Annotated in this window: 43 protein-coding genes and 6 pseudogenes (1 of these 49 running past the window's edge); 37 read left to right on the top strand and 12 right to left on the bottom strand. The window is 61.7% G+C overall.

The genetic code is table 11. The features are described from left to right. The 14 genes from AB6O04_RS17885 to AB6O04_RS17820 form a co-directional block, all read left to right on the top strand. Window positions 1-269, top strand: partial view of a hypothetical protein gene (locus AB6O04_RS17885; RefSeq protein ID WP_368565619.1) — the end only. It extends 703 nt beyond the left edge of the window; only the last 269 of its 972 coding nucleotides appear in the window; the start codon falls outside the window, past its left edge; the stop codon is at window positions 267-269. Continuing rightward, the gene (locus AB6O04_RS17880; protein ID WP_368565617.1) at window positions 266-1,207 is read left to right on the top strand and encodes a FliM/FliN family flagellar motor switch protein; all 942 of its coding nucleotides are present in this window, start codon (window positions 266-268) and stop codon (window positions 1,205-1,207) included. Before AB6O04_RS17885 ends, AB6O04_RS17880 begins: the two co-directional genes overlap by 4 nt. Continuing rightward, window positions 1,204-1,866, top strand: a complete 663-nt coding sequence (locus tag AB6O04_RS17875) for an EscR/YscR/HrcR family type III secretion system export apparatus protein (protein WP_368565614.1) — start codon at window positions 1,204-1,206, stop codon at window positions 1,864-1,866. The genes AB6O04_RS17880 and AB6O04_RS17875 overlap by 4 nt, the downstream gene beginning before the upstream one ends. Before the next feature lie 2 nt (window positions 1,867-1,868). Then, on the top strand, window positions 1,869-2,132 hold the full coding sequence (gene sctS / locus AB6O04_RS17870; RefSeq protein WP_368565612.1) for a type III secretion system export apparatus subunit SctS: 264 nt from the start codon (window positions 1,869-1,871) through the stop codon (window positions 2,130-2,132). Next, window positions 2,129-2,929 (top strand): type III secretion system export apparatus subunit SctT, encoded by an 801-nt coding sequence (gene sctT / locus AB6O04_RS17865; protein WP_368565610.1) that lies wholly within the window; start codon window positions 2,129-2,131, stop codon window positions 2,927-2,929. Before sctS ends, sctT begins: the two co-directional genes overlap by 4 nt. After that, window positions 2,926-3,981: an EscU/YscU/HrcU family type III secretion system export apparatus switch protein gene (locus tag AB6O04_RS17860; protein WP_368565609.1), complete on the top strand. Its 1,056-nt coding sequence runs from the start codon at window positions 2,926-2,928 to the stop codon at window positions 3,979-3,981. Before sctT ends, AB6O04_RS17860 begins: the two co-directional genes overlap by 4 nt. A gap of 73 nt (window positions 3,982-4,054) precedes the next feature. Next, on the top strand, window positions 4,055-4,549 hold the full coding sequence (locus AB6O04_RS17855) for a SycD/LcrH family type III secretion system chaperone (protein ID WP_368565607.1): 495 nt from the start codon (window positions 4,055-4,057) through the stop codon (window positions 4,547-4,549). 173 nt (window positions 4,550-4,722) lie between these two features. Further along, window positions 4,723-6,321, top strand: a complete 1,599-nt coding sequence (sctE, locus tag AB6O04_RS17850; RefSeq protein WP_368565606.1) for a type III secretion system translocon subunit SctE — start codon at window positions 4,723-4,725, stop codon at window positions 6,319-6,321. Window positions 6,322-6,354: 33 nt separating this feature from the next. Beyond that, window positions 6,355-7,485: a hypothetical protein gene (locus AB6O04_RS17845; RefSeq protein WP_368565605.1), complete on the top strand. Its 1,131-nt coding sequence runs from the start codon at window positions 6,355-6,357 to the stop codon at window positions 7,483-7,485. A gap of 11 nt (window positions 7,486-7,496) precedes the next feature. Further along, window positions 7,497-8,450, top strand: a complete 954-nt coding sequence (locus tag AB6O04_RS17840; RefSeq protein WP_368565604.1) for an IpaD/SipD/SspD family type III secretion system needle tip protein — start codon at window positions 7,497-7,499, stop codon at window positions 8,448-8,450. A 23-nt stretch (window positions 8,451-8,473) separates the two neighbouring features. Then, entirely contained in the window at window positions 8,474-11,602 is a 3,129-nt protein-coding gene (locus AB6O04_RS17835) for a hypothetical protein (RefSeq protein ID WP_368565603.1), read from the top strand. 105 nt (window positions 11,603-11,707) lie between these two features. Next, a complete protein-coding gene (locus AB6O04_RS17830) occupies window positions 11,708-11,971 on the top strand; it encodes an acyl carrier protein (RefSeq protein ID WP_368565601.1) in 264 nt (87 codons plus the stop codon). Window positions 11,972-12,949: 978 nt separating this feature from the next. Beyond that, the gene (locus AB6O04_RS17825) at window positions 12,950-13,723 is read left to right on the top strand and encodes an IS5 family transposase (RefSeq protein WP_368565599.1); all 774 of its coding nucleotides are present in this window, start codon (window positions 12,950-12,952) and stop codon (window positions 13,721-13,723) included. A 2,367-nt stretch (window positions 13,724-16,090) separates the two neighbouring features. Then, a complete protein-coding gene (locus AB6O04_RS17820; RefSeq protein WP_368565598.1) occupies window positions 16,091-16,489 on the top strand; it encodes a hypothetical protein in 399 nt (132 codons plus the stop codon). A gap of 1,125 nt (window positions 16,490-17,614) precedes the next feature. Here AB6O04_RS17820 and AB6O04_RS17815 read toward each other — a convergent pair. Beyond that, window positions 17,615-17,876: pseudogene (locus AB6O04_RS17815) on the bottom strand (transposase); the annotation flags it as partial. Between the two features lie 164 nt (window positions 17,877-18,040). Between AB6O04_RS17815 and AB6O04_RS17810 the strand changes: the two are divergent. Continuing rightward, window positions 18,041-19,750, top strand: a complete 1,710-nt coding sequence (locus AB6O04_RS17810; protein ID WP_368565597.1) for a protein-tyrosine phosphatase family protein — start codon at window positions 18,041-18,043, stop codon at window positions 19,748-19,750. A gap of 607 nt (window positions 19,751-20,357) precedes the next feature. Here the strand turns inward: AB6O04_RS17810 and AB6O04_RS17805 are convergent. Then, a pseudogene (locus tag AB6O04_RS17805) lies at window positions 20,358-20,468 on the bottom strand (IS30 family transposase); the annotation flags it as partial. 950 nt (window positions 20,469-21,418) lie between these two features. On the opposite strand from AB6O04_RS17805, the gene AB6O04_RS17800 reads away from it, so the two are divergent. The 4 genes and pseudogenes from AB6O04_RS17800 (at window position 21,419) to AB6O04_RS17785 (ending at window position 23,539) form a co-directional block, all read left to right on the top strand. Continuing rightward, a complete protein-coding gene (locus tag AB6O04_RS17800; protein WP_368565595.1) occupies window positions 21,419-22,126 on the top strand; it encodes a reverse transcriptase domain-containing protein in 708 nt (235 codons plus the stop codon). Further along, complete coding sequence (locus AB6O04_RS17795) at window positions 22,096-22,179, top strand: group II intron maturase-specific domain-containing protein (RefSeq protein WP_368565649.1); 84 nt, start codon at window positions 22,096-22,098, stop codon at window positions 22,177-22,179. The genes AB6O04_RS17800 and AB6O04_RS17795 overlap by 31 nt, the downstream gene beginning before the upstream one ends. A 229-nt stretch (window positions 22,180-22,408) precedes the next feature. After that, a pseudogene (locus AB6O04_RS17790) lies at window positions 22,409-22,861 on the top strand (IS3 family transposase); the annotation flags it as partial. Between the two features lie 129 nt (window positions 22,862-22,990). Further along, window positions 22,991-23,539 (top strand): hypothetical protein, encoded by a 549-nt coding sequence (locus AB6O04_RS17785; protein ID WP_368565593.1) that lies wholly within the window; start codon window positions 22,991-22,993, stop codon window positions 23,537-23,539. Window positions 23,540-24,182: 643 nt separating this feature from the next. On the opposite strand, the gene AB6O04_RS17780 is transcribed toward AB6O04_RS17785, so the two are convergent. Both AB6O04_RS17780 and AB6O04_RS17775 read right to left on the bottom strand, forming a co-directional pair. Beyond that, on the bottom strand, window positions 24,183-26,879 hold the full coding sequence (locus AB6O04_RS17780; protein ID WP_368565592.1) for a hypothetical protein: 2,697 nt from the start codon (window positions 26,877-26,879) through the stop codon (window positions 24,183-24,185). A gap of 370 nt (window positions 26,880-27,249) precedes the next feature. Next, entirely contained in the window at window positions 27,250-27,777 is a 528-nt protein-coding gene (locus tag AB6O04_RS17775; RefSeq protein ID WP_368565591.1) for an OmpW family outer membrane protein, read from the bottom strand. 272 nt (window positions 27,778-28,049) lie between these two features. Here AB6O04_RS17775 and AB6O04_RS17770 point away from each other — a divergent pair, with 272 nt between their 5' ends. The 3 genes from AB6O04_RS17770 to AB6O04_RS17760 are packed head-to-tail and all read left to right on the top strand — an operon-like array spanning window position 28,050 to window position 30,891. Beyond that, window positions 28,050-29,726: an ArnT family glycosyltransferase gene (locus tag AB6O04_RS17770; protein WP_368565590.1), complete on the top strand. Its 1,677-nt coding sequence runs from the start codon at window positions 28,050-28,052 to the stop codon at window positions 29,724-29,726. A gap of 43 nt (window positions 29,727-29,769) precedes the next feature. After that, window positions 29,770-30,117 (top strand): NirD/YgiW/YdeI family stress tolerance protein, encoded by a 348-nt coding sequence (locus AB6O04_RS17765; protein ID WP_368565588.1) that lies wholly within the window; start codon window positions 29,770-29,772, stop codon window positions 30,115-30,117. 6 nt (window positions 30,118-30,123) lie between these two features. Next, the gene (locus AB6O04_RS17760) at window positions 30,124-30,891 is read left to right on the top strand and encodes a glycosyltransferase family 2 protein (RefSeq protein WP_368565587.1); all 768 of its coding nucleotides are present in this window, start codon (window positions 30,124-30,126) and stop codon (window positions 30,889-30,891) included. A 513-nt stretch (window positions 30,892-31,404) separates the two neighbouring features. Here the strand turns inward: AB6O04_RS17760 and AB6O04_RS17755 are convergent. Both AB6O04_RS17755 and AB6O04_RS17750 read right to left on the bottom strand, forming a co-directional pair. After that, window positions 31,405-32,139: a M23 family metallopeptidase gene (locus AB6O04_RS17755; RefSeq protein ID WP_368565586.1), complete on the bottom strand. Its 735-nt coding sequence runs from the start codon at window positions 32,137-32,139 to the stop codon at window positions 31,405-31,407. 815 nt (window positions 32,140-32,954) lie between these two features. After that, the gene (locus tag AB6O04_RS17750) at window positions 32,955-33,122 is read right to left on the bottom strand and encodes a hypothetical protein (RefSeq protein WP_368565585.1); all 168 of its coding nucleotides are present in this window, start codon (window positions 33,120-33,122) and stop codon (window positions 32,955-32,957) included. 248 nt (window positions 33,123-33,370) lie between these two features. Here AB6O04_RS17750 and AB6O04_RS17745 point away from each other — a divergent pair. The 4 genes and pseudogenes from AB6O04_RS17745 to AB6O04_RS17730 all read left to right on the top strand — a co-directional run. Continuing rightward, window positions 33,371-33,541 (top strand): annotated as a pseudogene (locus AB6O04_RS17745) (IS3 family transposase); the annotation flags it as partial. A gap of 665 nt (window positions 33,542-34,206) precedes the next feature. Next, a complete protein-coding gene (locus tag AB6O04_RS17740; RefSeq protein ID WP_368565584.1) occupies window positions 34,207-36,120 on the top strand; it encodes an inverse autotransporter beta domain-containing protein in 1,914 nt (637 codons plus the stop codon). Window positions 36,121-36,191: 71 nt separating this feature from the next. Continuing rightward, window positions 36,192-36,914 carry a ZirU family protein gene (locus tag AB6O04_RS17735; RefSeq protein ID WP_368565582.1) on the top strand — a complete coding sequence of 241 codons (723 nt, stop codon included), beginning with the start codon at window positions 36,192-36,194 and terminating at the stop codon, window positions 36,912-36,914. Between the two features lie 309 nt (window positions 36,915-37,223). Next, entirely contained in the window at window positions 37,224-39,575 is a 2,352-nt protein-coding gene (locus AB6O04_RS17730; protein ID WP_368565581.1) for a hypothetical protein, read from the top strand. Here the strand turns inward: AB6O04_RS17730 and AB6O04_RS17725 are convergent. After that, complete coding sequence (locus AB6O04_RS17725) at window positions 39,572-39,826, bottom strand: hypothetical protein (protein WP_368565579.1); 255 nt, start codon at window positions 39,824-39,826, stop codon at window positions 39,572-39,574. The genes AB6O04_RS17730 and AB6O04_RS17725 overlap by 4 nt on opposite strands. Window positions 39,827-40,554: 728 nt before the next feature. Next, window positions 40,555-40,840 (bottom strand): annotated as a pseudogene (locus AB6O04_RS17720) (transposase); the annotation flags it as partial. Between the two features lie 372 nt (window positions 40,841-41,212). On the opposite strand from AB6O04_RS17720, the gene AB6O04_RS17715 reads away from it, so the two are divergent. The 7 genes from AB6O04_RS17715 to AB6O04_RS17685 all read left to right on the top strand — a co-directional run bounded on the left by AB6O04_RS17715 (window position 41,213) and on the right by AB6O04_RS17685 (window position 49,900). Next, a complete protein-coding gene (locus AB6O04_RS17715) occupies window positions 41,213-42,223 on the top strand; it encodes a pentapeptide repeat-containing protein (RefSeq protein ID WP_368565578.1) in 1,011 nt (336 codons plus the stop codon). Next, window positions 42,214-43,080 carry a hypothetical protein gene (locus AB6O04_RS17710; protein ID WP_368565576.1) on the top strand — a complete coding sequence of 289 codons (867 nt, stop codon included), beginning with the start codon at window positions 42,214-42,216 and terminating at the stop codon, window positions 43,078-43,080. Before AB6O04_RS17715 ends, AB6O04_RS17710 begins: the two co-directional genes overlap by 10 nt. 581 nt (window positions 43,081-43,661) lie before the next feature. Then, a complete protein-coding gene (locus AB6O04_RS17705) occupies window positions 43,662-43,787 on the top strand; it encodes a hypothetical protein (protein WP_368565575.1) in 126 nt (41 codons plus the stop codon). Between the two features lie 320 nt (window positions 43,788-44,107). After that, window positions 44,108-44,680, top strand: a complete 573-nt coding sequence (locus AB6O04_RS17700) for an RNA polymerase sigma factor (RefSeq protein WP_368565573.1) — start codon at window positions 44,108-44,110, stop codon at window positions 44,678-44,680. A gap of 111 nt (window positions 44,681-44,791) precedes the next feature. Beyond that, entirely contained in the window at window positions 44,792-45,112 is a 321-nt protein-coding gene (locus tag AB6O04_RS17695) for a DUF4880 domain-containing protein (protein WP_368565572.1), read from the top strand. A gap of 181 nt (window positions 45,113-45,293) precedes the next feature. Beyond that, a complete protein-coding gene (locus tag AB6O04_RS17690) occupies window positions 45,294-47,729 on the top strand; it encodes a TonB-dependent receptor plug domain-containing protein (RefSeq protein ID WP_368565571.1) in 2,436 nt (811 codons plus the stop codon). Between the two features lie 80 nt (window positions 47,730-47,809). Continuing rightward, on the top strand, window positions 47,810-49,900 hold the full coding sequence (locus AB6O04_RS17685; protein WP_368565569.1) for an Atxe2 family lasso peptide isopeptidase: 2,091 nt from the start codon (window positions 47,810-47,812) through the stop codon (window positions 49,898-49,900). Here AB6O04_RS17685 and AB6O04_RS17680 read toward each other — a convergent pair. The 4 genes from AB6O04_RS17680 to AB6O04_RS17665 form a co-directional block, all read right to left on the bottom strand. Continuing rightward, on the bottom strand, window positions 49,897-51,537 hold the full coding sequence (locus AB6O04_RS17680) for an asparagine synthase-related protein (RefSeq protein WP_368565568.1): 1,641 nt from the start codon (window positions 51,535-51,537) through the stop codon (window positions 49,897-49,899). The genes AB6O04_RS17685 and AB6O04_RS17680 overlap by 4 nt on opposite strands. A 104-nt stretch (window positions 51,538-51,641) precedes the next feature. Beyond that, window positions 51,642-52,322: a lasso peptide biosynthesis B2 protein gene (locus AB6O04_RS17675; protein WP_368565566.1), complete on the bottom strand. Its 681-nt coding sequence runs from the start codon at window positions 52,320-52,322 to the stop codon at window positions 51,642-51,644. A 57-nt stretch (window positions 52,323-52,379) separates the two neighbouring features. After that, on the bottom strand, window positions 52,380-52,520 hold the full coding sequence (locus AB6O04_RS17670) for a hypothetical protein (RefSeq protein ID WP_368565565.1): 141 nt from the start codon (window positions 52,518-52,520) through the stop codon (window positions 52,380-52,382). A 225-nt stretch (window positions 52,521-52,745) separates the two neighbouring features. Next, window positions 52,746-53,372, bottom strand: a complete 627-nt coding sequence (locus AB6O04_RS17665; RefSeq protein WP_368565564.1) for a GntR family transcriptional regulator — start codon at window positions 53,370-53,372, stop codon at window positions 52,746-52,748. Window positions 53,373-53,768: 396 nt separating this feature from the next. Between AB6O04_RS17665 and traG the strand changes: the two are divergent. From traG to AB6O04_RS17645, 4 genes and pseudogenes are all read left to right on the top strand, one after another. Then, window positions 53,769-55,505: pseudogene (gene traG, locus AB6O04_RS17660) on the top strand (IncP-type conjugal transfer protein TraG); the annotation flags it as partial. A gap of 122 nt (window positions 55,506-55,627) precedes the next feature. Further along, a complete protein-coding gene (locus AB6O04_RS17655; RefSeq protein ID WP_368565563.1) occupies window positions 55,628-56,083 on the top strand; it encodes a CopG family transcriptional regulator in 456 nt (151 codons plus the stop codon). Then, complete coding sequence (gene trbB, locus AB6O04_RS17650) at window positions 56,080-57,042, top strand: P-type conjugative transfer ATPase TrbB (RefSeq protein ID WP_368565562.1); 963 nt, start codon at window positions 56,080-56,082, stop codon at window positions 57,040-57,042. The genes AB6O04_RS17655 and trbB overlap by 4 nt, the downstream gene beginning before the upstream one ends. Window positions 57,043-57,469: 427 nt before the next feature. Beyond that, a partial coding sequence (locus AB6O04_RS17645; protein WP_368565561.1) for a hypothetical protein occupies window positions 57,470-57,671 on the top strand: 202 nt, incomplete at its 3' end.

Genomic DNA, 57,671 nt, shown 5'->3' with positions numbered 1-57,671 from the left:
GCCTGCCGGCGCCGCCAGCGGCCCCGGCTCCGAGCATGACCGTAGCTTTCCAAAGCTGGGGCTTGGGCCATCAGGTCCACGCCCGGTGGGTGCCGGCCGGCGTGGTCTTGACCCCGAGCAGTGATCGCGTCGGCCAAGCGCTGACAAGCGCGACCCTTGAGGGTTCCGCGGCGACCGAGGGCGAGTTGTGGCGCGTCGAACAAGTGGATGCCGACCGCGAGCAGCGCCGGCAACGTCTCTACGTTGAGCCGGAGCGCGAGACCCCATGACCGCGTGCCCGGCTTGGCCCTTGCGTGAAGTCCCGCCCGATCGACTGGCCCATGAAGCAGCCTTTCGCCGTTGCCAGGCGCTGGGTTGGCACGTGGCTTGGGAGCCGCTGCCGGCACAGCGCACCTTGATCCGTTTTCGTCAGTCCAGCGCGCATGGCATGGTCGTGTGCTTGGTGCCGACAGCGCAGTGGGCAGCGCTGCATTGGCCGCAGTTGCCGGGCCTGGCTTGGGACGCGTTGGACGAGATGAGCGCGCGCAAGCTGTTCGACGCGCCGCCGCAAGGCCCGCTTGCGGTGGATTGGCTCGATGACGGTCAAACCCTATGGCTGCAACAGGTTTCGCCGGCCCCGCTCGAGCAGCCGAGTTTGCCGTGCCTGCACACCGTGCAGGGTCCGATCTGGGTCGAGCAATTGGAGGTGCGCGCCACCGTGCCGATGGCGCCTGCGCGCGTGCCGTCACAGGTGCCGGTAGCGGTGCTGTACCGCCTGGGCCATGCCTCGCTCACGGTGGCTCAACTGCAGGCCCTGCGCGTGGGCGATGTGGTCCTGATCGGGGAACTCCAACCGCAGGCGCTGCTCGAGCGCCGTCCTCTTTTTTCTTTTAGCTTTGATGGAGATCACATGATCATTTCCGAATTCGACATCTCTTCCGCGACGGTGGGCAGCGGCGCTCCTCTCGACGATGCGGCTAGCGCACTGCCGACGGCCGCGTTAGACGTGGCCGCACTGCCGATGACCGTGGAGGTCATTTTGTGCCAGCTGACTCACACCGTGGCCGAGCTGGGCCAGATGCAGCCGGGCAGCACCTATGCGCTGCCCTCGGACGCGCATCGCCAAGTCGAGCTGCGCGTCCACGGACAGCGCGTGGCCAAGGGCGAACTGGTGCGGGTCGGCGAGGGATTGGGCGTGCAGATTGAAGAGTGCGCGGGCCCGACATGAACGCTGTGGGTAATGATATTTCCCTGATCACCGTAATGGCATTGGCAGCGCTGCTGCCATTCGTGATCGCGGTCGGCACGTGCTACATCAAGTTCTCGGTGGTCTTCACCTTGGTCCGTAACGGCCTGGGCCTGCAGCAGGTGCCCTCCAACTTGATCGCCAATGCGATCGCCTTGATGCTGGCCTTTTTCGTCATGCAGCCCATTATTGTGGGCCTGTACGACAACTACACGACCTGGGATCGCCCCATCGACAGCGTGCAGGCGATCGTGGAGTTCATGGACGCCAACTTGGCCGACTATAGGGCCTACCTGCTCAAGTACTCCGATCCGCAGCTGCTGGCCTTCTTCGAGCGCGCGCGATTGGCGGTGGGCGAAACGCCAGCGGTGATCGAGCCCGATCAGCACTCGATGTTCGCGTTGCTACCGGCGTACGCGCTGAGCGAGCTGACCGACGCGTTCCGTATCGGCTTCTACCTCTATCTGCCCTTCGTCGTCGTCGATCTGGTGGTCTCGAGCATCCTGCTCTCGCTGGGCATGATGATGATGAGCCCGGTGACCGTATCGGCGCCGATCAAACTGATCCTGTTTGTGGCCATGGACGGGTGGTCGATGATCTCACAAGGCTTGGTGCGCCAGTACCTGGACGTGGCGGCCTAGCCATGGAACTGATTCTCAGCGCCGGTAACAAAACGCTGTACCTGATCTTGTTGTTGTCGGCCGCACCGGTGATCGTGGCGACCCTGGTCGGCTTGATCGTTGGGCTATTTCAGACGGTGACCCAGTTGCAGGAGCAGACGCTTCCATATGGCCTGAAGCTGCTGTCGGTGGTGGTGTGCCTGATCGTATTGATGGGTTGGATGACCGGGCAGATGCTGGAGTTCGCCGACTTTGCTATGCAGCAGGCGTTGTCGCCACGATCATGAGCATCGCGTTGAGCCCGCTGGATCGGGAGCTAATCGCCCTGATCGGCGAGTACGCCGTTCCGCTGGCCTTGGGAATGGCGCGTGTGGGCGCCATCTTCTTCTGGTTGCCGTATTTGTCGGCCGGCGCGATCGCCTCGCCAGTGGCGCGCGCGGCGATCGCCGCAGCGGTGGTGACCGGCATGTGGCCGATCACCGAAACCGTGCAGCTACCGCAGGGTGTACTCGGCATCGCGATGGCCACGGCGACCGAAGTGCTGGTCGGAACCGCCATTGGTTTGATGGTGTCGCTGCCATTTCATATTTTCTACGCCGTCGGCGCGATTGTCGACAATCAGCGTGGCGCCAGCATCAGCGCTTCGCTCGATCCGCTTACTGGGATCGAAGCGACCGAGACCGCGCACCTGTTGAACATGACCAGTTCCCTCATCTTTCTGATGTCCGGCGGCATTGTCAGCCTGCTGCAAGTCGTCCACGCCAGCTATGCATTGGTGCCGATGGGCGCTCACTGGATCGTCGACAGCGATGCCGTCACTGGTTTTTTGAGCGTGCTGCTGGCCGAGTCGGTACGCATGGCCATGCCGGTGCTAGTGGTGCTGTTCTTGGTCGAGGTGTTCCTAGGCATCCTCTCGCGCTTCGCCGAGCAGATGAATCCGTTCGCGGTGTCGCTGGGTATCAAGTCGTTCGTGGCGTTTATCGCCTTGGCGGTATACCTGATGTGGATGATGGTCGATCAGGTGCCAGCATTGTGGCAGTTGCATGACGGCCTGGAACTGATCAAAGCGCCGGTGGCGCGATGAAGTCCGAAAAGCCGACCCCCAAACGACTGCTCAAGGAATCTCAAAAGGGGACCAGCTATCGAAGTCGCGATCTTACGGTGGCGGCGATCCTGGTCGCCGGCGTGCTGACTTTGCTCCATGCCACCAGCTTTGAAGGCATCAGGGCACTGTTCACCGTGGTCATTGGCCGCAACTTCGACGTGCAACCTGGCGAGATCGCAATTCTGGCCGTCAAGGCCTTTGGCAGCGCGGTGGCGCCGGTGCTGGTAGTGGCCATTGTCAGCGTGGCGCTGGTGTCGTTGCTGCAAAGTCGCGGCGTTCTGGCGGTGGAGGCCATACGGATTGATTTTTCGCGACTGGATCCGATTAAGGGGCTAAAGAACCTGGTCTCGGTCAAGGTGATCAAGAACGTCCTGTCGGCGTCCTTGTACGCCTTGCTGGGTTTTGCCTTCTTGTGGGTGGCCTGGCACATCTGGGGCTCGCGAGTTTTTGCCCAGGCGCATGTTCAAGTGGCTGCCGGCAGCTGGGCCGTGCACCGGATCAGCATGGATGTCGTGCTGGCCCTTCTGGGCACGTTGGCACCGCTCGTCTTCCTGGCTGCTCTCTTGGAATTCCGTTTGTACATTCGCGAGTTGCGCATGGACAAATCCGAGGTCAAGCAAGAGCACAAGGACAACGACGGCAATCCGGAGATCAAGCAGAACCGCAAGCAGCTGGCGGTGGAGCTGTCGGCTCAGGTCCAGGCGGACGTGGCCGGTTCCAGCGCCATTCTGGCCAACCCCACCCACATTGCCGTAGGCATATATGCCCACGATGGCGTCTCCTGGCCGATGGTCTCGGTTCACGAAAAGGGCGAACGTGCCCTGGCAGTGATCAAGCTGGCCGAGCAGTTGGGGGTGCCGGTCATCCGTGACATCCCGTTGGCGCGCGGCGTGTACTTCAACACCAGGCGCTACCAGTTCGTGCCGGAAGGGCAGCTCGAGGCGGTCCTGCGCCTGCTGCAGTGGTTGCGCGACGTCGAACGCGCCGGCGTGCCCGACCCGGACGATCCGTCGGCAGTGGAAGAAACCTGAAAGCGCATTTGACATCCCATCCGCAAACTACGCACGTCCTCTAACGGGACCTGCCCTACCGAGGTAACCGAATATGAGCGATAGCCATTCCATTCCCAATGTTGACGAGGCCACCGTCCAATCCCTGATTGAAGGGCTTCAAGACGGGGCTACCGTCAAAGAACTCAAAGGCGTCAGCGATGACCTGCTCGAGGGCATTTATGCCTTTGCGCACCGCTTCTACTCTAGCGGGCAACTGGAGGAAGCCGAGGCCTTCTTCCGTTTCCTGTGTCTGTACGACTTCTACAACGGCGAGTACGCGCTCGGCCTGGGGGCAGTCCATCAGATGAAGGGTGAATATCAGCGGGCTATCGACATGTATGCATTGGCGTACGCGCTCTTGCGAGCGGACTACCGGCCAATGCTTCACACCGGTCAGTGCCAATTGGCGCTAGGCAAGGTGAGTCTGGCGCGCGAGTGCTTTGACATCGTCATTACCCATGCCAAAGACGCATCTCACGTGGCGCGGGCCACCGCCTATTTGCAGGCTATCGCCCAAGCCGATTCTCCACCCGAAAAGGACGAGTAAAACCCATGACCATCATCAGTTCGGTTTCCCCCCAGGCACTGCAGGCTGCCGCTGCGGCAGAGGGGTTCGGAAAGGCGCCGGCCACCGTTGTCAGCGAGATCCAGGCCGCCGCCGTGCGCCTATTCAGTGCCGCCGCCGCCGCCAATTTGGCCAGCCGTGGCGCGTCCAATGGCGTGGTCGTGTCCAGCGCTCACGCCCCCGAGCTGCGTGAACCCAACACCGCCCGTGTCGATGCCGCACTGGGTCAGGCGCAGGGCCAGACCCAGCGCTTGACCCCGGAGGCGAAACTGACACTGCTGCTGGCGCAGCTGGCTGAGCTGCTGCAAGACACTGCGGTCGAGTCCACCAATGCGCGATTGGAGCTGCTCAAGGCGCAGCGTGCCCATCAAAAGGCCAGCTTCGAGCGCCTGTCTCAGTCGCTGAACCAGGCCGAAGGGGAGCTGGCGCAGAAGCTGGAGCAGGCTCAAAGTGCCGGCGAAGAGGCGCAGCGCGCCCTGCAGGCAGCCAACCGGGCGGCCGAGCGCGTGCGGCAGCTGCAGGCGCAATTGGCGGCGACGTCGCCGTCGGACCCCAATCATGCATCGCTCAACGATCAGCTGCGGCAGGCCAGCGGCCAGGCCGATCATTTGCGCGCAGCGGCGCAAACCGCCCTGGGGGTATCCGATGCGGCCAATGCCGGGATGGAAGCGGCGCTGGACGAGGTCAATCGCCTCGATGCCGAGATCGAGCGTCTAGTTCACGTTGCGCCGCCGAGCCTGAGCCCTCCTCGGGCGATGACGAATGCGGCGAAGCTGTCGGAGCTGCTGGCCACGCTGAACCAGCTCATCTCCGAAAACAGCCTACTCAAGCTGGAAGCCGACACGAAGCTGACCAAGGATCTGCTCAAGAGCCAGGAGGCTGAGAACACCCGTCGCTCCGAAGAGTATCAGGCCGAGCAAGCCAAGGCGGCTCAGCTGGAAAAGACAATGGGTTGCATCGGCAAGATCGTCGGCTGGCTGATCACCGTTGTGGCAGTGATCGCAGCGCCCTTCAGCGGTGGCGCCAGTTTGGCCTTGGCTGCCGTTGGCTTGGCCCTGGTGATTGTTGAAGAGGCCACCGGCTTCTCGGTCCTGGGCAAGGCTTTCGAGCCGATCATGCAGCACGTGCTTATGCCGCTGATCAATGCTATCAGCAAGGGGCTGACCCAGATGCTGGAAAACATGGGTGTCGATGCTGCCGTGGCCCGCAAGGTCGGCTCCATTCTCGGCGCAGTAATCGGCGCGGCCGTGATGGTTGCCGTGATTGTCCTGGCCGTGGTGGTGGGTCGCTCGGCGGCCGCCAATTTGCTCAAGCAGATCGGTCCGATGATCAACAAGATGATGGCCCGTGTCATGCCGCAGATCCTCAAGGATGCGTCGGCCTCGATGGCCGCCGGCAGCGCCAAGCTGACCGGCGCGCTGACCAAGGCCTTGGGCTCGACCGTTGATGATATGGGCGCGCGCATGGGTAAGGTCCTGGTGGCCACCCAGGTGACGCAGTTTGCCAGCTCGGTCGGCTCCAGCGCCGGCAACGTGGTCGCGGCTGATATCCGCGTGGAAGCCGAGACCATCATGGGCGAACTGATGAGTGGCTTGGAGAATTCCAAGCTCATTCGCGAGTCCTTGGAGGACGCCCAGCAGGAGTTCATCAAGGCCAACGAAATCGCCATGTCGTTCCTGGCGAAGATGAGCGACGTCATGGAGCAGTCCCTGCGTTCGGGCAACTTCGTCGTCAACAACATTCGTCACGCGTAATCGTACCGCCCTCACCCTTTCAGGAGTATGTCCATGACAATTGCGACCGTTACCAGCCAACCAACCATCATCGTCCCGGCCTTCGGCCACAACACGCCCGTCGGTGCGCCGGCGCGCATCGAGCTCAACGCCACTCAGCTTGATCGGCTGACCACCGGAACGCTCGAGAAGCTGGCCATGACCTCGTCGCAAACCGGTCCGGCGCTACGTGCTCCGATCCAGGAGGTTGCGATCGAGCAGGGTGTTCGCGAACTGCAGCGCATTGTCGACGGCCAGATCGACCACACGAACGTGCTGGAGGCGAGTCTAGAGCGCCATCTGCCGCCGGCCGCCGCAGCGGCCAAGGCCGGCGCATCCGACAGTCCGGCGGCTGCCTCCGACGCCATTCTGTCTGATCCGTCGTTCGCATTGTTGGTCACACTCATGCTGACGATGATGGAGCTGTCGCGCATTGAGCGCGATCAGAAGGCGGCTGCCAATGACCTGCGGGTGGAACATGTTGCCATGGCTGGCAAGGAACGGAAGGCGTCGGCGCATGCCGGCTTTGCCGGTGCCCTGTCCGGCTTTGCAATGGGCGCCGTCGTGGGCGTCGCCTCGATGTCACGTACGGTCAAGTCCAGTAATCTGACCACCAATAGCACGCAGCAGAATGTGGTGCGCGCTAACGGCACCGACCTCAATATCCGTGGCAACCAAGCCGCCGCGACCACCGGCGCGTCCGCCGCTGCGGTGCGCCCAGAGCGCACGATGGTCAATCAGCAGGGCCAGGCGGTCCGCGTTCCCGGCGATCGCGACGGTAGCACGGCGGCCATGCGCGAAGTCGCTCAGAGTCAGCCGCGTCTGCCGGAAGTGGCGTCGGGCAATGCCGCGCACCTGGTCAACGGCGCTCAGGCACAGGTGTACTTTGCCCAGGGTCAGTTGGGCAACATGCTCGTGGCGCCGGTCGTGGGCATGGTCACTTCCATTGGCCAGCTGGAGGCCAGCGTGCACGACGCCAAGCGAATGGTGCACGAAGCCGCTGCAGAGCTGTCGCAGCAGCGCGCCAGCGAACGGGGCGATCAGGTCAACCAGGATCGCCAGCGCCAGGAAGCGGCGATGCAGGTTCTGCAGACTTTCTTACGCAACAACATCAATACGGCCGACCAGATCGTCGGCAACATGTAAGGAATGCAATCATGACGGCCATCACCGCATATCCGGCGCCCCCGGCGCCTCTCATCTATACCTCGCCCTTCCCGAAAGAGGGGGTTGACGCTTCAGTCGCCGTACATACAGAGGCCATCGTCGCGCAGTTGGAGAGGACGTTGAAGAAGGCCTTGGTCGCTGAGAGATTCAATCATGCCGTAGTCGCAAACGCCCACGCTGGCGGCGAGTTCCCCGCATCTGGCATCAGCCCGTGGCTGGCGTTCCATCGCAGCGCGGTGGCGCAAGAGCAAATGAAAGCCGAGCTGGGCCAGTTGGCGATCCAACTGCATGCTGCGCCCGATGAACGGGCGGCCGCCGCCCGCGCGCCGGGTGACTCTCACAACGACTTTTTCCAAGGCATCTCCGATGCGATGGGGCGCCTGCAAGAGGGTTGGGTTGATCCCAACCAGCAGGCGCTGCAGAACTACCTGGAGTTCTTTCAGGAGTTCAGCCGTATCATGGCCGCGCTCAAGGACGCTATCAGTGCCGGCGAGGACGGAAAGGTCGTTGTGAGTTTCGGCGCGCTTCGGGCGAACCTCGAGGCGATGTTGCATCGCTACGGGCCCAGTGCTATGGGGGTGTTCGCTAGCCAAGCAGCCGCCGCGAACTTCCTGCGCGATGCAGGGCTCAATCCCAGTGAGTTCCCCATCACCGATCTGGGCAACGGCCAGTTTGGCATCGGCATGCCCGAAAATGTGGTTTGGGATGTGATCAACAGCATGCAGTTGCCGTCTGGCAACTCCCCATTGGAATGGGACACGGCGCGCTACAACGCATGGCTGTCGGGCAAGGACAGCCACGTCGAAAAGCTGCAGCACTTCAGCCAGGTGCTGGCCGAGCGCTTCTCGCGCGTCAATGACATCTTGAACAACCTCATCAAGGTGCTCAGCGCGACGATCGACTCCATTACAGAAGCCGACAAGGCTTTCATTCACGCCCTTTAACCCTGCTCTCACCGGAGATCTCCATGCCTGCGGCCATCACTGCCCCACAACTGAGCAATATGATTAGCGCCATTTCGGCCGCGCGCGCCCAGCGGTCCGGCAGCCCGGACGGTGTCACCAACCCCGACATCTCCACCGCGCGCCCGACCTATACACCAGGTCTGAGCCAGAATGCGCTGATGCGTGCAGGCGTGGAGTACTTGGGGAACCTGGGTTCGTTCCATCTCAGCGGCGGCGGGAATTTCGACCCTGAGCCGGGAACGCGGTTGGCAAACCATGCCGCCGTATTGGGCGCGGCGCTTAAGGCAGCCGATGGGCTGGCTCCCGGCGCTGTCGGTGGACGCGACAGCGCCGAATACAAAGCCTTAGAGGCTGCGGCGGTGAAGCTGCTCAAGCATAGCTTCAGCGGAGCCACCGGCGATTACGACAAGACCATCGAAGGTTCCGGCAAGCTCGCCAACAGCTTGACTCAAGCAGAAAAAGCGCTGCATCAGTACGTTGGCAAGGTGGGCACGCAGGCGTTTGCTGAGCAAGTCTTCGCGCAGGTCATCTTGCCGGAGGCGATGCAGCGCATTCAGGCGAACTTCCCCGCCTTGTTTGTCGCTGGGCGGTGGGCCGGTGATGGCGGCTTCGATGCCAAGCAGTTTCTGCAGGCTGAGTACACCAGCGGCACCTTGACGGTTGTAGCCAAGGCGTTGGAGCAGGGCGGACGTTCGCTGGTTTCCGGCGTCCTGGAAGCGTTCAAGTTGCCCGACTATGTTTTGGCTCCGATGGCCAAGGACGATCCCAATGCTTCGCCCACCAATGGTGGTAAGGCGCCGCACGATCCGGCTCTGGGTGCGGACGTAGCCGGTCGCGATCGCATCGCAGGCTCGGTCCATAATGCGCCAGTGACCGTGACGGTGACCGGCCGCGACGTCCAGCACACCTGCGAAAGCGGAGCGATGAAGGACGCCATTGCCGCAGTCGATCGGAGCAATGAGCGTATGTATGCCATCATCGACAAGCTGATCGATGGATGCTTAAACCTACGCTTGGATTTCGGCGGCATCGACAATGTTGTGCAGCGTAGTGAGGTGCAAACTGATCGTACCTCCTTGCAAGATGGCGATGCTGAGGTAACAGGTGACCACGACGCTGACATCGGCGCGTTGATGGCGAACTTTAAGGATCTAGGCGACTACGAGAATGAAACGGTCGATCACCGAGTGCGCAACGGCATGAACACCGGCTCGTTCGGTAGCATTGGCGTACATAGTGAAGCTCAGACCGAGTGGACTTCGGTTGGCCAAACCGCTGATGCGTCTGTCAACGCTCTGGGCATGACTGATGTCGACGGGGGTTTGCTACCCGCGCCCGAGGGCTTCCGTGATAGTCGGGGTCAAGGCATGGGAGCGACCGGTACGAAAGCAGCCCAGCGCTTCAATGAGACCGTCGCAGTGAGTGACGTGGACACGAGCCGAGTGATGATTGATGCACTGAAGGGAGACGACGGTGCGGTTAGCATCGCCAATTGGGGGGGCACGACAACGCGCCGGGATCGCGGGATCGACGCCCGTATCTCGAATATGTCGCCGAACAATCGACCTACTTCGCAAGAGCGTACGATTCGTAATGCGTTCGATGCGGATCTGAAGCGCGCCTTGAGCGGCGATGCACTCGCGAGCCTGAAGAAGATTGAAAGAGACGGCACCACCAAAGATTTCCGAAGCGTTGAGCAGGTCCGGTTCCAAGAGCGAGTCCAAGCGATGGCGGCCAAGCGCGAAGGCGATGCCAAAAGTCGGGATCCCGTTACAGTTCAGCTGAGAGACACCAATGCCGGGTTTGATTCGGAGACAAGCCAGCAGCGTGGGGACGCCATTGCGATGCTCGGGGCTGATAGGGCCGCAAAGCAAGCGGACCTGGCGGCAAGTAGGGCAGAGTTCGCCTTCAACCTAAGTCCCCGCAATACGGAAGCCAGCGTGTACGGCAGCGACGCGACTGAGCGGAGAGGCGACAATGGTTCCAATAGCACCCGTCAATCCAACTCGGCGCCGGCAACTTCGCAGATCATGGCAGAGCAGCCGGCAGAAAGCGTCCTAGGCGCCGCACCGCAACCACCAGTCCGTACTCCTGCCGCTGGATCTTCTGTGGTCGGACCACAGTCCAACATGTTGCGACGCTCTTCCTTAGAACAGACTTCGGTAAGCCCGGTCTCCGATTCGGTCCGTCCCCCGTTTGGAACCCCGCCAACCGTACCCGCCAATGCGAAAAGCCCTTCACTAATCTTCGCTCCGTCCGACAGCGCGGTCGGTGCCAGCACCTCGAACCATCGCAGCCCGCTGCGCGCCACCACGCTTGGGAATCATGAGGCGACGGCCGGTGCTGTCGGCAGCTTAACTGCTGGCGTGGCGGAAATGGCTAGTCGCCTGAGCGGTGGCGCCTTGTCGAGCGCCGTCGCGCCGGGACCTGATGCAAGCGCGCTGCCCACAGGGGCGCGGATCGAGGTCCTTTCTGGTCAGGCAAGCGCGCAGTCGAACGCGTCGGTCGTGAGGGCAACGAGCAGTGCGCTCAACGCTCCTGACAGGGTGTCGATTCAGCTAACCGATACCAATGTCGGGATTGATGAGGAGACGACCAAGCAGCGCATGGATGCGATTGCTACGCTGGAGGCAAGCAGGCTCACAAATCGAGCGGACTTGGCGACAAGGAACGAGGGCGTCGCGTTCGGTTTGATTGCCCGCAATCCGGAAGGCAAGGCGTACGGCAGTAGTACGGCGGATCGGAGAGGCGACAATGGTTCCAATGGCCCCCGTCAAGCCAATTTGGAACGCGCAGGTCATGGATCGTTCCACCCCGCGAGCGCTTCGCGGAGCGATAGTGGGAACATGCTGACTGGGGCCGATTCCGTCTCTGCGTATCCGGTCAACAGCAACACCCATGCCGCGGCAATTACGGCGGCTCAAGCGGTCGTTGCGACCACCGCTGGCCAAGCTGGCATCGTGGGGCCCGACGAGAAGCTGGTGAGACTGTTCAGCCCGATCGAGCGTACGACGTCGGACGTCGGCCCGCGTATCGTCGATAACTTCTACCGAATGAAGGATAGCGAACATCGCATTCTCGTGCAGGCAGGGGAGCGCTATCATGAGATCGCATCGATTGTGCGCAGGTAAGCAACTACGCCTGTATCCGCGTCGGAAACGAGGCGGATATCCTCAGCCGCTGGTTTGGTGCCGGTCTCCGGAAACAGTTGGGGATCGGCGCTAGGAGCAATGGAAATGAAACGTTTTGATGACGCGGCATCGTGCGAATGGTTGTGTGCGATGATTTCCCAACAGATGGGCTTGCCGAACGATCAAGTCCATCCGCATATGCGTTTGGTAAGCGATTTGGGGATAGACTCGTTGGAGCTTCAGAGTCTGTTGTTGGCCATCGAAGATGCGTTAGGGGTAATTCCGGAAGGCGCGCAGATGCAGCGCATCACGACTGTGTCGGACTTGCACATGTCTGTGCTCCAACTACTGGAAGCGAAGTGCGCCTGATACAGCACGTTCAACCAAGCTGGGAAACGAGCTCTTGAGCGGGCTGGTGGCACCGGCCTCTGTTGGGCAAGACCACGCGCAGTCGCCGGGTAACTTTGGCGTGAACATTGCACCAGTGGTTGGGCAAGAGGTGCGGCGATCGAGCCGGGACCTTTTGAGTCGCAGATGCTTCAACCGCAAGCGGCGTTTCAGAGGGGAAGCAGAGTCTCAACCCGCTGTGCGTAGGCCGGAATTGGCGAAAAGAGAACAAGGTTCGGCGGCTCATCGAGCCGAAATCCCCGACGGAAAAACAAACGCCAATCGGCCGCTGGCGGAATTGCTTGTTCCTGTCATGCCACGGCGAATTGGCGACGATCATGGTCAGCGCCGCCGCGCTCATCAGCATGATATCAGCCGCCATCTGCAGACGGAAGATGGCGGGCAGTTAAGTTGCGCGGACGCGCAAACGATAAATCGATGCCATGCAGGGAAGCTTAACAGTACTCTCTGCTGAAAAAATTAAGTTAGTAGCGCACCGAGGCACTGCCCGCGGGACTTTATCTCGCTTCCAGCTTCGGTTTGATGCTTCGGATCAACAGCGCATCTTCCGGAATAGTTGCATTGAACCTGGTTTAACAGCGTGGCTCGTGAGAGAGGGAAGACTATCCGGTATCTCGACGTCCTATAGCGGACGCCGAAATAATGAACTTGACGACGCTGAGGCGAATTGGTCTAGGCGCGCCGGCCTTCGTCTCGTTTCACTTGTGGTCACTTTTCCAGGACCCGCAAGTGCACCCGCGTCGGCCGGCCTGGAACGACGGACTGGTGAAGCCATGATGATCAACTTGGTGGCCCCACAAAGAGTGCGACACCAAACGTCAAGGTTTGAGCGATCCGCATGATCGCGGCGGCGGGCGGCATTAACGCTCATCCACTGCAGAATAGGTAGAACCTATCTCAAAATCGGAAACTAGCATGGGAGGTCTGTAAAATAGGCAAATGCTGAAGATTTCCGATGCGCACTGGGAACGGATCAGGCCTCACTTTCCGGAGGAGAACATCCCGGATGGGCGTCCTGGCCGCAAGCCGGTGCCGACCAGGCAGGTGCTCGATGCGGTGTTGTGGATTCTGAACACCGGCGCGCAGTGGAAGATGCTTCCGCAGTCGTACCCGAACTACAAGACGGTGCATCGGCGCTTCCAGGCATGGGCGCAGCAGGAGATTCTTCGCGGCATCTTGATCGATCTGGCCAACGAGTTGCGCGATCAAGATGTGCTGGATATTTCCGAGTGCTACATCGATGCGACGTTCGCCAATGGTCGCGGCGGCGATTTGGAGATTGGCAACACGAAGTGTGGGAAAGGCGTGAAAATCATGGCGATTGTGGATTGCGCGGGCTTGCCGCTGTCGGTAAGCACGCACGCGGCAAACCACCACGAAGTGAAGCTGGTGCAGTTGAGCTTCGACTTCTACATGATCGAAGCGATGCCGGAGGTACTAATTGGCGACCGTGCCTACGACAGCGATGATCTGGATGACGACATGCGCGGCAAGGGGATCAAGATGGTCTCTCCGCACCGCAAGAACCGGAAGAAGCCGAAGACGCAGGATGGCCGGGAGCTATGTCGGTACAAACGACGCTGGATCGTGGAGCGGTTCTTTGCGTGGATAAAACACCAGCGTAGGCTGCTGAACCGTTGGGAGTTCCATCCGGAGAATTTCCTCGGTTTCGTGCAGGTTTCTGCGGTGGTTCTGCTGCTCAGGCAATTTTGAGATAGGTTCTAGTAAATTCTCCGTAATCCATGCAGTTGACAGGCACGCTGCGCGATCTGGCGCACGGGTCGGCGCCACCGCGACACCAATCTCGGCGTGTGTGGATCGCGCTTAGGATAGCCAGCGCGTCGCTGGTGGAGGCGAGGATGCGGCGCTTTTTCGTTCAGCGTATAGCGAGGCCTGGTTCCAGAACGAGCCGGTGCTGGACAGGCGGTTCGTGCGGTTTTGCTGGAAGGAAAAATATAGATCGACATGACCGATTACTAAAAGACATTGCCGTCGATCTTGATAAGAATCAGCGCATCCGAACAGAATGGAGTGTCGAGCAGGTAATAGTTGGCGGCCGTAACGGCAGTCTGCAGTGCCGAACAGCCGGCTGCTAGGCAATGATCGCCGGGAGGCAGTTCGTATGAGGCGAAATCGGAAGCTATCGCCGAAGCGTCTGTTTATCAGAATACCAAACGCCTCGCTGCGAAAATTCCCGCTTGTGGATGTTGGGGCTGACCTGTGGGGCCAAACTGTGACGTCGTGGAGTACGTACACGGGAGGCCGGATGCGCAATCTCATTGAGCGTTGGCGGCTTGTCGGCACGGTTAATGTCAAGTGTCTCAACGTTTTTCTAATCGCCAGGAGTTCCAGTGCTCTCAAGTACCACGCACATGCATCAGCAGCAAATGTTCCTCGGTCAGAACAATCAAAATGCCTACCTCAACGGCTCGCAAAGCATGGCCGGGCTTAATGGGGTGAATAATGCCATTCATTCCGCCATCGAGCGCGGAGCCATGAGCTCGGCCGGAGGTAGCGAGGGTCTATCTTCGGATATCGGGCGGGGCCCGTACACGCGTCCAGCGATTCCAGAGATCGTGCGTGTTCCTTGGGGGAGGCCGGCACATTGGGCTGCAGAAGCGCAGGCGCGTAATGAGGCCAGGCAGTTGGCGGACATGTCGTGGCCGAGGCGCTTCTGTCGCGCGCTTGCCGGATGCTGCAACCCTCTCGCAGTCAGCAAGCGCTAGTTTCGCTGACATGATCGATCCATTGTGACTACGCGCAAACGGCGGCTGCTACTCCTAGCCGGGTCTTCGCGTCTAAACAACCCGGATCGTATCGGAAGGTGCACTGACACCTGACCGAGGAATCGAGCAGGCCGGATGCCTCGTGCGCCGGCGCGTCGTCGGACACGTTGCATGGCTGCTGGTGCATCAGCGGCTTGACATCGTTGGATACAGCACCAAGCTGTCACGGCCGACATACTCAGGGGGAGCTTGGCATCCGCCGCGTGACTTGGCGCGGAGTCGATGTGCCAGGCCAGCAGATCGTCAAACTATCGTAGGCGTTTACATGTGATAGCGCAGCGCGAAGCCGCTGGGTACCGGATGCCGATATCTGAGTGCGCGCATGCAACTCAAGCGGTAGGATCCGAACGGTGACGCCAGCACGACGGTGGGCGGCCAAGCACAATGCGCCGGTTTCCTCGCCTGGAGCGGTCAGATCATCGTACCAGCATCGATCGGTGGACCAAGCGCGGATTGCCGAACTGCTCAGCGCCGCATTGTCGCGCAAGCCGGAGGTGAGTACCCATTGACCGCACGCGAATTGGCTTACGCCACCGGGATGGCGAAAAGTTTGGCGCAGTGTTACATGAAGTTGTCTGGAGTCAAACTCCATCGCAGCAAGACGTTCAAGCTGTCCAACGAACCATTTTTTGTCGAGAAGGTACCGGACATCGAGGAGTTGAATCGGAATCCACCGATCACGCCCCGGTATTATGCGTGATGGGAAAGCCAGGCACCAGCACTGGACCGCACCCAACCGTTGCTGCCAATGGCGTCTGGCTACTTCGAAGGCGTTTCCACGATTGCTTCTGCACGGCACGAGGCCCCGTTCGCTGCGCTCGGTGTGGCTAGCGGTACGGTCATCACGCGATGCAAGCTGCGCCACCGCATCAGAACTGTTCTTGCTGCGTCGTGCCGCGACCAGGATTTCGGTCGATCTGGATATTCATCCGAGCGTCGACCACTACGCGACGAACAAGCTCCCGAAGACGTGCCTGGCTGGCGCGACGCTCGCGTTTCCATCTACACTTCATCCGACCTGAAGTTCATGGATCCATCAGGTCGAACGGTAGCTCGGGATCATCACTCAACGGGCGAATCGCCGTGACTGCTTCGATTCGGTGACTGAACTGCGACGTCACATCGAACGGTTGACGGCGCATTGGAGCCAGCATCCCAAACCGTTTGCCTGGACCGTCACGGCCGACTCGGTTTTCGGGAAGCTCGCGCGGTTAACCAAAGCTATCTCTGGGGCAGCACACTAGCCGGCACCACCGTGGGGGCATTGCCAGCGCGGGCGGCCATACAGGAGCTCATGACCATCGTGGTCGACGCGCGCCAGGACAGCACACAGATGCTGTACCAGTGCATTGCCACAGTCAAGTGTAAGAAGCGGCGCACACGGAATGTACGCCATGTCCATGGCCCATATCTGATCGGCGCGGTTGACCGGAAACGCCGACAGCAGATACGGATCGATGATGTCCCGGCCGCGTTCCGCAAATGCTGGGCCTGCGGTACAGCGCTGTGGGGCCGGGCCGCCGCGTCGGTATGGTCGCTTGCTAGCGGCCGGCCTCGGCGCAGCAAGCGGCTGCCAACGAATGACGGCTCCGAGATGGAGCAGGCGCGGACCCTGGCAGGCCTTGAGCCGAAGACGAAAGTCGCGGATCGCCGAGGCGTGCGCATCAGCGGCCTGAACCAAGGTTGGTACTAGCTACGTACCAAGACGCCGGGCTAGCTTCTCTGCCGTAGGCATTCGCCACGTCAGCGGAGCGCACGTCGCAGAGAAGGCTAGCTCTTGCTCTTTGCTGTTCGTCCGTTCTGTAGTTTATGGCGCGCCGACTTTTGCTGTCGTGAAGCGGCTGTCCATATGAAGAAGAAGCGCTGACGCATGCCAAGGCTGGCCTGCTTCCTGCGTAGCGAGTGACCGCATCGCCGTCTGCGCTTGTTGCTTGTTGTCACGGAGGGGCCGTCGCCGCATGGAACTCAGGGAGAGGATATGGACGGTTGCTTGCTTGTCGCCCAGCTTAGCCTAAGGATAGGTCTATGGAAAGCGCCAGGCGTGGAGGTTTTAGAGCTTTCAGGGGACGAAGTAGTTGGCGCACTAGGGAGGATCAAAGATGAGTTCTCTCGTGAACTTCTCTGTCACATCTGTTGCCCGGAAGGCAGTCGTCAAAGTTCGAAGGATGTGGAGCGAGAAGTCCTGCACAAAGTACTGAGTCTTTGCAAAGTGCGCGCTATGCAGGCTTTGATGGCTCAGTTGAACTACAACATCGCCGATCTGGAACTAACGACGTCAAGACGCCATTCGTCAAACTCTCCAGACGTGCTCGGGCGGTACCAGCAGGCAATGGATATGGCGAAGGAACGTCGTTGGCCATCACCAAGTCCAGTGTATCAAAAGCTTGCCCATCAGGTTCTTGAGGAACTGAGAACTTCGGAATGCTGTTCGCGATGCCGAGGAGTCGGACGGCAGCACGCGACAAGCCATGTGCCCTGTCCCAGGTGCGAAGGCAGTGGTCGTCTCACTAGGTCGGACTTGGCGCGTGGGCGTGCTTTGAATATGACATGGCATGCGTACAAAAAGTCATGGCGAAATCCATACGAATGGACGATTGCATACTGCGAAGGGGTTATACGGTCGGCCGGTGATGAACTGTGCAGAAATCTAGGGTGCACGCATGAGATGGTCGAACAATCTAGCTCGATGATCCCGCGTGTGGGAAAAAGTGGTGGCATTGATGACCGCGCAGAACGCAACAGCGGCGCCAGCGTCGCATTCCGCTGACGGCGCACCCTCATTGCCGAGGAATCAAGTTTCAAGTTCCGAAGTCTACCGTTCTGCTAGCAGCCGCCTCAGGCGGTGGTTCTCTAGTTCTAGTTCCTTCAGGCTCTTGGCGTCTTCGGCCCCCAATGCCCGCGCACTTCGCGCCACTGGTAGGAGCTGGCCGGACTGAAGTCGTATTGCCGGCACAGCTCCGGCACCGTCATGCCGGCTCGTGTTCGTTGATGAACGCAATGATATGCATGGTAGTAAAGGAATCTTCTTCATGTCCGTCCTTTGACTGACGGACCTTATACTCCGCTTGGAAGACCTCCATGGGTAGGTTAATTTCCAGCTATCCCTTGCTCGCGTGTCTCAAGTCTCTTCAAAGCCACGCCGATGCCGTGTGGGCAAGTCGTTGTGAGAATGGTGAATTTTTGATAGCGACTTTCGGCGAACACTTTAAAGTGTGGTATTGGTCACCAAAATGAGAGCGATCACATGAAACCTTCCCCGGCCGGGTATCAGCCGCATCAGCCGCTTCCATTGCGAGTCCAGGGTGCCGGCAGCAATGCAGACCAAGCAACGGCTTCCAGCGCGACGCGCACGGAATTGGCCGGTGTTTCCAACACTGCAGAATCCCAGAAAGCATCGAAGAATCCGTTCATTGCCCTACAGAACGTGGTCAAGCAAGCTTTCACTGGTGCCGCCAATCGACGCGACGCATCTGCCGTTCCGGGGCAAATTGTCATGCAGGGAGGAAGGGCCGAGACCGCGACCCTTGCGTCGACACATGATCAGCTTTGCGTCGAGACGGCGATCGATGGGCTTGGCAAGGCTAGCAAGATGCTTACGTATGCGCTCTACGCGGAGCCCCCGTCACAGGCCGATCTGTCGAGTGCAGCCGATGGTCTCCGGAGCCTCGGGGCGGCACTGAAATTGCTTGGCAAGCCGGTGATGGACGAACAAGGGCAGGCCCGGCGGTTGATGAACGCTCCCGATCATGTAGGGAATCGGCTCGACGCGTTGTTGAATGCGCCGATCGCATCTAACGCCGGCTCGCTTGAAAAGTTGTTCAACAGCGACGCGCGCAGGCACAGTGTGTTGGGACATGCGCCGGCGCGCCAACAGCTCATCCGTTACGCAGAGGACGCTAAGCAGATCGCGGTGGTCTTCGCCCGAGAGGTAGGAGATGCGAACCTGCTCGCACAGGCGCAGTCCCTGTTCCCTGACCCGATGATGGAGCAGCTAACTGAGCTGGGGACGACGCAATCGAAACAAGGTGAATTCCTTGCCCAGACGAGGGACACAAGATACCAGAAGCTGGCGACGACCGAGACGGGCGTACGTTACAAGGACATTCCAGTTACCAAGGACACCGCGATACGCCTTGCCGACGGCACAACGTACCTCGCCAATCGGATGCGGTTCGATGATGGGCAGGAAATCGGAGTCGCCATGAACTATCCGAAGCCCGGGGATCTGCCGAAATACATGCAGATGCTCCTAGAGAACAAGCCCTCGCGTCTGGTTGTCCTGGCATCGGACCAGGACATCAAGGTTGGCAAGCTCCCTGACTACTTCAGCTCAAGCAAAAACTACGGCGGCTATCAGGTCACGATAGACGGGAATGATGCCAGAACCTACGGGGTACTGGAGACTCGAAACTATTCGATGACCGTTCGCGGGCCCGATGGCCGGTCGGCTACCTTTCCGGTGCGCCATGTGCACAATTGGGTCGACAAGACGACCGTGGAGGCGTCCGACCTGATTGCCCTAGCCTCCGATATGTCGGCGACCGAAAAGGGCGGCGCAGGTACTTTCGCGCATTGCAAGGCAGGCGTGGGACGGACCGCGGTGCTCTTGGCCGCTCAGGCGCTCCTCGAAGATCCGAACCGTACGGCGATGGAGGTCGTCCGTGCTATGCGCCACGACCGCTCTCCGTGGATGGTCCAAACCGACGAGCAGCTCGAAACCGTTGGGAAAGTTCAGCGCGAAGTGCAAGCTGGGGTGATGGCGAGTGCGGTTACCGAGGAGGCGATCTACCAAAATCGCGCGAGCATGCTTTGGTCCGATCCTTCGGCGCCTGCCGATGGCGAGCCGATTTACGAGAATGTCGCGCCATCGTGGAGCCAGGGGGAGAATCCATACGGGAATTGGTGGGATGTCGCCGGAGCCACATCGTCTCGACAACCTGTCTATCAAAACTAAGGTGATCGCAGGGGCACAGTTAACCTGCCCCTACTGAGCCATCCAATTGAAGCTGTAAAGTCCGTCAGCCGGAGGACGGACATGAAGAAGAATCGCTTTGCTGTCGAGAGTCATTGGGTTCAGGCACTGGGTCAGTCGCACGGATTGAGCACCAAGATCCACGCCCGCGTGGATGGTTGGGTAACCTGTGACTGGATCCACTTTCCGCCGGGGTAGACGCAGTACTGCAGATCCACCAGATCTTGCTGCTTTCCGGAACTTCCGTTCCTTTACTAAAACACATAAGCCTGCGGGGGTGCTGTCTTCGGGTGCATAGACACCACGGATGGCGACAGCGACATGTAAGCGCCGTCGCATCCAACAGGCGCGATCTGGCTAGGGGGACTCCAGTCGCCCGAACGGCTCATGCTCGCGTAGTAGAGGGCCCCAAATTGTTCGAGCCTTGCCAAAGGCATAGTGCTGGCCCGGATTGGCGAGTGAATCCAGAGATGGTATGACGGCGACGTTGTCGTCCGTACAGGCGTCACTTCCGATTTGATGCGGTCCTGCCGACTTCATACGTCGTGCCATTAGTCATCTGTTCGGTGATTGATCCAACATAGAAGACCTTCACCAGCATCACGTAACGTGAATGGCGTTCGACAAGCGTGGCGATGTGGCTCTTGTTTGCACCCGTGATCAGGTCGCCTTCCCAATGACTGGGCACAGCGCGATCTTCGGGCTACAAGGCGCCGCGACGGATCGTGGGGCGGCCATCCATCCTGGCGCCCAACCGGCTCCAACGGCAATTCACCATTAATGCGCCGGACAAGGCCTGGGTCACCGACATCCGTTTGCCGCAGGAAGCGGCGTGAGAGATGAGGGTATGGCCCCTCGCCATCGGCTTACAGGAGCAGGTGGCAAACCACTGCAAGCGGCTTGGGTCAAAAGCCCCGGTCGTGAGCGTTGCGGAAAAGGCGCCAGTAAGCGTCAGGTACGAACCCGGAAGACGAACAACCGTGAACTGCCGTTCAAGTGTCGAAAGCACTCAGATGACATCAAAACCGGGGAGTGATGTTGCTCCTGGAATAGTCTGGCGGAAACTTGTTTATTGGCCAGGCGGTGTCCGGCATAGAGGCCGCGTGAGCTGGGTTCAGGCTCTTGCGTTGAACTTCGGGAACCTTTGGTGGCGATGGCAAGGGAAAGGCGCAAGCCTCGCGAGGCCGACAGGGCCGATGGGCTACCAGGGGACGGAGCGGCTCGTAGTAGTGATGAAGTCGCTGTAATGGCGATGGAGCGAAGGAGCGAGGGAGCCGCGTCATCCGGTCATGCCAGCGAGCCAACTGCGCGAGCAGGAGGAGTTCGTTCGCATGACGAAGCCTTTCGAGATTCACAAGGTGTTGGTTTGGGAAGCGCATCAGTGTGTCAAAGCCAATGGAGGATCGGCTGGAGTCGATCAGGAATCGATGGAACGGTTTGAACGTCGTCTCGGCGACAATCTGTACGTGCTGTGGAATCGCCTGTGCTCCGGCAGCTATTTCCCACCGCCGGTGATGAGCGTACCGATTCCGAACAAGTCAGGCGGTGTGCGGATGCTCGGGGTGCCCACCGTGGCCGATCGAGTGGCGCACACCGTGGTCAAGCGTGTCTTGGAACCGATCCTCGAACCCCGGTTTCACCCCGACTCGTATGGTTATCGCCGAGCGATCGGCGCACGATGCGGTGGTTGTGGTGCGGCGGCGGTGCTGGGACTACGACTGGGTGATCGAGTGCGTCAAAGGATTGTTCGACAACATCGATCATGCGTTGCTGATGCGGGCGGTTCGCAAGCATTGCCCGAATCCATGGGTGCTGCTGTACATCGAGCGTTGGCTCACCACCCCGATGGAGATGGCGGACGAACAACGAGTGGAGCGGACATGCGGCGCATCGCAAGGTGGCGTCGTCAGACCACTGCTCGCCAAGCTGTTCATGCACTATGCTTTCGACCGCTGGGTGACGGAGCATCTGCGCAGCGTGCGATTCTGCCACTATGCGGATGATGGCGTCATGCACTGTAAAAGCCTGGCGCAGGCGGACTACGCCCTGCGCCGCATCGCCGAACGGTACCGGGCATGTGGATTGGAGTTGCATGCCGAGAAGACCCGGATCGTCTATTGCCGGGACGTCAACCGCCCGGCGGACTATCCGATAATCCAGTTCACCTTTCTCGGCTATACCTTCCGCCTCCGCAAGGCAGTGGACAAGTACGGTCGGGTGTACGTGAATTTCTCGCCGGCGGTCAGTCGCGATGCACTGCGTGCTATGCGGCTTCGGGATGGCGCCTTCAGCTCATGTGCGATCGGCAAATTGATGATCTGTCCTACATGTTCAATCCGGTGCTACGTGGCTGGATGAACTATTACGGGCATTCCACGGTTCGGCGATGGACGCCATGTGGAAACACCTGAACGCATATCTGGTGCGGTGGTTACGACGCAAGTACAAGTCCTTGGCTCGTCATAAGCGACGCGCCCGGCAAGCGCTTGGTTGGCTGGCGGCCGCATCACCTCGGGCTTTCGTGCTTTGGGAACGCGGGTATGTACCCAAGGCTGGATGAGGGGGGGGCGGATGAGTCGAGAGGCTCTCGTCCGGTTCTGCGAGGGGCTGGGGGTGAAGTTCCCCCGGCCTACTCACCCCTATATCCGAACCTGGCAGGATTGGCTCTATCTAGCCGTGGTCATCGATCTGCATTCGCGCAAAGTCATCGGCTGATCGATGAAGCCCACCTTGGCGCGTGAGTTGGCGCTGGATGCGCTACTCATGGCGTTGTGTCGGCGCCAGCCCAAGCAACCGGTGATCGCGCACTCAGGCCAGGGCTCACAATACGGCAGCGATGACTGGCAACGCTTCTGCCGCGCTCATGGCCTTCAGCCGAGGATGAGTCGACGCGGTAACTGCTGGGATAATGCCGTTGCGGAATCCTTCTTCAGTAGCCTGAAGAAAGAACGCATCCGCAAACGGGTCTATAACACTCGGGATTTGGCCCGAGCCGACGTATTCGACTACATCGAGGTTTTCTACAATCGAACTCGCCGCCACCGCCATCTGGGCGGCATCAGTCCCGAGGCCTTTGAAAAGGCCGCGGCGTGAGGCGGGAAGGTGTCTTACAAGCCCGGGCAGTCCAGTATGCAAGGTGAAACGTCAGCAGGCGCCCATAATCAGATTCGATCGACCGTCCGATTCAGGCATGATGATGTGAAGATTGGAAAGGATCCTCCCATGCCGAACATTCCCAGCATTTTCAATGTACCCAACATCGTAAATACCAGCGTCACTCAGATATCATCAGTGTCGGCGGAGACGATCAATCACTCGGTAATCTCTCAGGCATTTGTCAGCGCCACCAACGCTGCCAAATCCCCTTGTCGAGCGCACACAGGCGCGCCACGGCCGCTTTCAGGTACCTGGACGCGCGCATCGGCATCAGTCGAAGCTACTACTGCGGCCAACCCCCACGACTCAGTGGTACTAGCTACGTTGCAATCCCTGCTGGCTACGATCGAAATTGATCGCGGCGATGGTGATGCTGCATGCTCGACATGGAATCGACATGGCGTATCGGATGCAAACTGGAGTCCATTGACGGATGCGCAAAAGGCTGCTCTGCGGTGGCATTGGATGACGGATATAGAGCGGATCAGGTACGATTCCGCAGCGGAGTACAGCAGAATTTGGGGCGTCAGGAATGCCGTTGTTTGCCATTACGTTACGGTATGCGGCAATCTTACGTCCCAAGGCGTAGGTTTGCTCGCCAAGGTACGGGATTAGGCTCAGCTGCATTCAGTCGGTTTGTTGCCGATCCGTCCACTTGCGGAAAGTAGGGCAAGCTCGTAGCAAACTGCTCGCAACAAGAGAGCGTATTTTGAATGGAATTGCCAACGAAATCGACGTCGTCTTCGCAGCAGACAGCGCATTTTAAACGTGATAATTCTTAGGCGAATGCGCCAATGGGGCGACAGTAGGTGAAGCGTCTTCGTCGCCGCGCGTCCGATGCATGCCAGAGCCCCATCGGTCGCGGGTTGTCCAACACTCAAGGGCAGTCCCGGTTGGGTGCGATTCGAGCTGAGTGCGACTTTCCGCGTCCACGCCAAGTCCTAGCGCGCAATCCGAGTTCCGATACGGCCCGATCACGTATCAGGCGGAACTAGCCGGGTGGTATGGTTTTGGCGCTGGAACCAGCTGCACGTGCGCACTGCCGCAGGCCTCCCATCAGCATCGTAGCGCTTGCGATCACCCGGGCCCGACCTGCGCATCGGCGAAAGCTAGCTCAATGATGTCTTCGCAATTGGCGGCAACGGCCGTGATATGCATGCCCTGAATTCCCTCCCCCCTCGTGCTCCCCCGACTAATCTGAGTCCTTGGTGTGGCAGGGTGGGAGGGATCCATCCCAATCAATGCGCGTCTCTTTGCCTTAGAAGCTGAACACCAAGTCTAAGTCGATCTGATCGTCACGCTCGCCGAACGTGCGTTGTGATTGTATCCTGATGTTCATGCGCGTCGCGTGACGCCGATAGTCCACGCCCAGGTGGAGGCCGTGGTCCAAGCCGTCCGGACGCAGCGCCGGCAATTGGAACGACATTTGATCGGCGCCCTCCAGCCGCGCGCTGCGGTGATTACCTGAGTGCGCCAATGGCTTGCTTAGCGCGGCATCGCCGCTGAAGCCCCAGCGGGGATTTAACGACCATTGCCAACCCAGGCCGGTTTCCAGGTTCATGCCGAAGGCGGCTACCGAACCCACGGCCAGATTGAAGTTGCCCGCACCGGTTTCCTTGAACGCACCCTCGCCGTGTCGATAAGCGTGGGTGGCCACGCGCGGACGCAACTGCAGGCTGCCGCTGTTCCTATCGCGACTCAAGGTGCCGCTGAGCACATTGCGAGCAACCCGGCGCTGACTGCGTGCCAAGCGGTTGGTTTCGCCGTAGCCGATGCCGCGCGTAGTTTCCAACATATGCCACTCGTTGCTCACTGCGCTGCGCAACTGCAGGCTACCTATACTGCGAGTCCAACCCATGCCCAGGTAGTTCGAGCGCAGGCTGTCGCCAACAGCATTGCTGTTGGTCGAATGCGAATCGCTCATGACGCCGAAGCGGACATCGGTACTGCCGTTGTGGCGCGGCGTCACCAGACTCATTGCTCCACCCTGACCCTGCGGGCTCCACCCCTGGCGCGTGCCTGGCGTAAAACCGAGCACTGATAGCCCAGGTCGCCGCCCCTGCGCGTCCAGTGCGGACCAGAAGCTCTGCCCGCTTGACGCGGCGCGTTGGGCGCCCAGCGTCAAGCGCTCTCCGGATAGCTGCCTCATCGCGCTTTCAAGCTCGTCCACACTATAAAGTTCCAAGCTGTGAAACACGTCGTTGTTGGTGTATCCCTGGTCTAGGGCGGTGGCGAGCTGGCCCAAACTGTCTTCGACCAGATCAGCGTAGTTGTTGCGTGTCATCGTGACGTCAACATTGCCATGCTCATCTCGTTGCGCCTGAGCCTCCCAGACCACAGTCTTGCTGCGGATGTTGTTCTCCCCGCCGTGAGCGCCGACGAACACGTCGTCCAGGAGGACTGACGAGGCTGAGGTGCCGCGGGTGAAGCCTGTATCGACATCAACATCGGCGATATAGCCGCCATCGGCAAGCATCATTTGGCCTGCGCTGCCATCGATGTTGGTACCTATCGTGTAGCCAACAATCGCACCGCGCGGGACCCGATAACCTAGGTCTGGGCCTCCGCTGTTATCCGCAGCGGTGGTCGTATCGAAATACAAGCCACTACCAACGCCGCTGATATTGACTTGCCCATTGTTGATGATGCGGCCCGTGCCAGTCCCAGTTACCTTGAAGGCATGCGAGTTACTGGCGTCGATATTGATGACGCCGCCAGCTCGATTGTTCAGTACAGCGCTGCCATCGGACTGCATCGCCACCATGCCGTCGCCGTTGACGTCTCCGGCGCTGCCTAGGTTGATGATACCGTCATTGATAAGCGTGGCGCCTCGCGCACCGCTCATGGCGACAGCGTTGTCACCGGTGACGGTCAGTGTGCCCTGGTTGACGAATGTGGCATGCTGGCCTTCGGCATGAATGATGGCTTGACCGCTGGCGTTGCTGTCGATGTGGCCGTTGGTACGATTGATGCCGACACTGGCGTGGCTTTCCGCTACTAGCGACAACACACGCGCATCAGACGCCATACTCAGTTTGCCGTAGTTGTCGAAGGCTTCGATTACGTCAATATCGCGTAACCGCTGGGTGCGGATGTCAATCAGCGTATCGCCCATATTTAGATTGAGCGCTTCGATGTTGCCTGAGTTCTCGAACTCGGCGGTATCGGTCAGGGTGAAGTGGCTGCCGTCCAGACGCAACTGCGAAACGCGCGTGCGTTCGGCGCCATTATCAAACTCGGTGTCGCTCGACAGCGCCACCGAGGAGTTTTGCAGCACCATTGTGCCAGCGTTTTCGATATCTCCTTCCCCAGCCAGCGTAAATGTCGCATCTTGCGCGGTCAGGGTACCGTGGTTGTCCAGACTGCCGTCGTCAATGAGGTTTACCCGACCATTGATCGCCATCGAACCATAGTTATTGATCTCGCTCTCCCCTTCGACCGATAGCACTGTACCGGTGGCTAAAGAAATCGTACCGTTGTTGCGTAGATCGCCTTCCCCGCGAACAGTTAACGTACCGAAATCAATCGTGAGCGTCCCATCGTTACGTACATTGTCACCTGTGATCTGTGTGTTCACACTCTGAGTCCAGTGAGCCTGTTGACCGCCGCCGACCATGATGCTGTTGCTGGGGTAGCTGCCGCCCTGGCCGGGACCAGGGCCACCACCACCGCCACCACCACCACCACCACCACCACCACCACCACCACCACCACCACCACCACCACCACCACCGGCTGCGGCGCCGAGCAGCACCAAGCCGCCTATCCACCATGCCTTCGAGACGGAGGCGCGCTCACCATGGGGAGAAGCATTGACACCGTTCTTGCACGCTTCGGTCGGCTCGGTCGAGGATTCATCGCACGCCAATGGCGATTGGTTCTGGGCGAGGATTGGCCCATTTGACAGAACGAAGGCAATCGCGAGAGATAAAGTGCTGCAAGCTTTGATATTCATAAGGAGGTGTTTTCCATGGTTGTTAGTCGATGAGGTGGCGGTGCCGCGACTTGGGGGCGGCAGTTGTTGGCAAAGTCCACAGGCTGAGCTGTGGAACTGCCAATCAGCGCTGACGCTAGGCCCGCCAGGGCGCGCTAGCTCGTAGGACCGTTCGTTCTTCTTACTTGCTCTTTGTCTACAATCCACTCTGCTTCATCATGCAGATCGAAATACTGCGGCGTTGCCAAGAGCGCAAACAGAATCAGAAGCGCAGGCCGACACTCAGCCCATAGGTCCATGCGCTCATGTCCATAGTTTGAGAGGGTTGCTGGTTTGTACTCACGCGGCTATCGCCGTCCAGGTACGAACGTCACCGCGGAGGAACCAGCGCTCACCAAAATTGGCGTCTAGGTCGACGACTGCAGCGAACCCGGAAGTTCAGGCCTGCCGTCTTAGCCACATCAACGTTCCCCATCACCCCGGTGACCGTCTCCTGCCAACCAATGCCGATGAACGGGATAAAGCGATCACTGAGGCGAAGGTGATATTGTGCGGTCGGGGCAAGAGGTCGCGCGCGGTAGCTCGTGAGCTCCGCATCCGGAGAGCGTTCCATGTCCAGTTCGGTGTTAGATGTGTGACCTTGGCTGCCCCACAGTTCGATTGCAATGGCTGATGTGACGTACCAGCTCAAGCCAAGCGCGGCGCCGCCATCGTCGCTACTACTCTCCAGCTCAGCGCAATATGGGTCTTGGCACGCGACCGGGATATCGGATGGGTTGATGGTGATTGGCGCATCAGCGTCGGTCTGCTGACCGATATATCCCGCGGTAGAAGCAAAGCGGGAATGTTCTTGCGCGTACGTAAGTAGCGGGCTGGTCGTCATTGCAAAAGCAAACGCAAGTGCATGAGATAGCTTCATTTGCATCATTACCCTTGAGTGCTGAGAATGGGCGCAATACCAGCAAGGGTAGGGGATTGATATTCAAGTGCGCGAGCGCCGCGATAAAATAGACGCTTCGCTGTTGATTGCATGAAGTTTCTCGGCTCTTTCTTGGCTTTATTATCTGGAATACGGAATAGAATTTGCGCCGCAAGTGCGGATTTGGCGGCGTGCAGATATATGAGGCGCGCCGGCAGTCGGCGACGATGTCTTGCGATATTTCTCGACTCGTACTCGTGCCAGGGAGTTGTATGCATTTGGTCAGGCAGCCCGAGCAATCGGGCGCAGTAGTCTTCTGGATCATCGCTACGCTAGTGCTCGGGGCCGGGCTAGGGCTGCGCGATCCCTGGCCTGCTGACGAGCCGCGCTTCGCGCTCGTTGCGAAGCAAATGATCGAGAGTGGCGATTGGCTATTTCCCCGCCGCGGTCACGAGTTGTATTCGGACAAACCGCCGTTGTTCATGTGGTTGCAGGCGATCGCGTACACGGTGTTCGGCAACTGGCGCACCGCCTTCCTGCTGCCGTCGCTAGTTGCCGCACTGGGCACGCTGTGGTGCGTGGTCGACCTGGGTTCGCGCCTGTGGACGCGCCGTATTGGCCTGTACGCGGGTTACGCATTGCTGTTCGCTCTGCAGTTCAGCTGGCAGGCCAAGAAGGCGCAGATCGATCCGCTGGTAGTATTCTGGATTACGTTGGGCAATTACGGCCTGATGCGCCACATGCTGCAGAGTGCCGGTAATCGAGGGCCGAACTGGCCGATGTGGATGCTTGGCTGGGCCGCTGCGGCGCTGGGCGTCATCAGCAAAGGCGTAGGCGTGCTCAGCCTATTGATGCTGGTACCCGCGGGCATCGCGTCGCTGCGGGGGTGGAACGTAAAGCTGCACGTAAGCGATCCGAAGTTCTGGTTGGGACCGCTCGCGTTCGTGATCGCCGCTGGCGTGTGGCTGGTACCAATGCTGCTCGCCGCGCTCGGCAGCCCCGATCCGGAGTTCCGCGCTTACCTCGACGACATCCTGGTTCGGCAGACCGCCAAACGTTACGGCGCGTCGTGGCACCACGAGCAGCCTGCTTATTATTTTTTTGAGGTAATGGCGACGATGTGGTTACCCACGGTGCTCGCGCTACCGTGGGCGATTGTCGCTTGGCGGCGACGCTTGCTCCGGCGCGATCCACGGTACTTGCTGCCGCTGGCGTGGTGGGCGCTCGTGATCGTGTTCTTCACGATTCCTAGCGGCAAACGGGACATGTACATCTTACCGGCGCTGCCGATGATGGCGCTGGCGCTGGGTCCGCTTCTGCCGGGTCTGCTGCATCGGCGCGGCGTGCGCGCCACGGTGTCGGCGTTCACCTGGGTGTTCGCGAGTGCGCTGCTGCTAGGGGGGCTGGCGATGTGGTTTGGCGATCTTAGCTTCGAGCGCCGTGTCGTCGCCGAGCGCGGGATCAAAGGCGACGCGCAGGCATTGGCAGCGTACATTGCAGCCGTCGGCGCGTTTGGCGTCGCGTGCCTGCTGTGGTTCGGTCGCCGGCGACCGATCGATGCGATGCTTGCCATGCTCACCGCGCTGTGGGTGGTATTCGGCACGGTGATCGCGCCGCTGCTCAACGATTCCTCGTCGGCGCGCGGCTTAATGGCAGATGTCGGGCGGCGAATCGGCCCGCAGGCGGAACTTGGTCTGGTCGCATGGCGCGAGCAACACTTGCTAATGGCCGATCGCAAGGTGGCAGAGTTCGGCTTCAAAGTCGATTTCGATGAACAGATGCGGCGCGGCTTGACATGGCAGAAGCAGTCGCCGCGCACGCGATGGCTGCTGGTGCAGGACGTGGCGCTAACCGGATGCATCGACGCCTCGCGTACGCAGCACCTGGGTCATGCCAACCGCCGCAGTTGGACCTTAGTACCAAGCGTGGCGGCCGCCGATTGCGAATGACGAACTGAGTTCATAGATTTCCGGACTACAAGAGGTAACAACAATGAAGTTTCAGATGCTCATCACCTGCACATTGTGCTGTGTCCCCGCTCTTGCTCCAGCTCAGTACCTCGGGCCGGGTGCTACCCCCGAGGTCACAACTGTGTTTGCAGCCAACAGTGCTGCGGACGACACGCCGGCAACGCTCGAAGGAAAATTAGTACGAAAGATCAGCCACGACGACTACGAGTTCAAGGATGATACAGGTTCAATGCGAGTTGAGATTGATGATGATGTCCTATCCCTGGGGCGTTCTATCGATGCATCAACAAAGCTGCGTCTAATCGGAGAGGTCGATAAGGGCATGATTGCAGTGGAGATCGACGTCAAGCGGGTGGAAATTGTTGAGTAGACCAACATGTCAGATGACCCATTACCGAAGCGCGTGAACCTGTTTCCGCAGCTTTCCGTAGTTGTGCCAGTATTCAATGAACGCGATAGCGTGATACCGCTAGTGCACGAGATCACCTCAGCGCTGCGTGATCGCACGCGCAGCGAAGGCGGAGATTTCGAGATCGTCTACGTCGACGACCATTCGCGTGATGACACGCTGTCGGTCCTGCTTGCGTTGAAGGTGCATGTGCCCGAGTTGCGCGTGATACACCACGACGCGCAGAGTGGTCAAAGCACAGCGATACGCGCAGGCGTCAAGGCTGCGCGCGGCGCTTGGATCGTCACGCTGGACGGCGACGGCCAGAACGACCCGGCTGACATTCCCAGGCTAATGCAGAAGCGCATTGGTGCCGACGGCAGCACCAAACTGTTCGCCGGCTGGCGGATCAACCGCCAAGACAGCGGCAGCAAGCGTTTGGCCTCGCGTTGGGCCAACGTGATTCGCTCGCGAGTGCTGCGTGATGACACACCTGACACCGGCTGCGGCATAAAGCTGTTTGAACGCGAAGCCTTCCTGGATCTGCCCTATTTCGACCACATGCACCGTTATCTGCCCGCGCTGATGCAACGTGCCGGCTGGCAGACGATCAGCGTGCCGGTCAATCACCGCCGCCGCAACGCCGGCGAATCCAAGTACAACAACCTGAATCGGGCGCTGAAGGGGATGCGCGATCTGTGTGGTGTAGCTTGGCTGATCAAGCGCAGCAAGCGCGCCGCCGTGCAAGAGGTTTAAGATCGGCGGCCAATCTCAAAGCAAGCCCTCACTCTGGACACTGGGAAGCAGCGGGAGACCCGGCGATGAGGCTGGATTCTAGCAATGTCTCGATATCGCGTCCCGGTGCGGACGGCCCGGTCAGCATTCGGTCAACCACGCATGGGGATCGCGATCATTGGCCTTCGCAGTCGCTGGTACTAAGATCGCCGCCTGTTTGCCGGTAGATGTCCATTTCTGGGCCACAGCCAGTTCTCACCTCAGCCCCACCGGCAGGAACGCATGGCCTATCCGGTTGTGCTTCCGCGTTCATGTGAGCGGCGTTTAACGCAGCATGTTACGAAACGCAGGTCATAGGTGAGCGGGGAGTGCCATTAGGCCGTGCACCTGGATCTATGCCTGCAGCTGCATGGCTGCCTCACCCGCACGGAGGGCGTGCAGATGCGGTGGCGCTTAAGTAGCTGCCGAGGGCCGCTGCTACGAAATTTCCTATCCGGCACCCAGGTGCCACATGGCTAGTACGCCGACTGAAAATTATTCCAGGCCACTGCGCACAGCGCAGGGGGGAGTTGCAGGCAGCGGGCGATGGTTGATCCTGTCCGGCAATGCCATAGTCAGGTACGGATTGGGGTCTACGCGACGCCCGTGCAGATGGACCTCGAAATGCAAGTGCGGTCCGGTGGAGCGGCCGGTGGAGCCGAGCGAGGCGATCTGTTGACTGGCCGCGACCCGTTCACCTTCACGCACCAGCAGTTTCTGGTTGTGCGCGTAGAGCGTGACCGAACCATCGCCGTGGGCGATGCGAATCACATTGCCGTAGTCGCGCCGGTAATCGGCCTGGATGATCACGCCCGCCGCGGCCGCCCGCACCGGGGCGCCTATGCGACCGGCGAAATCTATGCCGCCGTGGAATGCCCAACCCCGACCGAGCGGATCTTTGCGGCGGCCGAAGGTCGAGCTCACCAGCGCTTTCTCCACCGGGCATAACTTGGGCTGGGGCAAGGTGAGGGAACGGATCAGGCGCGCCTCGCCGGGGCCGGCGGCGGCGACGCCTTCGCGTATTAACGGGCCGCCACTGCCGAGCATACCGGCGTGCGCCGGCGGTACTCCGCGCCACGTTACCCATGCCTCTTCGGCTATTACTCCGACTGCGGTCATCATCAATGCCAATGCAATAGCGCGAACCGACAACGGCACCACCTGGCGCTGCGCCTTAAGCATGCACACGTTGTCGCGAGGTCGTGAAGGCGACAGTGCGTTCACAGGCATGCGATAGCACTCAGGTAGGTGTTTGCAGGCAATCGCATCCAGCCCGATCGGGCCACGTGTGCAGAGGGGGTAAATAGCGGGGTCATGTCCGACGACCTGGACGCAAGAAGGAATCAGAAGATTCGGCGTTTTCCGCCCGCAGGACCACAAGAAATAGCCCATAAATTCGCGCGAATAGTCGCATTTCGACGCTGCGCAGTGAGCCCAATCCAGTCCCGGCGGGTTCACCCGGACATCTGTCGGTTTTGGGAGGCCTCCGTTAGCCGTACGGCGGGCAAGCCTGGCGTACTGGACAGATGATCGTCGAGAGATCATTGGTCTGGCTGGTGCGCTTAGGCATTGGGATCAAGGACTGCCGACTAGGGCACACAAGCCAGTGGCAAGAGCGAGTACTTCTACCCGTTCGAGTTGGCCGAAGTATTGGCCCGATATAGCTGTTGATGCGGATGTTGATGCGCCGTCAGTTTGCTTCAGCCTGAAGTTTCAACCACGCTTCCGCGCACACCAACCATGTGTCCTGTTCTTACAGATGCCGGATAGATAGAACGTTCACACATAGTTCTGCAACTAGGAGCGATGTGCCGGCGTGCGGGGCGCTTCCGTATCTTCAAAACGTTGCCGATGACCTCTACCGCGACGTGCTGCATACCAAGACCGGAAAATTGATCTACATCGAGCCCTTCACTGCCCGTGGCCTGAGGAATGTCCTCGAGCAGGTCCTGATGAGAGGAAACTTGGAGCGTGCGTGGTCGGGGCATGTGGCGTCGTGGCAGAAACAGAACGGTTGTTGAGTAGAAAACGCCTAAATGCTGAGCTCAGCCATTGCCGCCGGGCACGGGGTCGCCGATCAAGGCCGAGCCGTAGATCCTGCGGCTGTTTTTCTCACTACAGCCGAAGATCCGAAATGGGGATGCCGCATCGAGTTCGAGTTGCGCGGCCAAGCACACCAGTTGTGCAACCGGATGCACGTTCAATTTTTCCATCACGTGCGCGCGTGATGAGCTTTTTCCGTTCTTTCGCAACTATGGAGGAAATCGCGATCTGCTTGTTCAAACGGCACGCGAGGACCTGTTTGAAGATCGAGCGTTCACCCGGCGTAAGCGAGGCGAAGTGGCGCCGGATACAATGCCTCATGTGCTCCCCGCGGCGTTCGGCGCGGCGTTCGATAGCGGTAGTGACTGCCGAAAAGCGCGTCATGATCGATGGGCCTGGTCAGGAAGTCCATGGAGTCATGAGGAAGTCGAACAAGTATTCGCCGGAAGTGCGGGAGCGTGCGGTACGACTGGAGCTGGAGCATCAAGGCAAGCACGCGTCGCGGTGGGCCGCGATCGAATCGATCATGGCCAAGATCGGGTGTACAGCGCAGACGCTGCGCAACTTCGTGCGCCAGGGCGAGCGTGACCACCGATTACGTGGGGGCATAATGGTTCCGAGCTTTCGGCTATTAAGGTAGGGAAAGTCAAGACATAAGGCGTAATGGCGCCTGACACAGCCGTAAAAAGCTTCGTATTGAGAGCCTGAACAGCCAAGCGGCGATCAGACCTAACCATCTAGCCGCAGTTTGTGGTGGCCTTTGGTAGCGGCCGTCAGTTGACAAAGTGCGGCGCCGACATTGGCATCGTTGCTCACTGGCATCTATCCAAGTTAAGTGCGCTGGTCGGACTGGCTTAACCACCGCCGGTTTAGGAAGCGTGAGGTTTGATTTGCTTCTACCGAAGGGTAGGGTCCTGAGGCCGGTGCCTGCGGATCGGTGGGCACATCGTCCCGATTCCTGCCGGTTCGCGCGGCTCCCGCGCGTCAGGTGGCGTGCAGATCCTGGGGAAGATTCGGTCATGGGCGGCGAGTGCTCCGCCATCGCGTGGCGGAACGATCGGAATTTTCCGCGGCCCTATCGGGGGAGAGCCGTTGGGCGGGGTGTTCTTGATGGCTCGGCCTAGTGCTGGATAGGAAATTTCGTAGCAAAAGCATGATATTTCCCTGGTTCTTCCGGGAGCTTTTCGCGTTCCTGGCGTGAGTGCGTCTGCCCAAACTGTGCGCGTCAACCCGTTGCCCTAGAGGCGCCCGCACATGGTCATCCGTACCGCCCACTCGATTTCGCAGCCCCCCGTCTTGCACGTGAAAGCTCGCCGTCGTCTGGCCCAGGCGGTCGCCTGCGCGCTGATGCTGGGCTTGATGGCCCCTTCCATCGGCGCGGAAAGTGCCGCGGAGGCCCCGGAGGCTTCCTCGTGGGGGCAACTGGCCGCCGTCCAGGCGGCGTTGCCGGAGTTGGGCGGGGAGGAGCGCGCCGAGGCACGGACCTCGTGGGACGAATTGGCGCTGCTACAGCAGGCGTTGAGCGCCGTGGCCTCGACCCAGCGATCCGATGCGGTGGGCGGGCCTGGGTTCGACCCCGGTCTGGCGGCCGACCAACTGGTTCGGCAGGCGACCAATGCCGGCTTGAGCGAGGGCCTGAAAGCGGCCCGGGGCAGTGGGCTGCCTTTTTTGAGCACACTGCAGGGCGGCATCACCTACGACAACCTGGCCGGGAAGTTGGATTACGACCTGCTCGCCATGGGTTCGCTGATGGGCCATGGTGCGGGCCATCACCTGTTGGGCCAGCTGGGTGCGCATAACGAATTCGACCGCCCGACATTGAATGTCGGCCTGGTCTATCGCTGGCTGAACCCGGAAAAGACCGCCTTTTTGGGCGGCAACGTGTTTTACGACCGTGACTTCAAGACCGGCGCGCAGCGTCTGGGCGTAGGCGCTGAAGCGTCCACGGCCACCACGCGCGGCTTCGTCAATGCCTATGCGCCGCTGTCGGATGAGTGGTTTACCTCGCCCACCGATGAGGGGTTGGAAGAGCGTCCGGCCAGTGGCTTTGACGCGGGCCTGACGTATACGCCGCTGTCCCTGCCGGGCCTGGACCTGCAGGTCAAGGGAGCGGTGTGGAAGGGCGATTCGGTGGACGTGTTTGGTCAAGGGGGCGAAGGCCTGCGCAACCCGACCGTGGTGTCGGCCCGGGTGGGCTACAAGCCGGTGCCGCTGGTGGGCTTCAGCGTGGAGCACGAGAAAGCCCTGGGCGGCCAGCGCGACACCCGGGCCAGCGTGAATTTCACCTATCAGTTTGGTGTGCCGATGGCCGAACAGTTACGTGCCAGCGGCAATCGCCAGCGCAATGACGTGAGCGTCCGCGCCTTGGCCCCGGTGGAGCGCGAAAACCGCATCATCATGGAAACGCGCGAGAAGTACCTGCCGCTGGCCTTCGAGGGCGAGGCACTGGTACGGGCCCGTATTCGTGAGGACGAGCTGTTTGACTTCCTGCTGCGGGTGACCGGCGGTGCGCCGCCGGTCAGCTTTGCGCTTGCCGGCGCCGACGCCGGTGCGTTCACCTTGAGCGGCTACGAGCTCACCCTGGACGGCAGCACGCTGCCGTCGGCCACCGATGGCACGTTGGCGCCGTCGGCCGATGGCGACTATGTGTTTGAAGTCGTCGTGAAGGCGGTCGACGGCCGCGGCGGCCGGGCCGAGCAACGTTTCCAGATTGAAGTCATCGACGCGGACACCGACGAGGATGGGCTGAGCGACCGCCAGGAAGGGGCCCTCGGCACCGACCCGGAGAACCCGGACACCGATGGCGACGGCCACACCGATGGTGAGGAGGTCGACAACGGCACCGACCCACTGGACCCGAACGACCCGGGCGCGCCCGACCTGACGGCCGTTCCCAGCGCTGTGCTGGTCTATCTCGGTGATGGCGAACTGAACGGGCGGCCCGTCGTGGCGGACGTCCTGTTGGCGAAGGTGACCTGCACCAATGCCATCGGTGCCGCAGCCTGCCCGACCAGCTTGAACTATGCCTGGCAGGTGGAAAGTGCCCCGGGATCGGGTGCCTACGTGGCTATCCCCGGGGCCACCGGCTCGACCTATGTGGTCGAGCGCGAGGTGCAGCGCCGCAAGATCCGGGTCGCCGTCAACGCCGCCCCCACCCCCACCCCTTAACCCCACCGTAGGCCTTTCCTGAGAGGGAGGGCCTGGGGTCCTTGCTCACTCATCGCTGAAGGAGTTCCACCATGAAGCGTAATACCCACCGCCGGCCGCTGGCCCGCACCGCGTTAATGCTCGCCCTGCTGAGCGTGGCCAGTCTGGCCCAAGCCCAGACCATCAACCCGCAGGCCATCGTCAACTCGGGGCCGACCGGCGCCGTGACCGGCCGTGCCCCGGTCCTGGCATCGGCAGACATCACTTTCTCCGCCACGGGCCAAAGCGGCGATCTGGTCGTCGGCGACACCTTGACCGCCACCTATGTTCAGACCGATCCGGATCTGGATCCGGCCGATGTCGCCGCGACCGAGGCGACCATTCAGTGGCAGGCCGACGGTGTCGATATCGCCGGTGCCACCGGCATGACCTACCAGATTCGCGCCGCGGATGCCGGCAAGGGCATCGGCTTCACCCTCGTTCCGACGACCGATAGCGCCACCACCGACCCCTATGTGGGCGTGCGGACGGCCTCCAGCGCGGTCAGCCCAGGAGAAGGCGACGGTGTGGTCACGGTGCCGGGGACCGACAACCTGGTGTCGATCACCATCACCGGCAGCGCCATCGTCGACAGCACGCTGACGGCCGTGCCGGCTTGTATGACGACCTGCGCGGCGGTGGATTACCAGTGGCAGATCGAAGACGCGGTCGGCTCGGGTAACTACGTGGATATCGCGGGCGCGACCAATGGGACCTACGTGGTCAAGCGCGATGAGCAGAAGCGCAAGATCCAGGTCGTAGCGCGCAACCCGTGATTAAAGGCTGACGCGAACGCGGAAGGGGTGCGCAGGATGACTGCGCACCCCTTTTCTGCACCGGAAGGGGCGTGGCCGGCGGGGCCGGAGCGCGGCTTCCACCCGTAAAAACCAGGTGGGCGAAAAAACCATCCAAGCCTGTCCTGACAAGCCCGCAATTGGGGCATCCCTTACAAAACGCGTCGTGTGTGCGGCCCATCGTCGTAGCGCGGCATGTTCTTTTTTCTTGTATTCCAGGTTGTCTACCGTATGAGCCGAACGCACTCCTCCTCGCCTTTTCTGATTGCTTTGCAGGCGGCTTTCGTCGCCGTGATGCTCGGGGGGGGGCTGATGGCCGGCGGGGTGCCGCAGGCGCAGGCGCAGGTCCAGACCCGGGCGGTGGTGGCGACGCAGACGGATCCGGTGCGCGGGCGCGTGCCCACGATTACCATCACGGGCATCGTCAATGAGACCGTTCCGGCACAGGCTCCCTCTGTGGGCCATGTAGTGAAAGCCGAAACCGTTGTGGTGGATCCCGACCAGGACCCGATCATCAAGGTGGACTACCTCTGGCGCCGTGGAGCGACGCAGGTAGGCAACGAACAGCGCTATACGACCACGGCCGAGGACGCCGGCCAGGATCTGATAGTGGAAGTCACGGCCAGCACCGACTCGGCTACCACCGACCCGGCCAGCGGCTCGGCCACCACCACGATTGCGGTCGCCGTCAATACGGCGCCGACGGCGACCCCGACGATCACCGGTACGTTGACGGTGGGCTCGGTACTGACCGGCAGCGTGGGCTATAGCGACGCCGACGGCGATGCCGAGGGCACGCACCTGTACCAGTGGTACCGCGCCGACGATGCGGCCGGCACCACCAACAGGGTGGTCATTGCCGGTGCGACGGCGGCGACCTACACGCTCGTGACGGCCGACCAGGGCAAGTTCCTGGTGTTCGAAGTGACGCCGGTCGCGGTCACGGGCACCCCGAACACGGGTGCGCCGACCAGCAAGGTGACCGCGAGTGCGGTGAACGCTGCGCCAACTGCGACGCCGACGATCAGCGGCACGGCAATGGTGGGCCAGACGCTGACCGGCAGTACGGGCTACGCCGACGCCGACGGCGATGCGGAAGGCACGCACACCTACCAGTGGTACCGAAATGGGACTGCGATTAACGGTGCGACGAACACGACCTTCGCGGTGACCTCGGCCGATTACGGCAAGGTGCTGAGCTTGGGCGTGGTGCCGCGGGCGCTGACGGGCGTCGCGGAAGGTGCGGAAAGCCGTGCGGACACGGCGACGGTCACCGCGCCGGTGGTACCGCTGGCGCTAACCACCTCCGGCGCCAACGGCTCGGCGGCCACCGCCTGGACGAGCACCATGCCCGGTGCGTTGGAGCCGAACCACACTGGCTATCTGGTGATCGGCCAGGCCAACGTGTCCGGTGGGCCCACCGGTCTGACCACAGGTACGTCTTATGGTCACACAAGGTTGACAGTGGACACCGGCGGTCAATCGGTTGTGTTGCGAGCCGCAAGAACTGGTGATTGCGGCGACTTGGTGATGAACTGGGGACTTGGTTGCGGTGGCGGGACGCGACCAGGCCGCTTCAAGATCGAATACCAACCGTCCGACAACACCGGCTTGCCTGAGGGCACCTACACCGGCAGTTTCACTGTCCAGGCACGGGAGAGATCCAACTACGTCTCGCACCTGATTGAGGTGACCTTCTCCGTAACCGTCCTGGGTACGGCGCCGACGGCGACCCCGACGATCACCGGCACGATGACGGTGGGCTCGGTGCTGACCGGCAATGTGGGCTATGCCGACGCCGACGGCGATGCGGCCGGCACGCACCTGTACAAGTGGTACCGCGCCGACAATGCGGCTGGCACCACCAACAAGGTGGTCATTGCCGGTGCAACGGCGGCGACCTATACGATCGTGGCGGCCGACCAGGACAAGTACCTGGTGTTCGAAGTGACGCCGGTCTCGGCCACGGGCACGCCCAACACGGGTGCACCGACCGGCAAGGTGACCGCGAGCGCGGTGCCCTCGGGAGCGCCAGTGGCCAGTAATGTTAGGATCACTGGTCCAGAGGTTTCGGGTTATGGAGTTCAGGTTGCCTACGAATACTCAGACAGTGACGGTGACCTGGAAGGAGGCACCGTGTACAACTGGTGTCGTGTCGGAGTGAGCACAGTTTGCGGAATCGGCAATCAGAGGAGTTATGCCGTTCAGAGCGCTGATGAAGGCTCTCGGCTGCAGGTCGAGGTGACGCCAAAGTCGTCGACAGGAGTTCCGAACACCGGCAGCTTGGTTCGCTTCACAAGCAGTGAAGAGATCCCATATCGGAACCCCGAGGGTATAGGTAATCACGGAGAGTTGCATATTACAATCGCAGGACGTGGAGGAAACGCGCCCTCTAACCTCCGGGTTTACAGTTATGTGGCATCATCATCAACTTCTTCGGCGGAGGCTCAGGTCCATCTGATAGGCCCCAGTGGTCGGAGCTATCCCGCCGGCTCGGTCAGAATGAATAGTCCCCACGGTACTCATATCTCCCGAAATATCGATGTATCCAGCGAGCCCGCAAGCGGCACGTGGAAATTGAAATTGACCGATGCCTTCAACTTTCGGATTGCTGATTTCCGGTTGTATTTTGATGGCACCTAGTGCCTCCACAGGTACGGCGAGAGGGTCTGGTGGCTGGTCGGGCGCCGGTCGCCAGCAATGTGCGCATCACGGGCCAGCCGATAGTGGGCTCGACGGTGACGATGGAGTACACGTACAGCGACGCTGACGGTGATGCAGAAGGCGGGACGGAGTTCGTCTGGTGCCGTGTAGACATGACGTGCGATGGCCTGAGCACCACCCGGACCTATGTCCTCCAATCGGCGGACGTCGGCCACAAATTGGGCGGCCATGTGCAACCCAAGTCGGCAACGGGCTCACCCAATACCGGCGTGCACGTCAATCCACCCGTCTGGCCGGCGAGCGGTACGATCCAGGCCCCGACGCCGACGGTGGTTACATTTGTCGAGAGTCCTATAGTCATGACTCCCTTCAACGCCCTAACCAGGGCTCCCATGACATACACCGCCAATGCGCCCATCAGTGGATCGCCAAGCGCGCGGCTTGAGATGGACATTCATGCAGCCGCCAACGGCACAAACACAGACGCCGAGGTCTGGATGAACTTGTACGCTCCGAATGGGACGCGGGTATTTCGGCAGAGGTGCAGGGGCCCTTCCGAATCGGGCGGGTGCAGGAATGTGTCCACTGGCTTGGATTTGTCCATGTATCCTGCGGGTACTTGGAGGGTCGAAATGACCGCCGAGAGGCTTAGCATTGGACAGCTGGGATTCAGTGGTTCCATAAAGCTGGTGTTGTGATCCACCTATGCCAGGAAGGGCGTGGCAGCTCTTTCCTGGCAGTGATTACCCACACGGTGGGTCAGGCGCTGACCGGTGTGGGCAAGTCGACGCGGACGGTGATGCGGCGAGTATGCACATTTAAAGTGGTGCCGCGCCGACAATTGCACCGGCGCATTGGGATGTAGAGGTTTTGACGCCCAGGGAGGTCCGGTGCTGACCAACCGCTGGTGATTTTCTGCTCAGGTGTACCTTGACCTGCGTACGTAATTTCTAGCCACTCAGGCAGTGAGTCCGGTATTGATATTGGCCTGCGTCCAGTTCCTGCGGAGGGTCGCCGGCGGTTTGTAGCGGTGCCCGCCGTGCGGCCGCTGCTCGTTGTATAGCTGGTGCCAGCGCTCGATCAGCGCTTTCGCTTCGGTGCGGCTGCCGAAACCATTCGCGGTTGAGCGACGCGTCGCGCAGCTTGCCGTTGAGGCTCTCCACACAGCCGTTCTGCCACAGGCTTCCCGGCGCGATGAGCGCCGGACCGATCGCCGTATCGCGCAGCCAGCGCGCGTGTCGCGCCGTGCCGACGGGGTTGTCATTTTTTTCGGACGATCTCCTTCATCCCGCCGATGACGCGGCCGCTTGAGACGGTTGTTCTCGGAACCCAGGTCTTCGAGCCGGCGGGCATCGGGCACGTCCAGGCTGCCGAACTTGTTACGCTAGCGGAAAAACGTCTGCTCGGTGAGGTTGTGCTTCATGCACAGCGCTTGATCGACATGGCGCCGATCTCGGATGGGGTAGCGGCGTCCATGCCCGGCCAGATGCCGATGGATGGTCGGAACGTTCAGCTGCGTTTCGAGACAACTCCCGGCGAACGCGACGGTGTGATGGGGTCGCCATGGCGGATGGCGCGTCGGAACATGATGCAAACCCGCTCAGAGCACGAGATCCATGAGTTCCATCGGTGCCACTTCCCTGCCGACGAATCGCCCTGTCCAACTCCCGCTGCCGTCGAACGCAGTCGGATCCCCCGATGGAGCCACGCCGGCGGGCGCGGGCGCGCTCTTGGAGGGGCTGCAAGATCCCGTCGAGGCAAGGGCGGCGGCCGAACACGGTCTTGCTGAGATGGCGCACGCCCACGACCTGGCGCCGTGCGAGCGTCAAGCGCTCGTGGAGCTACTGGCCTGGCGGGAAATGGCGCGGAAGTTATATCCTTCCGTCGAGGGCCCGGATGCGATGCTGCGCCCACCTACCGGGCCGGACGCCGCGGAGCATCTGGCGCGTTCCGTACGCCTCGCCCTGGAGCCTGCCCGCCAGGTGGCCGTGGGTGCACAGGCCGTTGCTCTCGCCAGCGCCGCCACCCCGCGTGACCTGGCCATTGCCAGCGGCTGCGCCAAGCTACTGTCCGAACAATTGGGGCCAGAAGCCTATGATGCAAGCATGGTTTCCGACTGGGACCATGCGCCGCGCTCAAAAAGCTTCCCCGCCGTGCCCGCGCGCTTCCTGGCGATGGCCTTGTGCAACGCGGACCTGAGGCAGGCCGACTTGCGCAGAAGGGACCTCCGCGGACTCGATCTGAGTTCGCTCTGCCTCGCGGGGGCGGATTTGCGCGACTGTGACATTGGGGGGGGCAGCTTCAAGAACGCCGACCTGAGCGGAGCAAAATTACAGGGGGTGCAGACGCACCTCGATATTAACGTTGATTTCTCTGGCGCCAACTTGCGAGGCGCTAATCTTGCCTACTCGCGTTGTGAGGCCGACTACAGGAACACCGACCTCCGTCACACCAATCTTCAAGAGGTGAAAGGTTTCGTCCAACTGGATGGTGCCGAGCTGACCGGTGTCGACCTGAGTACCTGTAATTGGCACTTGCAAAGCGCGCAGGGGGCCGTTCTGCGCGGTGCAACGCTCTCACTTCTCTCTTCAGCATGCGTGACTGGGCATGGGGCGATATGGATCTGACGGGCGCCAGGGCGCCTGCGCACCTCACCGCCACAAATCTTGGAGACCTCCAAAGCGAACGTAGCCGAGACTTATGGCTTGACCACGTCGAGAACCAGCGCCGCGCCAGCTGCCTCAACAACATCGCAGGACTGGCTGCAACAGGGGCTCGCGACCGTGCCGACGATGCGGCCGGCGCCACTAACCGGACGCCGATCAGCGGAGCGACGGCGCAGACCTACACGGTCGTGGCGGCTGATCGCAACAAGCACTTGGTGTTCGAAGTGACGCCGGTGGTGGCGGAAGGCACGCCCGACACGGGCACGCCGGTCAGCGCAGCGGTGCCGGGTACGGCGCCGACGGTGAAGGCTGGGAGCATGAGCATTACGGGCGTCTACGAGGTGGGTCAGACCCTGACTGGCCAGTACGAGTATGAAGATGCGGACGGCGATGCCGAGGACGTGGTGGGCGCGCAGTTCACGTGGCATATTGGCCATCCGGTCAGTGGCGCGCCAACTCTGATTGAGGGGGCGACAAGCCGGACCTACGTGCTGCGCGCGGAGGATCAGGGCAGCAACCGCAAGCTCTGGTTCACGGTCGTTAAGGTGAAGTCGCTCACGGGCATGCCCAACGAGCGGGTGGGGTCGTGGCAGGCGACGCGACAGGAACCGCTGCTGGGCACGGCGCCGACGATCACCGGTACGTTGACGACAGGCTCGGTGCTGACCGGCAATGTGGGCTATGCCGACGCCGACGGCGATGCGGCCGGTACGCACCTGTACCAGTGGTACCGCGCCGACAATGCGGCTGGCACCACCAACAAGGTGGTCATTGCCGGTGCGACGGCGGTCCCCTCCTACACGGGCCGCGCGCGATGAGGCAGTGATTGTTGCCTGAGTGTGGAGCCCTTCTTTGATGAGCTTGCGACAAAGCACCTCATAGCGTGCCTAGTAGGAGTCGCCATTGAACTCGGGAAGGACTTGCACGACGTCCTGTAGAAAATTCTGGTTCAGATGTCGCGAGTATCCGATTTGACGCTTAAGTCGGGCTTGTTTCAGAGCTATTGAGCCGACGAGTGCTGGGCAGAACACACTCGCTACATCTTCGCCGTCCAGTCACGTGATTTGGCCATTGTTGGGGTTGCATGGCGCTCCTCTCGTATGTGCCGATCTTGGCTGTTGCCAAACGTCCTCAAGTGGCTTACCGTCTGAGCGTCGCCATAACACTGGCGTCCGGGATTGGCGTCCCGAGTATCTAGGCGCACAGAGCGCCCATCGACCATGATGCCGGCGCTTTTTTTGTTGCCCGGCGTTGGCCAGGGCTTCGCTGGTCAGTTCTATGGCGGGCGGTGCGTGGGGCCTTCGGGCCGCCGCTTCCTAGATCCGGTACGCCAACCCGCACCGTCCGCCGCCTCCGACTAGCGTCGGGGTGGGTCCAACCCAATATCTAGGATACGGCCATGATGATTCCCTACCTGTTGGCTTGTCTGGTTTCTGCTTTCCATCTCTGCCGCGATCTGGAGGGCCAGTGCGTTGTGTTGGATATGCACGGTCATGGCTCTCTGCCAAGCAAGGCCATCAAGTGATCGCCTCCAACGACGCGCTGGTCCAGCCCTGTGTTCCTCTGCTTGCGGCGACCTCACCCGAGCCGCGTTGCGTACGCCGAGCGGTTCAGAGGTAGGGGGGATTTGTTGAGCGTCATCATTCATAGGTAGGGGCTGTTTCGTCGTCGCTGATGCGTAGGGCGCCAGTCCAGAACCTTCCTCTCTGTGAATGGTTGCCGTTCCAGCATGCCAGCGCGCAATTGCGAAAGACCAGATGCCATGAATGCTGGCCGTGTCGCTCAGCGAGCGGCTGGGTGCTCGTGGCGGCGCGCGCGTGGTGTGCCATCGGAGCCGCAGCGAGTATGAGCCGATACGACCGATTTTTAGCACCGCACGATCCAAGCTCTGTCGAAGAGACGGTGCGGCGCCGTACGCAGTTTGACGAGGCCATGATCCGTTCGCGGGACGAGTTGCTTAGCTACTTGCGACGACGTACCCGCGATGCGGAGACCGCTGCTGATCTTGCCCAAGAAACCTTCTCACGCATGATGGTGTATCGCGATGCACCCAATATCGAGAATCACGCGCTGTTGATGTATCGCATCGCTCACAATCTAGTGCTCGAACTGCAGCGGTCTGGCTATCGGCGGCACGCTGCCCGTCACGTGCCGCTGAGCAGCGCAGGGCCGCTGTGCGCGGATGAGTCGCCAGTAGAGGAGATCGCTAACGCGCGGCTATCGCTCGATCTGCTGCTCAAGCGCACCCTTCTCGAGCTTCCGCCCAAGTGCCGTTTGGCGTTCAAGCTCAGCCGCTTCGACGGACTGACCTATCCGCAAGTGGCCGCGAAGATGGGGATTTCGGTGAAGATGGTGGAGAAGCACATCAGCCGAGCCTTGCTGGCCTGCCGTGCCGCCGTGGGGGACCGGGACGAGTAGCGGATTGGCCCGCGTAACCGTGTCGGCAAGTCTGTCGGGCGCCTTTGCGGAAAATGCTGGTAGCATCGTTCACCCAAGTGAGCGGGGCCTACCCATGGGCGTCAATCAGTCATGAGCCACGAGTCCGAACGCATCGCCGCGCGGGCAGCTGAGTATCTGGCCCGGAGCCGTGAGGAGACGCCGGTCCAGCGCCGGGAGCGCGAAGAATGGCTGGCAGCGGATCCACGGCACTTTATGGCGTACCAGCGCTTGCTGCAATTGGAAGAGCACGCCACGGGTGTGCTGGACGATCCCGAGTTGCAGGCGATCACCGAGCGGGACCTTGAGGCACTGCAGCGTTCGCGTCGGTGGCGGCGCTGCGCGTGGTTGGTGGTGGTCTTGTTGCTGCTCTTCGTCGGCGCATACGCTATCGGGGCATTCTCAACTGTGTAGAGACATCGGGGCTAGTTGATTGTCTAGGTGCGACCTCGGTCCACGGAGCCATTCCTACAGCCTATCGTAGTTCAACTCTTCTCCCGACATCGGAACGGGTAGGGGGTTCTGTTTGCTTGACATCAATTCTCGTTAGGGAGGCGCACGGCAATCTTGCCGCGCCGCAGACGGGGGCGATGGAATGGGAATACGGCAGAACCGATGGTGTGGCATCAGGCTGACGTTTGCGTGCAGCGCTCTTTCCGCCGCCGCGGCGGCGTTGCTGCCGCTGTGCGGCGCCGCGGCGCAGGTGACGGAAGAGGTGGGCGCCAACATCGACCCGCCGGTGACCTACGCGGATTCAAGCACTGCCGACAGGCCGCTGCCGGCGCCAGGACCGGAACCAGCAGCAACGAACCTGGAGTCGATAACCGTCACCGGCACGCGCATCCGTGGCGGGACCACGCCATCGCCGGTCATTACCATTGGCAGCGAACGGATCCAGGAGGAAGGCTTCGCGGACCTGGGCGAGGTCATCCGCAGCGTGCCGCAGAACTTTTCCGGGGGGCAGAATCCCGGCGTCATCCCCTTCACGATCTCCGGGGCCGGTGCGCAGAACACGAACCTCAGCGGCGGGTCGGCGCTGAACCTGCGGGGATTGGGGGCGGATGCGACGCTGACGCTGCTCAACGGACGTCGCATGGCCTATGACGGCATCTCCCAGGCCGTCGACATCAGTGCCATTCCAGTCGAGGCGGTGGAACGCATCGAAATCGTTGCCGATGGCGCCTCGGCCATTTACGGCTCCGACGCCGTGGGGGGCGTGGGCAACGTGATCCTCAAGCGCGACTTCGAGGGACTCACCCTGGGCGCCGGTTACGGCACGGCGTCCGACGGGGGACTGACCACGCGGGAATATGCAGCGACGGCGGGGCACCGCTGGTCCAGCGGTGGATTGACTGTTACCTACAAGGACGTTTCCGCTGACCCGATTTATGCGCGCCAGCGAACGTATACCCGTTTCCTGCGGGATCCCTACACGCTCTACCCGGGCAGCGATCTGCGAAGCGGCTTGGTCAGTTTCCATCAGGCGCTAGGCACCAACGCCGAGCTGCACCTGGATGCCGTCAGGACCGAGCGCAGCCAGGCGTATGGGGCTTACGACAACCAGAGCAATGTCTACATCCAGGCTGCGCCCGATGCCACCACTACCCTGGTATCGCCCGGACTCGAGGTCTACCTGCCGAATGACTGGACGCTGTCGGCCGGTGCGACCCGCTCGGAGAACCGCCTGCATCATGTCCAGACAGTCGAGCGTGCCGACACGGGTGCGGTGCTGCTGGAAACGCGGTTGTGCTACTGCAACCAGGGCCGTAGCTACGAGGTCGGCGTCGAGGGGCCGGTGTTCGCGTTGCCGGCGGGCGACATGCGGCTTGCGGTGGGCGTCGGGCGGCGGGAAAGCGACTTCCTGGAGTACAACGAGGCGACAAATGCCGTCTCGATCCGGGGCGATGAGGCGACCCGCTTTGCCTATGCCGAGCTGCGGTTGCGCTTGCTTGGGGAAGCGTCGCCTGCGGCGAGCGGCCAGCGCCTGGAGTTGACGGCCGCAGCCCGCCACGAAGCCTATGACAGTTTCGGCAGCGTGCTCACGCCAAAGCTGGGTATGGTCTATAGCCCCGGCACCGACTTCACGCTGAAGGCGTCCTGGGGGCGGTCGTTCAAGGCACCCACGCTGTTCCAGCGCTATCGGCAACGGGCAACGGCCTTCAACTACGCAACCGTCTATGGCGGGGACGGCTACCCGCCAGGCGCCACCGTCCTGCTCGCCGATGGCGGCAATCCTGACCTGAAACCGGAACGTGCCCGCACCTGGAGCGCGTCCCTGGCCATCCACCCGTCAGCGGTCCCCGCGCTGGAGGCGGAGCTGACCTGGTTCGACATCGACTACGTGGACAGGGTGGTGGCCCCGATCATGCCCACCTCGCAGGCGCTGCGAAACCCGGGCTTTGCCGAGTTCGTTGTCTACGCGCCCACCGTCGAGGAGCAGGCGGCCGCGATTGGCAGCGGCTCCTTCCTGAACTACATCGGGGTGGCCTACGACCCGTTCAACGTCGTGGCACTTGTCCATGCGTACTACACCAATGTGGTCAGCCAGAGGATCCGCGGCGTTGACCTGTCGGGCTCCTATGGATTCGACGTGGGAGCCGGAAGGCTCACCTTGCGCGGTTCGTCCAGCTGGCTTCACAGTACCCAGCAGGTATCCACCACTGCATTCGACCTGGCGGGCACGATCCACAATCCGCCGAAGCTGGTCGGCAGGCTAGGCGCGGTCTGGGGCCGTGGAGGTTTTACCGCCTCGGCCTTCGCCAACTACAAGGACGGCGTGGAGAACATCGCCGCCGACCAGAAGACCGCGTCGTTCACGACTGTTGACGCCACGGTGCGCTACGCGGCGGACGGGCAGGGCGACGCTTTGCGTGGCTGGACAGTCGCGCTGTCGGTACAGAATGTCTTCAATCGGCCGCCGCCCCTGCACGACACCTCGGTTCTCACGCGCTACCTGGTGCCGCCCTACGACGCGACGAACTATTCGGCGATCGGCCGGTTCCTCCATTTCTCCGTTTCGAGGCACTGGTGATGGCGGGCCCGATAGCGCGCGGGACCGGCATACGCCGCAGGCGTGGCATCAAGGGGGTGATGTCCTGCATGGCGCCCAGCATGAGGCGATCCGTCCTGGCGTTTGTCGCAATACTGGCTGCAGGGATGGGGGCGGCACCTGCGGATGCCATCGCTCCGCGCAGGCTGGTGGAGGTCGCCGATTTCAGTGGTGTCACGATGTCGCACGATGGCCAGCGCGTCGCCTTCCGGATCGAACAGGCCTCTGTGGAGCGCAACACCTACGACTCGGTGTGGTACGTGCAAGGCATGGATGGTGCGCCGCCGCTGCGCGTGGCCGATGGCGGCACTCCGCTGCGGGAACAGACCGGGCTTGCGGTGCCGGCGCCTGCGGTGTGGTCGCCCGACGGGCGCTGGATCTACTACCGCGCGCTGCTCGACGGCAGGATTGATGTCTGGCGCGCGGCGACCGATGGTTCGGGCGCCGAGCCGATGACGCGTGAACCTGCGGATGTTCGTGCGTTCTCGCTGAGCAGTGACGGCCGCGAGCTGATCTACCGCCTGAGTGCCACACGCGAGGAGGTTGTCGCCGCGGAACAGGGCGAGTACGACCAGGGCATCCGCATCGATCGGACGGTGCCGCTTGGCCAGGGAGTGTTCCGCTCTGGCTTTGTCGACGGGCGCCTGGCGACGCAGCGCCTGAGGGACAACGAGGTCATACGCCATCCGCTGCTGGCCGACGTGCCGGATCGCTGGAGGGCAGTGGATCTTGCCACCGGCAAGCGACGCGATCTGGCGCCACGCGACATCCCGCCGGCGCCGCTGACTGCGCCCGATCTCGCGGCGCACCTGACCAACGCCTGGATACTGTCGCAGGACCCGGCCAGTGGACGCATAGCGCTGCTCATGCGTACCGGTGAGCGCAACGGCCTGCGGGACAGGCCCGGTGTCCAGCTGTCGATGCTTCCGGGCAGGAGCGCCCGGGTGCCGGTCAAGTGCCAGGCGGAAGCGTGCAGGGGCAAGACGATCAGCGCCATCCAGTGGCGGCCCAGTACGGACGAGGTGCTTTTCACCGTGGGCGACCCGGGGGAGGGCCACGCACAGTCGATGCACCGGTGGAACGTGAACACCGGTGACGTGCAGCCGGTTGTGCGCACGCGGGGCCTATTGAACGGAGGCGTGCGCCTGCTCCCCAGTGATTGCGCCCTATCGGCCACGTTGCTGGCGTGCGTGATCGCCGAGGCGGACAGGCCGCCATATCTGGAGCGGATCGACATCGAAACGGGTGCGCGCCAGACGCTATTTGATCCGAATCCGGCGCTGACGAAGGACATGGCGGAGACGCGGGTGCGGCTGCTGCGCTGGACGGACGCGGAGGGCCGGGAGTTCACAGGCCAGTTCTATCCGGCCAAGCGGTCCGGAGGGAACCTCCCGCCTTTGTTTGTCAGCTACTACTGGTGCAAGGGTTTCGTGCGAGGCGGCCTGGGCGAAGAACTGCCCTTTGCGTCGTTTGCGGAGAATGGCATCTCCGCGCTGTGCATCAATCTTGCCCCCAACAGGGAGGATGCCGTCGCGCAGTACGAGCAGGGCCGCGCCGCAGTCGAGAGTGCCGTCGCGCTGCTGGCCTCCACCGGCCAGATAGATCGCGCCCGTGTCGGCATGGGAGGGCTCAGCCTGGGTGCCGAAATCACCATGTGGACCGCGATGCATTCCCAGATCCTGACTGCGGCGTCGGTGAGTTCACTCGGTCTGTCGCCGTTGTACTACCTGTTGCTCAGCAACTTCGGTGAAGCGTTCCATTCGCGGCTGTGGATGGGATGGCAGCTTGGCGCCCTCGATGAGACGCCGGAACGATGGCGGAAGTTTTCACCGGTGTTCAATCTGGACAGGATCCAAGCGCCCGTGCTGATGCAATTGCCGGAGCAGGAATACATCCATTCGCTGGATTACGCCGTTCCCTTGATGCGGAAAGGCATGGCGGACATGTACGTCTTTCCGAACGAGCCGCACCAGAAATTCCAGCCCAGGCACAAGCTGGCGGTCTATGAGCGCAATCTCGACTGGTTCCGGTTCTGGCTGCTGGGGAACGAGGATACGAGCCCGGCCAAGCGCCCGCAGTATGCGCATTGGCGATTGATGAAGGCTGGCATGCGTGGTGCGCTCGGACATGGCAAGTCCGGAAAGGATCGCTAGGACTGGCGGCGTATCCAGTTCTCGACCATGCACAGGTCGAACATTCGGGTGAAGGAATGGCCGCGCGGCGGAAGGTCGTTTGTCATGAGGCGTTGGAGCGCGTCCGCATCGATCAGCCCGTGCGCCTGCAGTTGGCCGCTCATCAGGTAGTGCCGCATCTGCTCCCTGTTGCGCCGGTATACGGCGCCCAGGTATCCCATGAAGGTGCCTTTGCTTCTGCGGTTGAGGATGTCTGGCGGCAACAGGTCCGCAAAAGCCGCCCTGGCGACGGCGCGGTTCCGGCCTCCTGATATCCACATCCAACTGGGCGTCCTGAGGCAGGCTTCCACCACGGGCTGGGACAGTAGGGGCATGCGCATCGTCCGTTGCGTCCCGCGGACCAGGCTGTCCCGATACACCTGGCAGGTAGCCAGGCCGCGTATCCGTTCGCGGTCACCAGGCAATGCATCCGTCGGCATGACATGCCAGGGATGAGGGTCTGGAGGTGTATCCGCTACCTTCCGCGTGAGAAGGCAGCGGTCCGGACCGCGGAACATTGCAGGTGGCAACCGCAGCTTCCGGAGGGTCAGCTGGCCTGCCTTCCAGAACGTGCACTGATGCAACGTAGCCAGATCTCGGACGGCAGCAAGACCCGCCGCCGCTCCGCATTCCCGGAATGCATCGGCGGCCGGTGCAGCCGTTTCAAGATGGCCGAACACCGTGTCGCCACCGCCGCCGGAGAAGAAGCTGTCGACACCATGGCGATCGCCAGCGGCCAGCATGATTTCATCCACGGCATGCTGAAGTGTTCCGACCCTCGGCATCGTGCACTGCGGTGGAAGCGGGAAATCGAATCGTGCCTCAGCGGGATGAAGCGTCGCCGTTTGCAGTTCGACGTCAAGCTGGTGTGCGATCTGCGCCGCATAGTGACGTTCGTCGGCGCCAGGCACGGTGGTCACCAGTGTGGTGCATGCCACGCGTGCGCTGGAGTTCCGCGTGCATGCACCCACGATGGATGAGTCAAGGCCGCCTGAAAGCTCCAGCAAGACTGCCTTGTCCTGGTTGACCAGGGCCTGTACAGCGGACGAGACGGCATTGCGGACGTCTGTGGCCGCTTCGCCGGGATCGCAGTGGCGGGAACCGGGCGCAACGAAGTCCCAGGGAGACCATGCTTCGTCTGTCGCCATGTGGGTTCCTTCCAGGCGGAGGACGCGACCTGGAAGGAGCTCGCGGATATCGGACAATGCCGTCCGGGCGCTCTTCAGTTGTGGATACAACAGGCGATGGGAGACGACATCCCAGTCGACGCGGCGATGGTAGAGACCGAGGCGTACCGGCACGTAGATGTCGGAGGTGATGAATCCGGTGCCGGAGCGTATCGAATAGAGGCACGGAATGTCGCCAGATGGCGATGGATCGCGCAGGACGGTGAATCCGCCGGTCTCGATGTCCGGCTGGAACAGCAAATACGGCCCCCAGCAGTTTTCGACGATGTACTTGCGGGCCTGCGCATGGCCGGTGAAGTGGGGAAACCGATCGGCATCGGTGACCGGCAATCCATCCCGAAAGAACAGGTTTCCCAGGATGGTTCCCACTCCTGGCAGCGACAGGACGGGCGTTGCCTGTGTCACGAACAGTTGGGCGGAGAGTAAAGCCATGCATGGACGCAGGCCTAGGTCACGAAGCTTCGCCTCCATGTTGGCGAGGGAAGGAGCGCTCCAACCGCCGTCTCCGCTGGTCAGTGCGAGGTAGCCCACGCCCATCACACGACCCTAATCGGGGTGTGGGCATGAGTATTGCCGAGCGTGTCGTTCAATACCAACGGGCCGACCTGTACCCAGCAGTGTGCGGAGAAGGGTGAGCCGGTGACGCCAAAGACGAGGTTGGCGGCCATGCCGCGCTTGGCCAGGAATCTGACCAGAGAGATCGAATCAATCAGACAGCAGGTGTCGATGGGAACGTACGGACGCGCACGAAGGAACGCGGCGGCAGTGCGGGATAGACGGCGCTCGCGCGCCTTACCAGATTCGGGTTCGGTTTGGGGTGCTTTGCGTTGACGGTAGGCGGCCAACGTGGAAAGAGTCCATTTCATGCTGCATGTCTTCAAATGCACTTGCGTCATGCAGACGATGCCGAATACGTCGAGCAGGGGGCTCATGCGAATCGGTTCCGCCGACGGTGGGCTCTCCAAAGCACTGTGGCTCGGGCTCTCGATGGCTGGTGAGGGCGCCGGCTCCAGGTTGGGTCGACTCTCAACGAGCAAGCCGAGCTCGATCAGTCCGCCGATGTCGGCCTCCGGGCGCCCGCTACCGCACAAGTGCATGGTGAAGGTCCGTTCCATCGCATCCGATAGTCTGAAGTATCGATCGTTGCGGATGTCGAGGAAGATGAGGCGGCCGTCCACCCGACAGTAAGACAGGTCAGGGCGCAACTGGTAGGACATCGTGCTCTCCTTTACACGAGAGGCGCACCTTGCGGTGCGCCTCTTTTCTCCTTCCGCTCACTCGGCCGAAATGCCCGGCCCGGGAATTTGGCCGACCGGCTCGAAGCCGACGTCAGCGCCCTTCGTTTCCACGCTGGCCATGCCCAGCACGATGACGTCTTCCGGCGCGTTGGCGCGTGCGTTCTCGTTCGCGTTCATTTGTGTCTCCTTCGTTTGCGTCATGGCGATCCCATGACGTGCGCAGCGTAGGAGGCGGGTGTTTTGATTTTCAAATGATTATTGCGTTGTAACTTGATGATTATGATGGGGCGTGATGGCCGTCTTGGAACGCCAGATAAGGTCCGATGCCCGCGTCGGCAGTGCGTCCGGGGAACACACGCTCTTCTGGTTGCTCGGCCTTGGCGGAGTAGAACCCCGCGAAGGCTAGTGGAGGGATGCGTTGCGTTCGTTCAGCGTGGCCACGATGCACGGGACAAGTCGCTTGCGCCGTTCGTGGTAGTCGTGCAGGGCCGATTTCAAGGCGGGGATGTGGCGCCTATGCCAATGCTGGACAAGCTCCGAGAGCTCCTCGAAAGCGTGTTCAAGCAGTCCTTGTTTGGCCCACCGTATTGGTGCCAGCCGATCGTTGGTCTGCTTTACGGCCTGGTGCAGGGACCGGTGGGCTGTCGCACTGGCGATGGCGTCGAACAGCTGCCATGTCAGCTTCACCAGATCGTCGGCGGAGGCAAGGTTTAGTTCCCCGGTCTTGCGCGCCACCGGGGAGACGCCGATGTCGCATGCCATCAGCAGCAGGCGCTGCATCCAGTCGTAGAGGTCGCGCATCGCGACCTCGGTGGGCAATGGGACGTGCAGCCCGCTGCGCGCATGATCGGCGACCAGCCCCTCACCGACCAGGCGGTATAGGGCGAATCGAACCGGCGTGGGGCTGGTATTGAACTCTGCGGCGATGGACGTCGGATCAATCCGCTGCCCAGGCAGGTAACGTCCCGACTGCAGGGCCCTCCTGATCTGTCCGTACAAGAATGTACTCTTGGAGTGGATCGCACTCATAGCGGAACTCCCTGTTTGCGCATGGCGGCCTCTCTGAGCTTGATAATACAAGGATCGGAGAGAACGCGGCCAGCGCGCCCTGCATCTGGCAACTAGGTAGTCAGATACGGGGCGGGGAGCCGGTGCTGAGAATGCTGGGCTTGACCGGCCTTCGACTGTTTGACGGAGCCGGCGTGTCGGTGTGCTGGCGCTCACGACAGCGACGCCTCTGCCGCTTGCGGTTGTGCCAAATCGTGACCTGCCATGTGCACGGTGCACGCAAGCGTTCCGGAACGCGCCGAGTATCTGTGTGGCGCGGTGTCGTGAGGGAGACTTCGTACCACCGGAAGTTTCTCCGTTCACCGCCGCGATGCTTTCGGGAGGAATGTTGAGGATAGAGGAATGGAATCTGGATGCATGACCTCAACCAGACCATGGCTGTTCCGGGTCGCATTGGCGCTAGGGTTTGTGGTGATTGGCCTGTGGCTGGCTACTCAGTGGATTGCGCATGCGTTGGGGAATGACCAACGTCTGGGCACACCTTGGTTTCATGCGCATGGCGTCGCTGTCTATTGTCCGTGGCGACTGTTCGAGTGGTGGCTGGCATTCGGGGAACAGGCGCCTCGCGTGTTCGATCTTGGCGGCTTGATCGCCGCCAGCGGTGGCCTGGCGGCGGCGATCGTCGCCATCGCCGGACAGATGCGGCGGGGCAATAACACATTGCCATCGACCTATGGTTCGGCGCGTTGGGCCTCGAAAGAAGAGGTGCTAGCCGCGGGACTGACCGCGCGATCGGGCGTCTTGCTTGGCCAGCTCGGTGGCGACTACTTGCGCCACGACGGTCCGGAGCACGTGTTGGCCTTCGCTCCCACGCGCTCGGGCAAGGGCGTGGGCCTTGTCGTGCCGACACTCTTGTCCTGGCCGCACTCGGCGGTGATCCACGACATCAAAGGCGAGCACTGGCAACTGACGTCGGGTTGGCGATCGCGTTTCTCCCACTGCCTGCTGTTCAATCCCACGGACGCGCGCTCAGCGGCGTACAACCCGTTGCTGGAGGTACGCCGCGGCGCGCAGGAGGTGCGCGATGTGCAGAACATCGCCGATATCCTGGTCGATCCGGAAGGCTCGCTGGAGCGGCGCAATCATTGGGAAAAGACCGGCCATGCGCTGCTGGTCGGCACAATTTTGCACGTGCTATATGCCGAGCCTGACAAGACGTTGTCGGGCGTGGCTCGGTTTCTGTCCGATCCGGCGCGCACCTTCGAGCGCACCCTGGGCGCGATGATGAAGACCCCGCACCTGGGCGACCAACCGCATTCGGTGGTCGCCTCGGCGGCACGCGAGGTCTTGAACAAGAGCGACAACGAACGCTCCGGCGTGCTGTCCACGGCGATGAGTTTCCTGGGCCTGTACCGGGACCCGACGGTGGCCGCGGTGACCTCGCGCTGCGACTGGCGTATCGCCGATCTGGTTGAGGGCAAGCATCCGGTCTCGTTATACCTGGTGGTGCCGCCATCGGATATCTCACGCACCAAGCCGCTGATCCGGTTGCTGCTGAATCAGATCGGGCGGCGCCTGACCGAGTCGTTGGATCTCTGCTGCGATGTGCGGCGGCATCGCCTGCTGCTGATGCTGGACGAGTTTCCGACGTTGGGACGGCTGGACTTCTTCGAGTCGGCGCTTGCCTACATGGCCGCTTATGGTTTGCGCGCCTACCTGGTGGCGCAATCGCTGAACCAGATCGAGCAGGCCTACGGACCGAACAACGCGATCCTGGACAACTGCCACCTGCGCGTAGCCTTCGCCAGCAACGACGAGCGCACGGCCAAACGCATCTCGGAGGCGCTGGGCACGGCGACGCGTGTACGCACGCACCGCAGTTATGGTGGCGACCGGTTTTCGTTCTGGTTGGACCATGTGAGCGTGTCGCAGCAGGTCTCTCCCCGGCAATTGCTGACGCCATCGGAGGTAATGCAACTGCCGGCAGACGAGCAGATCGTGATGGTGGCAGGCTTCCCGCCGATCAAGGCGACGAAGCTCCGCTATTACGGCGACCGCCATTTCGTGCAGCGGGTCTGGTCGCCACCGACACTAACTGAGGGCGGCTATCCGGACCGGCCGCCGCCACGACCGGACGACTGGGTAGGCCGGGTGATCGCCGCGCCGATGGAGGATGAGGGCGACGGTGTCGGAGGCGGCGATGCGGCGGATTTCTTCGAACGCACGCCTGGCGATCGCTGGGCACGGAGCGACGGCCAGCGGGAGCGGCTGCCGCTATGAGGCGCGTACGCCGCAACATCTACTTCGAACCCGAGCACGAACGGGGACTCGATCGCTTGGCCGCCGCGCACGGTCTGTCCGTTTCGGCTGTCGTCGGACGCGCGGTCGCGTCAATGCTCTCGCCCGATGCCGAACACCGGCGCGAGGCCGCGCTGACGCGACGACTGGATCGGCTGACCCGGCAGTTCGAGCGGCTCGAACGCGACCAGACCATCCTGATCGAAACGCTGGCGTTGCACATCCGCCACTATCTGTCGGTCACGCCGCCGCTGCCGGAGGCGCACGTGGAGGCGGCGCGGGCGCAGGGACGGGCGCGTTTTGAGCAGTTCATCGAGCAATTGGCACTGCACCTGCGGCGCGGACTGCGCGTACGCGACGCGATCGAGGAGTGGGTGCCGGCGGAAGACGCGTTCGTGGAGGCGGACGACGGGAACGGAGCGCTGGGGGCATGAGGCACCCGGTCGACGCCGCGACGGCGATCGAGCGCCAAGCGCGGATGCTGCGCACCGCGATGGGTCCGGTGATCGCTGCTGCGTTGGAAGACCCGCAGGTGGTTGAAGTGATGTTGAACCCGGACGGCACGCTGTGGTTGGACCGGCTGCACACGGGCCGTGAATCGGCAGGGGTGTCGCTGTCGGCCGATGATGCTGAGCGTATCATCCGCTTGGTCGCCGCGCACCTGCGCATGGAAGTGCATAGCGGCGCGCCGGTGGTCTCGGCCGAACTGCCGGAGACGGGCGAGCGCTTTGAGGGCGTGCTACCGCCAGTGACGCGGGCGCCAACGTTCGCGATCCGCAAGCGGGCCGCCGGCGTCATTCCGCTGTCGCACTACGTGGCCGATGGGGTGATGACCCAGGCGCAGGCCGACGTGTTACGCACCGCGGTGCTGGAGCGCCGGAACATCGTCATCGCTGGCGGCACCTCCACCGGCAAGACCACGCTGGCCAACGCGCTGCTGCAAGTTGTAGCCGAGACCTGCGACCGGGTGATCTTGCTGGAGGATACGATCGAGCTGCAGTGCCTATCCGACGATCACGTGTCGCTGCGGACCAAACCAGGCGTAGCGTCACTGGCGCAGCTGGTGCGTTCGGTGCTGCGGTTGCGTCCTGACCGCATCATCGTCGGCGAGGTGCGTGGCGCCGAAGCGTTGGAACTGCTTAAGGCCTGGGGCACTGGCCATCCCGGCGGGATCGCTACCATCCACGCAGGCTCCGCGCGCGGCGCACTGGCGCGGTTGGAGCAGCTGGTCCAAGAAGCGGCGGTCACCGTACCCAGGAGGCTGATCGCTGAAGCGGTGGACGTTATCGTCTACTTCGAAGGCCGCGGCACGGCGCGGCGCGTGCAGGACATCGTGCGAGTGGCCGGGCTGGATCGGGAGGGATATCGCCTGGACCGGGTTTCTGCAGCTTAGCTTGCATAAAGCGCCTAGCTGGCGGCGTTGTCGCAGTTGCAGACGGGTGCCGGCGGGATCCTGGCCTGCCGCAATGTGGCTCCATGGATGCTCAAGCCACCTCAGCCCCGCTACGTACCTGGACGCTCGAGGGCGGTGCATGTACCCCCGTTGCGTTCGCGAGCGGACGTGGGGCATCTGACATGAGCACCGCGCGCCCGGCAAGTCCGTGGAGGTTTACCGATTGACGGGACACAACAACCCAAGGGGCGATGGCGGCGAAAATGCCTGAAACCCGTCGTGGCTGCGCGCTTCTGCCGGGGACAAAGCGCCACCGTCCCCTCTGTCCCGCGACAGCTCCGACGGTGGCAGCCCTCACGCGCGCTGCCTGCGCGCAATACGTATCGCCCGCACCGGCTCGGGATTAAGCCAAGCCAGGAGGGGTTCAATGCCGGCCGCATCCCGGTCTGGCGGTGGCCGACCGAGCGATGATCGGGTCTTCCGCACCCCGTCCACCGCTTTCTTGAAAGGTGCGTACAGGCGCTACGTGGTGGTGAGCCTCCAAGTAGCGTTGGACCAGCGGTCCAAAGACCCGGTTGTGCAACTCATTCAAAGCCGCCTGCCCGGCCTGACTCATGGCTCCCGCGTCC

Origin of the sequence: Pseudoxanthomonas sp. UTMC 1351, assembly GCF_040948865.1 — a bacterium.
Classification (GTDB): domain Bacteria; phylum Pseudomonadota; class Gammaproteobacteria; order Xanthomonadales; family Xanthomonadaceae; genus Pseudoxanthomonas_A.
This window is presented reverse-complemented; position numbering and strand designations above follow the sequence as displayed.

Excerpts from the sequence above, each read along its gene's own strand:
- AB6O04_RS17880 (WP_368565617.1), top strand. The coding sequence starts at position 266 with ATGACCGCGTGCCCGGCTTGGCCCTTGCGTGAAGTCCCGCCCGATCGA.
- AB6O04_RS17875 (WP_368565614.1), top strand. The coding sequence starts at position 1,204 with ATGAACGCTGTGGGTAATGATATTTCCCTGATCACCGTAATGGCATTG.
- sctS (WP_368565612.1), top strand. The coding sequence starts at position 1,869 with ATGGAACTGATTCTCAGCGCCGGTAACAAAACGCTGTACCTGATCTTG.
- sctT (WP_368565610.1), top strand. The coding sequence starts at position 2,129 with ATGAGCATCGCGTTGAGCCCGCTGGATCGGGAGCTAATCGCCCTGATC.
- AB6O04_RS17860 (WP_368565609.1), top strand. The coding sequence starts at position 2,926 with ATGAAGTCCGAAAAGCCGACCCCCAAACGACTGCTCAAGGAATCTCAA.
- AB6O04_RS17855 (WP_368565607.1), top strand. The coding sequence starts at position 4,055 with ATGAGCGATAGCCATTCCATTCCCAATGTTGACGAGGCCACCGTCCAA.
- AB6O04_RS17845 (WP_368565605.1), top strand. The coding sequence starts at position 6,355 with ATGACAATTGCGACCGTTACCAGCCAACCAACCATCATCGTCCCGGCC.
- AB6O04_RS17840 (WP_368565604.1), top strand. The coding sequence starts at position 7,497 with ATGACGGCCATCACCGCATATCCGGCGCCCCCGGCGCCTCTCATCTAT.
- AB6O04_RS17835 (WP_368565603.1), top strand. The coding sequence starts at position 8,474 with ATGCCTGCGGCCATCACTGCCCCACAACTGAGCAATATGATTAGCGCC.
- AB6O04_RS17830 (WP_368565601.1), top strand. The coding sequence starts at position 11,708 with ATGAAACGTTTTGATGACGCGGCATCGTGCGAATGGTTGTGTGCGATG.
- AB6O04_RS17825 (WP_368565599.1), top strand. The coding sequence starts at position 12,950 with ATGCTGAAGATTTCCGATGCGCACTGGGAACGGATCAGGCCTCACTTT.
- AB6O04_RS17820 (WP_368565598.1), top strand. The coding sequence starts at position 16,091 with ATGACCATCGTGGTCGACGCGCGCCAGGACAGCACACAGATGCTGTAC.
- AB6O04_RS17810 (WP_368565597.1), top strand. The coding sequence starts at position 18,041 with ATGAAACCTTCCCCGGCCGGGTATCAGCCGCATCAGCCGCTTCCATTG.
- AB6O04_RS17800 (WP_368565595.1), top strand. The coding sequence starts at position 21,419 with ATGGTTATCGCCGAGCGATCGGCGCACGATGCGGTGGTTGTGGTGCGG.
- AB6O04_RS17795 (WP_368565649.1), top strand. The coding sequence starts at position 22,096 with ATGTTCAATCCGGTGCTACGTGGCTGGATGAACTATTACGGGCATTCC.
- AB6O04_RS17785 (WP_368565593.1), top strand. The coding sequence starts at position 22,991 with ATGCCGAACATTCCCAGCATTTTCAATGTACCCAACATCGTAAATACC.
- AB6O04_RS17780 (WP_368565592.1), bottom strand. The coding sequence starts at position 26,879 with ATGAATATCAAAGCTTGCAGCACTTTATCTCTCGCGATTGCCTTCGTT.
- AB6O04_RS17775 (WP_368565591.1), bottom strand. The coding sequence starts at position 27,777 with ATGAAGCTATCTCATGCACTTGCGTTTGCTTTTGCAATGACGACCAGC.
- AB6O04_RS17770 (WP_368565590.1), top strand. The coding sequence starts at position 28,050 with ATGCATTTGGTCAGGCAGCCCGAGCAATCGGGCGCAGTAGTCTTCTGG.
- AB6O04_RS17765 (WP_368565588.1), top strand. The coding sequence starts at position 29,770 with ATGAAGTTTCAGATGCTCATCACCTGCACATTGTGCTGTGTCCCCGCT.
- AB6O04_RS17760 (WP_368565587.1), top strand. The coding sequence starts at position 30,124 with ATGTCAGATGACCCATTACCGAAGCGCGTGAACCTGTTTCCGCAGCTT.
- AB6O04_RS17755 (WP_368565586.1), bottom strand. The coding sequence starts at position 32,139 with ATGCCTGTGAACGCACTGTCGCCTTCACGACCTCGCGACAACGTGTGC.
- AB6O04_RS17750 (WP_368565585.1), bottom strand. The coding sequence starts at position 33,122 with ATGGAAAAATTGAACGTGCATCCGGTTGCACAACTGGTGTGCTTGGCC.
- AB6O04_RS17740 (WP_368565584.1), top strand. The coding sequence starts at position 34,207 with ATGGTCATCCGTACCGCCCACTCGATTTCGCAGCCCCCCGTCTTGCAC.
- AB6O04_RS17735 (WP_368565582.1), top strand. The coding sequence starts at position 36,192 with ATGAAGCGTAATACCCACCGCCGGCCGCTGGCCCGCACCGCGTTAATG.
- AB6O04_RS17725 (WP_368565579.1), bottom strand. The coding sequence starts at position 39,826 with ATGGCCGCCCAATTTGTGGCCGACGTCCGCCGATTGGAGGACATAGGT.
- AB6O04_RS17715 (WP_368565578.1), top strand. The coding sequence starts at position 41,213 with ATGAGTTCCATCGGTGCCACTTCCCTGCCGACGAATCGCCCTGTCCAA.
- AB6O04_RS17710 (WP_368565576.1), top strand. The coding sequence starts at position 42,214 with ATGGATCTGACGGGCGCCAGGGCGCCTGCGCACCTCACCGCCACAAAT.
- AB6O04_RS17705 (WP_368565575.1), top strand. The coding sequence starts at position 43,662 with ATGATGATTCCCTACCTGTTGGCTTGTCTGGTTTCTGCTTTCCATCTC.
- AB6O04_RS17700 (WP_368565573.1), top strand. The coding sequence starts at position 44,108 with ATGAGCCGATACGACCGATTTTTAGCACCGCACGATCCAAGCTCTGTC.
- AB6O04_RS17695 (WP_368565572.1), top strand. The coding sequence starts at position 44,792 with ATGAGCCACGAGTCCGAACGCATCGCCGCGCGGGCAGCTGAGTATCTG.
- AB6O04_RS17690 (WP_368565571.1), top strand. The coding sequence starts at position 45,294 with ATGGGAATACGGCAGAACCGATGGTGTGGCATCAGGCTGACGTTTGCG.
- AB6O04_RS17685 (WP_368565569.1), top strand. The coding sequence starts at position 47,810 with ATGAGGCGATCCGTCCTGGCGTTTGTCGCAATACTGGCTGCAGGGATG.
- AB6O04_RS17680 (WP_368565568.1), bottom strand. The coding sequence starts at position 51,537 with ATGGCTTTACTCTCCGCCCAACTGTTCGTGACACAGGCAACGCCCGTC.
- AB6O04_RS17675 (WP_368565566.1), bottom strand. The coding sequence starts at position 52,322 with ATGTCCTACCAGTTGCGCCCTGACCTGTCTTACTGTCGGGTGGACGGC.
- AB6O04_RS17670 (WP_368565565.1), bottom strand. The coding sequence starts at position 52,520 with ATGAACGCGAACGAGAACGCACGCGCCAACGCGCCGGAAGACGTCATC.
- AB6O04_RS17665 (WP_368565564.1), bottom strand. The coding sequence starts at position 53,372 with ATGAGTGCGATCCACTCCAAGAGTACATTCTTGTACGGACAGATCAGG.
- AB6O04_RS17655 (WP_368565563.1), top strand. The coding sequence starts at position 55,628 with ATGAGGCGCGTACGCCGCAACATCTACTTCGAACCCGAGCACGAACGG.
- trbB (WP_368565562.1), top strand. The coding sequence starts at position 56,080 with ATGAGGCACCCGGTCGACGCCGCGACGGCGATCGAGCGCCAAGCGCGG.